Below are 55748 nucleotides of genomic sequence, written 5' to 3' on the forward strand. Positions count from 1 at the left end.
TGAACACGGCCACCAGAGGCCACACGGCACCAGGGCGCGAGGACATGGGCGTTCCTGAAGACATGCCTGAGCAGGCAGGGGGAGGGGAGGGGAGAGGTACTGCGGGAAGGCACGGCGAAGCAGGGGGTACTGGGGGAGGGCATGGGGGTGCTGCGGAGGTAAGGCGATATGCCAGGAGATCGCGGCTCTCGTCGGACAAGGTGCCCGATGGTGCTCGCGGGCCAATTTGTATCAAGCGCTTCCGGCACCCCGAAAGCCGCCCCGCTGTGATCTGGCTCACTTATGTGTTTATGCAGCCTCAGGACGGGTATTAGCGCATGTTTATGCAGGTCAGGCGTGCTGCGAACACCTGGGCTCGAACAGCGTGTTCCCGTCCCCGGATCGGGCAGACTGGCCGCACTCCACCCCTCCGGATCACCCCCGCGATCCGCACCCCAGACGGTCCGGATCGAGCCGCGATCCGCCGCACGACCCCGGGAGAGCACGGTGAGCACAGAGACTCCGGGCATCGACCCCCTGCTGGCGTTGCGGGCCCCCCGCGACCCCGCCTGCGACGTCTTCCTGACCGGCACGGTCTTCCTCGACATCATCTTCACCGGCCTGGACAGCGCCCCCGTGCGCGGTACGGAGTCCTGGGCCCGGGGGATGGGCTCCAGCCCCGGCGGCGTCGCCAACATGGCCACCGCGCTCGCCCGCCTCGGCCTGCACACCTCCCTGGCCGCCGCCTTCGGGGACGACCACTACGGGGAGTACTGCTGGGACGCCCTCGAACAGGGCGAGGGGATCGACCTGTCGATGTCCCGCACCGTCCCCGGCTGGCACTCCCCGGTCACCGTCTCCATGGCGTACGAGGGCGAACGCACGATGGTCTCGCACGGCCACGAGGCGCCCCCGCCCACCGGGACCGCCGGCCCGGCCCCCGTCACGGCCCCCGCTCCCGACCCGGTCTTCCCGCACTGCCCGCCGCGCGCCCGCGCCGCCGTTGCCTCGCTCGCCCCGGGCCGCCCCGAGCCCTGGGTGGCCGCCGCCGCCCGCGGCGGCGCGCTGATCTTCGCCGACGTCGGCTGGGACGAGACGGGCCGCTGGGACCTGGACGCCCTCCCCGACCTGGCGCACTGCGAGGCGTTCCTGCCCAACGCCGAGGAGGCGATGCGCTACACCCGCACCGACTGCCCGCGCGCCGCCGCCCACGCGCTCGCCGAACGCGTCCCGCTCGCCGTCGTCACCCTGGGCGCCGAGGGCGCGTACGCCGTGGACGGGCGTACGGGCGCCGCCGCCGAGGTGCCCGCCATCGAGGTGGAGGCGCTGGACCCGACCGGCGCGGGAGACGTCTTCGTCGCCGGTTTCGTGACCGGCACCCTCGCCGACTGGCCGCTCGCCGACCGGCTCGCCTTCGCGGGGCTGACCGCCGCCCTCTCCGTCCAGGAGTTCGGCGGCTCCCTCTCCGCCCCCGGCTGGGCCGAGATCGCCGCCTGGTGGCAGCTCGTCCGCACCTGCGACCGCCAGGCGCCCGCCGCCCTGGAGCGGTACGCGTTCCTGGACGACCTGCTGCCCGCCACGGCCCGCGCCTGGCCGCTGCGGCGCGCCGTGCCCACGATCGGCTTCCGCCAGTGAGCACTGCTCCCGGCCCCCGGCCGGACCCGCCCGGGGGCGTTCCCGCCGGCCGTTCGCACGGTGCCCTCGCGACTCGTACACACGCGCGGTAAAAGCGCTCTGCGTTGTCACCGTCAGGTCGTACGCTTGGTGGTCCAGAGGTTGTCGAACAGCGAGAACCCTGCAACGGGAGGTATGCGCAGGCCATAGGGCCGGCCCATGACTCAGTCACCCACACAGCCGCAGGCGCGTGCCCAGATCAGGATCCCGGCCGCACACCCCATGGTGATGCTCCTCGGATCGGGCGACTCGCTGTTGCGCGTGATCGAAGAGGCTTTCCCGGCAGCCGACATCCACGTCCGGGGCAACGAGATCAGTGCCACGGGTGAGGCCGCCGACGTCGCCCTCATCCAACGCCTGTTCGACGAGATGATGCTCGTGCTCCGCACCGGAGCGCCGATGACGGAGGACGCAGTGGAACGGTCGATCGCCATGCTCAGGGCGGCCGGCGAGGGGCAGGAGGGCCCGGAGGGCGAGACGCCCGCCGAGGTGCTCACGCAGAACATCCTCTCCAACCGCGGCCGCACCATCCGCCCCAAGACGCTCAACCAGAAGCGCTACGTGGACGCGATCGACCAGCACACGATCGTGTTCGGCATCGGTCCCGCCGGTACGGGCAAGACCTATCTCGCCATGGCCAAGGCGGTCCAGGCCCTGCAGTCCAAGCAGGTCAGCCGGATCATCCTGACCCGTCCGGCCGTCGAGGCGGGGGAGCGGCTGGGCTTCCTGCCGGGCACCCTGTTCGACAAGATCGACCCGTATCTGCGTCCGCTCTACGACGCCCTGCACGACATGCTCGACCCCGACTCGATCCCGCGGCTGATGGCGGCGGGCACGATCGAGGTGGCGCCCCTGGCCTACATGCGGGGACGTACCTTGAACGACGCGTTCATCATCCTGGACGAGGCGCAGAACACCAGCGCCGAGCAGATGAAGATGTTCCTCACCCGCCTCGGCTTCGACTCCAAGATCGTCATCACCGGTGACGTCACCCAGGTCGACCTGCCGAGCGGCACCAAGAGCGGGCTGCGCCAGGTCCAGGAGATCCTGGAGGACGTGGAGGACGTGCACTTCTCCCGGCTCAGCTCCCAGGATGTCGTCCGGCACAAGCTCGTCGGCCGTATCGTCGACGCGTACGAGAAGTACGACAGCCGCAACGGTCAACGAGACGGTCAGTCGGAAGGCCGTGAAGACGGCCGACGCGACCGCCGAAAAGGGAAGTAGTCGCAGCGCACCATGTCGATCGACGTCAACAACGAGTCCGGAACCGAGGTCGACGAGCAGGCGATCCTCGACATCGCCCGCTACGCACTCGCCCGGATGCGGATCCACCCGCTGTCCGAGCTCTCGGTGATCGTGGTGGACACCGACGCCATGGAGCAGCTGCACATCCAGTGGATGGACCTCCCCGGGCCGACCGATGTCATGTCCTTCCCGATGGACGAACTGCGCCCGCCGGCCAAGGACGACCAAGAGCCCCCGCAGGGGCTCCTGGGTGACATCGTGCTCTGCCCGGAGGTCGCGGCGAAGCAGGGCGAGGAGGCCCCGACGCGGCACTCCATGGACGAGGAGCTCCAACTCCTGACCGTCCACGGGGTGCTGCACCTGCTGGGGTACGACCACGAGGAGCCGGACGAGAAGGCCGAGATGTTCGGTCTCCAGGCCGCGATCGTGGACGGCTGGCGCGGCGAGCAGGGGCTCACCGGTCCCTCCCCGGCCCCCACCGTCTCGTGAGCGCGCCGCTGATCGTCGGCGCCGTCCTGCTGGTCGTCGTCGGCTGGCTCGCCGCCTGCGCGGAGGCCGGCATCGCCCGCACCTCCAGCTTTCGGGCCGACGAGGCCGTACGCTCCGGCCGCCGGGGCAGCGCGAAGCTGGCCAGGATCGCCGCCGACCCGACCCGCTATCTCAACGTCGCCCTGCTGGTGCGGGTCGCCTGCGAGATGTCGGCCGGGGTGCTCGTCACCTACGCCTGCCTCCAGGAACTCCCCGAGACCTGGGAGGCGCTGGCCGTCGCGATGGGCGTCATGGTCCTCGTGAGCTACGTCGCCATCGGCGTCTCCCCGCGCACCATCGGCCGCCAGCACCCGCTGAACACGGCCACGGCGGCGGCGTACGTCTTGGTGCCGCTGGCCCGGATCATGGGGCCGATCCCGCAACTGCTGATCCTCGTCGGCAACGCGCTGACCCCCGGCAAGGGGTTCCGCAAGGGCCCGTTCGCCAGCGAGGCCGAACTGCGGGCCATGGTGGACCTGGCCGAGGCGGAGTCGCTCATCGAGGACGACGAACGCCGCATGGTGCACTCCGTCTTCGAGCTGGGCGACACCCTGGTCCGCGAGGTCATGGTGCCCCGCACCGACCTGGTCTCCATCGAGCGGTTCAAGACGATCCGTCAGGCCCTCACCCTCGCCCTGCGCTCCGGCTTCTCCCGGATACCGGTCACCGGCGAGAACGAGGACGACGTCGTCGGGATCGTCTACCTCAAGGACCTGGTCCGCAAGACGCACATCAACCGCGAATCCGAGTCCGACCCGGTCTCCACCGCGATGCGCCCCGCCGCCTTCGTCCCCGACACCAAGAACGCCGGCGACCTGCTGCGCGAGATGCAGCGGGACCGCAGCCACGTCGCCGTCGTCATCGACGAGTACGGCGGCACGGCGGGCATCGTCACCATCGAGGACATCCTGGAGGAGATCGTCGGCGAGATCACCGACGAGTACGACCGGGAGCTGCCGCCCGTCCAGGAGCTGGAGAACGGCTGCTACCGGGTCACCGCCCGCCTCGACATCGGGGACCTCGGCGACCTCTTCGGGCTCGACGAGTACGACGACGAGGACGTGGAGACCGTCGGCGGACTGCTCGCCAAGGCGCTCGGCCGGGTCCCGATCGCCGGGGCGTCGGCCCCCGTCGAGCTGCCCGACGGCCGCCGCCTGCGGCTCACCGCCGAGTCCCCGGCGGGCCGCCGGAACAAGATCGTCACCGTGCTCGTGGAGCCCGAGTCCGCCGAGCCCGAGGAGAAGGAAGCGGAATGACGCCGGAGCGGCTGCGGGCCTTCTGTCTGGAGTTCAACGCGAGCGTGGAGGAGTTCCCGTTCAGCCCGGAGACCTCGGTCTTCAAGGTGCTCGGCAAGATGTTCGCCCTCACCGCGCTGGACGCCCGGCCGCTCACGATCAACCTCAAGTGCGACCCGGACAACGCGGTCCGCCTCCGCGAGGAGCATGCGAAGGCCATCGTCCCCGGCTGGCACATGAACAAGCGCCACTGGAACACGGTGACCGTCTCCGGGGTCCCCGACACACTGCTGCGCGAGCTGATCGAGGACTCCTACGACCTGGTGGTCGCCGGCCTCCCGAAAGCGGAACGGCTCAAGCTGGACCGGCCCTGAGGCGCGTCCGGCGTCGACGAACGACCCCGGGAGCGGCGGTATGACGGAACAGCTCGACCGCGCCACCGGCCTGCTCCGGGACGTGCTGGGGCCGGACCTCCTCGGTGCCTGTCTCCACGGCTCCGCCGTCCTCGGCGGGCTGCGTCCGGCCAGCGACCTCGACATCCTGGCGATCCCCCGTCGCAGCCTGGACACGGACCGGCGACGCGCGCTGCTGGCGGGCCTGCTGGAGATCTCCGGGCTCACCCCCGGGGTCCGGCCGCTGGAGCTGACCGTCGTCGTCCACTCCGGCATCCGCCCCTGGCGCTACCCGCCGACCGCGGACTTCCTCTACGGCGAGTGGCTGCGCGCGGAGTTGACCGCGGGCGGGCCACCGCTCCCCGCGCCTCTGCCGGACCTGGCGCTGCTCCTCACCGTCGCCCGGACCGGCGGCCGTCCCCTCACCGGGCAGCCGCCGGCCCGGCTCATCGACCCCGTGCCCCACGCCGACCTGGTCCGGGCGAGCGTCGCGGGCCTCCCGGAACTCCTCGACGACCTCGCCGACGACACCCGTAACGTCCTGCTCACCCTGGCCCGGGTCTGGGCGACCCTCGCCACCGGCGAGATCCTGCCGAAGGACGCCGCGGCGGACTGGGCCCTCGCCCGGCTCCCCGCCGAACACCGTCCCGTCCTGGAGCACGCCCGCGAGCTGTACCGCACCACCCGTTACGCGGACGAGCGCTGGAGCCCGGCCCTGACCGCCCGGGTCCGCCCGCACGCGTGCGAGGTGCTCGCCCGGATCGACCGTCTCCGCGCCGGTGGCGACGGCGGGCCCCCACCGGCTCCCGGAGAGCCGCGCGGCGGCGTCGGGGGCGCATGACCCGCCGCTCCCGCCCCCTTCGTATGCTCGTGCCATGACCGACACCACCAACGCCACCGACCTCGACGCCGAGGACCGCAAGATCGTCACGCTGGCGCGCAGCGCCCGGGCCCGCAACGGGGTGCCCGAAGGCGCGGCCGTGCGCGACGAGACGGGGCGTACGTACGTCGCGGGCACGGTGGCGCTGGAGTCGTTGAAGCTCAGCGCCCTGCGGACCGCCGTCGCCATGGCCGTCGCCAGCGGCGCCACCTCGCTGGAGGCCGCCGCCGTCGTCTCCGCCGCCGAGGCGCCCTCCGACGAGGACCGGGCAGCCGTGCGGGACCTGGGCGGACCGGAGACGCCGGTGTTCCTCGCGGGCCCGGACGGGGTGGTCCGGGCCCGCGTCACGGCGGGCTGAGCGGCCGGGCGGCGGCCCGCCGCCCGGCGGGGCTCCGGTACCCCTTCCGTACGCCCCGGGGCGGGCCTGTGCCCGCCCCGTCGGCGCGTCCCGGCGCACCGCTGTGCGAGCGCGTCACCGGGATCGGGGAGAATGGACGCCATGAGCGCTCGACCGAACCAAGAATCCGCTGCCCCGCAGCCGGAGACCACCTCCCCCCACCGGGCCGGTTTCGCCTGCTTCGTGGGCCGCCCCAACGCGGGCAAGTCCACCCTGACGAACGCTCTGGTCGGTCAGAAGGTGGCGATCACCTCCAACCGCCCCCAGACCACCCGGCACACCGTGCGCGGCATCGTGCACCGTGACGACGCGCAGCTGATCCTGGTCGACACCCCCGGCCTCCACAAGCCGCGCACGCTGCTCGGCGAGCGGCTCAACGACGTCGTACGGACCACCTGGGCCGAGGTCGACGTCATCGGCTTCTGCCTGCCCGCCGACCAGAAGCTCGGCCCCGGCGACAAGTACATCGTCAAGGAGCTCGCGGGGATCAGGAAGACCCCCAAGATCGCCATCATCACCAAGACCGACCTGGTCGACTCCAAGACGCTGGCCGAACAGCTCCTCGCCGTCTCCGCGCTCGCGCAGGAGCTCGGCTTCGAGTGGGCCGAGATCGTTCCCGTCTCGGCGGTCGGCGACCAGCAGGTCGGCCTGCTCGCCGATCTCATCGCCCCGCTGCTCCCCGAGAGCCCGCCGCTCTACCCGGAGGGCGACCTCACCGACGAGCCGGAGATGGTCATGGTCGCGGAGCTGATTCGCGAGGCGGCGCTGGAGGGCGTGCGCGACGAGCTGCCGCACTCCATCGCGGTCGTCGTCGAGGAGATGCTGCCCCGCGAGGACCGTCCGGCGGACAAACCGCTGCTGGACATCCACGCCAACGTCTACATCGAGCGCCCGAGCCAGAAGGGCATCATCATCGGCCCGAAGGGCAAGCGGCTGAAGGACGTCGGCACCAAGTCCCGCAAGCACATCGAGGCGCTGCTCGGCACCCCGGTCTACCTGGACCTGCACGTGAAGGTCGCCAAGGACTGGCAGCGCGACCCCAAGCAGCTGCGCAAGCTCGGGTTCTAGAGCCTTTCCGGAGACCGCTGGGTGCCTCCGGCGGCCGGTGCCGATCTCACGCGCCCTCCTTGAGGACGCGTGAGATCAGCGTGCGCTGTGCCCCGGTCAGATCGGGGTCAGCGCAGTACACGGTGGTGCCGTCGACCGTGATCGCGTACCGGAAGCCGTCCGGGGCCCCGGTGGGCGGGGCGTCGCGGGCGCGGGAGAGGGCCTCCTCGGCGAGCGACCGCCAGGTGGCGGCGTCCTCCCGGCCCTCGGTGTCGAGTTCGCCGCTCCGGGCGATGCCGGCGAAGCCGCCGGTCCGGCTGACCTGAATACGCATGGGGTCCTGTCTATCGGGGGCCGGGCGGAGGCTCAACCCCGCCCGGTCGGCGGGCCGGTGGTCCCGCCCGCCCACCGGGGCGGCTGCCCGGTCGGCGGGCGGCAGGCCGGGCGGGCTCGGACGGCCCGCCCAGTCGGGCCCGGGGCGGCCGGACGGCCCGCGTCGGATCGGGCCCGGATGACCCGCCCGCGTCGAACCGGGCTCGGACGGCCCGCCCGCCTCGCTTCGGGCCCGGACGGGTGGCCCGCGTCGGATGGGGCCCGGCCGCCCCCGCCCGCGTCGGTCCGGTCAGGCCCGGGTGGAGACGCCCACCTCGGACCACGCCTTGAGGACCGCCTCCCGCTCGTCCGCCTCGCCGAAGCGGTCGCCCGCCGCCGCGACCGTCAGCCGGGCGAACTGCGCGAAGTCCGCGTTGGCCGTCAGCTCGCCGCCGGTCAGCACGTCGAACCAGATCTGCCCGGCGCGCTCCCAGGAGTTGCCGCCCAGCGCGGTGGCCGTGAGGTAGAACGCCCGGTTCGGGATGCCGGAGTTGAGGTGGACCCCGCCGTTGTCCTCCTCCGTCTCGATGTAGTCCTCCATCGATCCGGGCTGCGGGTCCTTGCCGAGGACGTCGTCGTCGTACGCCGTGCCCGGGGCCTTCATCGAGCGCAGCGCCTTCCCGCTGACCCCCGGCGCCAGCAGCCCGGCGCCGATCAGCCAGTCCGCCTGCTCGGCGCTCTGGCCCAGCGAGTACTGCTTCACCAGCGCGCCGAAGACGTCGGACACGGACTCGTTGAGCGCGCCGGACTGGCCCTCGTAGCGGAGGTTGGCGGTGTACTGCGTGAGGCCGTGGGCCAGTTCGTGGGCGATCACGTCGACCGCGACGGTGAAGTCGAGGAAGATCTCGCCGTCGCCGTCCCCGAAGACCATCTGCTCGCCGTCGAAGAACGCGTTGTTGTACTCCTGGCCGTAGTGGACGGAGCCGGTCAGCGGGAGGCCCTTGCCGTCGATCGAGCTGCGCCCGTACGCCGAGAGCAGCAGGTCGAAGGTGGCGCCGAGTCCGGCGTAGGCGCGGTTGACGCTGGCGTCGGAGGTGGGCTTCTCGCCCTCGTCGCGGACCTTGGAGCCCGGCAGCGTGGTGCCGTTCTCGCAGTCGTACAGCGTGCGGTGCGGTTTGGAGGGGACGGCGCCGGCGGTGTGCCGCGTCGGCGTCGCGGCGAGCGCCGTGATCCGGCGGTGGTCGCGGCGCAGGGCGTCGGCCTCCAGCGTGCGGCGGGCCGGATCGGCGAGCCGTGGCTCGGCCGACCGGGACAGGTGGTCGAGGACGTGGGGCGGAACGATGGTGCAGAAGACGGGGTTGAGCTCACCGTCGGTTCGAAGGTCCATACAACGACTGTGGCACTCCGTCACCGTTCTGTCACTGGTTGCGACGGTGATTGACGAAATGGAGTGATGAGTCACTGTTTTCCCGTCATCGATGCCCGATCCCGCATACTGATACGGACCGGCACCACGGGCCACACTCGGTTACGCTCGTCGCATCATGCGTTTCGGGCTGCTTCTCCTTAGCTGCCGCGGCGAGGGCCTGTAGTCGTAGGCCGACCCCCTCCCCGCGGAGTCTGGTGCTGCAGCGACACCGTCGGCCGACCCCATGTCGGACCCCCGAGGAGCCCTACGCCATGACCACCCCCGTGAACCCCGCCGGCGACGCCATCGGCCGCCCCACCCCGATCACCAACGCGACGCGGCTGCAGAAGCCGTCCGGGATGCCGGTCCACAAGTACCGCGGGTACGAGGCCGTCGACATCGCCGACCGCACCTGGCCGGACAACCGGATCACCGAGGCGCCCCGCTGGCTGTCCACCGATCTGCGCGACGGCAACCAGGCGCTGATCGACCCGATGTCCCCGGCCCGCAAGCGCGAGATGTTCGACCTGCTGGTGAAGATGGGCTACAAGGAGATCGAGGTCGGCTTCCCGTCCTCCGGCGAGACCGACTTCGCCTTCGTACGCTCCATCATCGAAGAGGGCGCGATCCCCGAGGACGTGACGATCTCCGTCCTGACGCAGGCCCGCGAGGAGCTGATCGAGCGCACCGTGGAGTCGCTGGTCGGCGCCCGCCGCGCCACCGTCCACCTGTACAACGCCACCGCCCCGACCTTCCGCCGCGTCGTCTTCCGCGGCTCCCGCGAGGAGGTCAAGCAGATCGCGGTGGACGGCACCCGGCTGGTCATGGAGTACGCCGAGAAGATCCTGGGCCCCGAGACGGTCTTCGGCTACCAGTACAGCCCGGAGATCTTCACCGACACCGAGCTGGACTTCGCCCTGGAGGTCTGCGAGGCGGTCTGCGACGTGTGGCAGCCGGAGGAGGGCCGCGAGATCATCCTCAACCTGCCCGCCACCGTGGAGCGTTCGACGCCCTCCACGCACGCGGACCGGTTCGAGTGGATGTCCCGCAACCTGACCCGCCGCGAGCACGTCTGCCTGTCGGTCCACCCCCACAACGACCGGGGCACCGCCGTCGCCGCCGCCGAACTGGCCATCATGGCCGGTGCCGACCGCATCGAGGGCTGCCTGTTCGGCCAGGGCGAGCGCACCGGCAACGTCGACCTGGTCACCCTGGGCATGAACCTGTTCTCCCAGGGCGTCGACCCGCAGATCGACTTCTCCGAGATCGACGAGGTCCGCCGCACCAGCGAGTACTGCAACCAGATGGAGGTCCACCCGCGCCACCCCTACGCGGGCGATCTGGTCTACACCGCCTTCTCCGGCTCCCACCAGGACGCCATCAAGAAGGGCTTCGACGCCATGGAGGCCGACGCGGCCGCCCAGGGCAAGAGCGTGGACGACATCGAGTGGGCCGTGCCGTACCTGCCGATCGACCCGAAGGACGTCGGCCGCTCCTACGAAGCCGTCATCCGGGTCAACTCGCAGTCCGGCAAGGGCGGTATCGCCTACGTCCTGAAGAACGACCACAAGCTGGACCTGCCGCGCCGGATGCAGATCGAGTTCTCCCGGATCATTCAGGCCAAGACCGACGCCGAGGGCGGCGAGGTCACGCCGGCCCAGATCTGGACCACCTTCCAGGACGAGTACCTGCCGAACGCCGAGAACGCGGGCGCGCGTTGGGGCCGCATCCAGCTGCGTTCCGGCCAGACCACCTCCGACACCGACGGCACCGACACCCTGACCGTCGAGGCGGTCGTGGACGGCGTCGACACCGTCCTGACCGGCTCCGGCAACGGCCCGATCTCCGCGTTCTTCGAGGCGCTGCAGGCCGTCGGCATCGACGCCCGCCTGCTGGACTACACCGAGCACACGATGAGCGAGGGCGCCAGCGCCCAGGCCGCGTCCTACATCGAGTGCGCCATCGACGGCAAGGTCCTGTGGGGCATCGGCATCGACGCCAACACCACCCGCGCCTCCCTGAAGGCGGTCGTCTCCGCCGTCAACCGCGCGGCCCGCTGACCCCCGAACGGCACGCTCCGAACCCCGACCGCCCGCTCCGGGCGGTCGGGGTTCGGCCATATCCGGGGGTTGTGACGTCCGAGAGGCTGACGCCGCGTCGCCGATGTGGCTAACATCACGTCCAACACACGGCAGTGTTGCCGGAGCGTTACGGAGGTGTGCGACGTGGGGTCGACCAAAGGACAACGCGCTCTGAGGCCGGTCCTCTGCGGCGTACGCACCGTCTGGGACGCCGTCGGCGACGGCGTCTTCTTCTGCTCGGGCTGCGGGGGAGACCGCAACTACCGCCACCTGACCGGCCGTCGCCGCCTCACCGTCCTCGGCGTCCCGCTGGTCGGCCGCGGCGAGGCCGAGCCCGTCGTCGAGTGCGCCGCCTGCCTCGCCCGGTACGCCCCCGAGGCGCTGGAGCACCCCACCACGACCCGGTTCTCGGCGATGCTGCGCGAGGCCGTCCACACCGTCACCCTGGCCGTCCTCGCCGCCGGCGGCACCACCTCCCGCACCGTCCTGGAGGCCGCCGTCGCCACCGTGCGCGACGCCGGGCTCGACGACTGCACCCAGGAGCAGCTGTACACGGTCGTCGAGGTGCTGGCCGCCGACACCGGGTACGGCTCCGGCGCCGACCCGGCCGCCGAGGCGTGCGGCCCGACCCTCGCCATCGAGCTGCACGAGGTGCTGGCCCCGCTCGCCCCGCACCTGGCCACCGCCGGCCGCGAGTCCGTCCTCCTCCAGGGCGCCCGGATCGCGCTGGCCGACGGGCCCTACCGCGCCGCCGAGCGCCAGGTCCTCACCACGGTCGGCACCGCCCTCCACCTCCCCGACGAGGACATCGCCCGGCTGCTGGCGGCGGCCGCCCGCACACCCTCGTAGCGCCGCCTCCGGACGCCCCCGCACGCCCTCGTGGCGCCCCGTCCCGGACGGGGCCGCCCGCCGTCGGCCCCCGGTGGGCGACAATGGGCCCATGAGCTTGTTCCGGGACGACGGCATCGTGCTGCGTACGCAGAAACTGGGCGAGGCCGACCGGATCATCACGATCCTGACCCGCGGCCACGGCCGGGTCCGCGCCGTCGCCCGCGGGGTGCGCCGCACCAAGTCCAAGTTCGGCGCCCGGCTGGAGCCCTTCTCCCACGTCGACGTGCAGTTCTTCGCCCGCGGCAGCGAGCTGGTCGGCCGGGGGCTGCCGCTCTGCACCCAGAGCGAGACGATCGCCCCGTACGGCGGTGGGATCGTCGCCGACTACGCCCGCTACACCGCCGGCACCGCGATGCTGGAGACCGCCGAGCGGTTCACCGACCACGAGGGCGAACCTGCCGTCCAGCAGTACCTGCTGCTCGTCGGCGGCCTGCGCACCCTCGCCCGGGGCGAGCACGCCCCCCACCTGATCCTGGACGCGTTCCTGCTGCGCTCGCTCGCGGTGAACGGGTACGCCCCCAGCTTCGAGGACTGCGCCAAGTGCGGAATGCCCGGACCGAACCGTTTCTTCTCGGTCGCGGCGGGGGGCGTCATCTGCGGTGACTGCCGGGTCCCCGGGAGCGTCGTACCCTCGGCACAGGCCCTGGAACTGCTGAGCGCGCTGCTCAGCGGGGACTGGGCGACGGCGGACGCGTGCGAGGCGCGTCATGTCAGGGAGGGGAGCGGGCTGGTGTCCGCCTATCTGCACTGGCATCTGGAGCGCGGCCTGCGCTCGCTGCGGTACGTCGAGAAGTGACGCGGTGCGTCGGGCGGACGACGCGACGCGTGGACAGGCCCCACCCCCATGGCCGGTGGGGCCACGTGACACAGGGAGACTGAGAAGCTCATGGCAGTACGCGGGATCCTCGGCGGCCGAAACCGGCGCACGTACCAGACCCCCGAGCCGCACCCCTCGGGCGCGGTGCCCCCGAAGATCCCGGGCGAGCTGGTGCCCCAGCACGTCGCCGTCGTGATGGACGGCAACGGCCGCTGGGCCAAGGAGCGGGGTCTGCCCCGCACCGAGGGCCACAAGGTGGGCGAGGGCGTCGTCATGGACGTGCTCAAGGGCTGCATCGAGATGGGCGTGAAGAACCTCTCCCTGTACGCCTTCTCCACCGAGAACTGGAAGCGTTCCCCGGAGGAGGTGAAGTTCCTGATGAACTTCAACCGGGACGTGATCCGCCGCCGCCGCGACGAGATGGACGAGCTGGGCATCCGCATCCGCTGGGTGGGCCGCATGCCCAAGCTGTGGAAGTCCGTCGTCCAGGAGCTCCAGGTCGCCCAGGAGCAGACCAAGGACAACGACGCGATGACGCTGTACTTCTGCGTCAACTACGGCGGCCGCGCGGAGATCGCGGACGCCGCGCAGCGCATCGCCCAGGACGTCGCGGCCGGGAAGCTGGACCCGTCGAAGGTCAACGAGAAGACCTTCCAGAAGTACATCTACTACCCGGACATGCCGGACGTGGACCTCTTCGTGCGGCCCAGCGGCGAGCAGCGCACCTCGAACTACCTGATCTGGCAGAGCGCGTACGCGGAGATGGTCTTCCAGGACGTGCTCTGGCCGGACTTCGACCGCCGCGACCTGTGGCGGGCCTGCCTGGAGTACGCCCAGCGCGACCGCCGCTTCGGGGGCGCGGAGGCGGTCGAGGCCGCGGAGGCCCTCAAGAAGTGACGCGGGGGACGCGGAAAAGGGGCGGCTACGCCTTCTTCTCGGCGCACTCCGCGCAGGTGCCGAAGATCTCGACGGTGTGCGCGACGTTCACGTACCCGTGCTGGGCGGCGATCGACTCGGCCCACTGCTCGACGGCCGGGCCCTCGACCTCCACCGCCTTGCCGCAGAGCCGGCAGACCAGGTGGTGGTGGTGGTCGCCGGTCGAGCACCGCCGGTAGACGGCCTCGCCCTCGGTGGTGCGCAGGACGTCGACCTCACCGGCGTCGGCGAGGGACTGCAGGGTCCGGTAGACCGTGGTCAGGCCCACGGAGTCGCCGCGGTGTTTCAGGACGTCGTGCAGCTCCTGGGCGCTGCGGAACTCGTCGACCTCGTCGAGCGCCGCCGCCACCGCCGCCCGCTGCCGGGTGGACCGGCCGCGTACCGGCGCTGCGTTCGTGCCACTGATCGGCGCCGTGGCCACAGGTGCCTCCTCGTGTCGCCCGTACATGTGTCGGGCCATTGTGCCAGCCCGGCCGGTCCCTCCCGGCGAACACGTACGGTGCGACTCCGTCACACACACCGCTGTCGCGGCCGTCGCGTCCCTCACACGCGTACGTCGTCCCGGTCCCGGCGGGCCTTCGGTACTTCCAGGGTGCACTCCGCGCCCTTCGTCTCGCTCGCCCGCGCCCGCCGCCGCGCGAGCGGAGCGGCGAGGGCGGTCAGGGCGACGAACACCGCGATGGCCAGCAGCACGATCGTCGCGCCCGGCGGAACGTCCTGGTAGTACGAGGTGACGGTGCCGGTGAGGGTGACGGCCGTGCCGATCACCACCGACAGCACGAAGGTGACCTTGAAGGACTTGGTGATCTGCTGGGCGGCCGCCACCGGCACCACCATCAGCGCGCTGACCAGCAGCAGGCCGACGACCCGCATTGCGACGGTCACGGTCACGGCGGCGACCACGGCGACCAGCAGGTTCAGAAACCGCACCGGCAGTCCGGAGACCCGGGCGAACTCCTCGTCCTGGCTGACCGCGAACAGCTGGCGCCGCAGCCCCACGGTGACCAGCACCACGAAGGCGGCCAGGACGCAGATCGCGACGACGTCCGACTCGGAGACGGTGGCGAGCGAGCCGAAGAGGTACGAGGTCAGGTTGGCGTTGGAGCCGCTGTCGGACAGGTTGATCAGCATCACGCCGCCCGCCATGCCGCCGTAGAACAGCATCGCCAGGGCGAGATCGCCGCGCGTGTGCCCGTACCAGCGGATCAGCTCCATCACCACGGCGCCGGCCACCGCGACGGCGGTCGCCATCCAGACCGGGCTGGTGGAGAGCAGGAAGCCGAGGCCGACGCCGGTCATCGCGATGTGCCCGATGCCGTCGCCCATCAGGGCCTGGCGCCGCTGCACCAGGAAGATGCCGATGGCGGGGGCGGTGATGCCGACCAGCACGGCCGCGATGAGCGCCCGCTGCATGAAGGGAGGGTTGAGGAATTCGAGGAGCATCAGGTCAGCAGTCCCGTCCGGACGGGCTCGGCGGCCGCGTGGGGGTGTACGTGGTCGTGGCCGGGCAGAGCGTGCTGGCCGACCGCCTCGGGCGGCGGGCCGTCGTGGGTCACACAGCCGTCGCGCAGGACGACGGCCCGGTCGATCAGGGGCTCCAGCGGGCCCAGCTCGTGCAGCACGAGGAGTACGGACGCGCCCTCGGCCACCTGGTGGCGCAGGGTCGAGGCGAGGATCTCCTGGCTGGCCAGGTCCACCCCCGCCATCGGCTCGTCCATGATCAGCACCTCCGGCTCGGAGGCCAGGGCGCGGGCGATGAGGACCCGCTGGTGCTGGCCGCCCGACAGGGCGCTCACGGAGTCCTTCGCGCGGTCGGCGAGGCCCACCAGCTCGATGGCGCGGTCCACGGCCGCCCGGTCCGCCTTCCCCGGCCACCGCAGCCGCGTACGGGACAGCCGGCCCGAGGCGACGACCTCGCGGATCGTGGCGGGCACGCCGCCCGCCGCCGTGGTGCGCTGCGGGACGTAGCCGATCCGGTCCCAGCGGCGGAAGCGGCGCAGCTCGGTGCCGAACAGCTCCACGCTCCCGCCGGTCAGCGGGACCTGACCGATGACCGACCGTACGGCGGTGGACTTGCCGGATCCGTTGGCGCCCAGCAGGGCGACGACCTCGCCGCGGTGCACGGTCAGGTCCACGCCGCGCAGCACGGGGCGCGAGCCGAGGGTCGCGGTCGCGTCGCGCAGGGCTATGACGGGCTCCTGGAGGGCCTCGTGGGCCTTCTCGCCGAGGGTGCTCCCACGCTCGGGCATGAGCGCCTCCGATCCGGTGGTGGTGCGGGCGGTAGGGGTCACTTCGCGCCGAGGGCCTTCTGCAGCGCGGTGAGGTTGGACTCCATGACCTCGATGTAGTCAGCGCCGCGGGACTTGTCCGTGATTCCCTCCAGCGGGTCCAGGACGCCGGTCTTCAGGCCGGTGTCCTTCGCGAGGGTCTTGGCGGTCCTGTCGCTGGCGAGCGTCTCGAAGAAGACCGTGGTGGCCTTCTCCTTCTCCGCGATGGTGTGGATCTCCTGGATGCGCGCGGGGCTGGGCTCGGCCTCGGGGTCGATGCCCGCGATGCCCTGCTGGGTGAGCCCGTAGCGCTCGGCGAGGTAGCCGAAGGCGGAGTGGGTGGTGATGAAGGTCTTGGTGGCGGTGTTCTTCAGCCCGCTCTCGTACGCCGTGTTCAGCTTGTCCAACTCGGCGACCAGGGTCTCGGTGTTCTTCTCGTAGTCGGCGGCGTGGTCGGGGTCGGCCTTCTCCAGCGACTTCCCGACGCCCTTGGCGACCTCGGCGTACTTCACCGGGTCCAGCCAGATGTGCGGGTCGGCGCCGCCCTCCTCGCCGTGGTTGTGGCCGTCGCCCTCGGAGTGCTCCTCGTGGGCTTCCTCGCCCTCGTGGCCGTGCTCGTCCGCGTGCTCCTCGCCCTCGTGGCCGTGGTCGTGGCCGCTGACCTCGGAGCCGTGGTTCTCCAGCGTGGTGAGGGTCGCGGCGTCGACGGTGTTCTTCACACCGGACTGCTTGATGGCGTCGTCCACGGCGGGCTGGATGCCCTTGAGGTACAGGACGTAGTCGGACTCGCTGATGGAGCCGATCTGGCGCGGGGTGAGTTCCAGGTCGTGCGGCTCGACGCCCGGCTTGGTGAGGCTGGTCACGGCGACGTGCTCGCCGCCGATCCGCTCGGCCAGGAACTGCATGGGGTAGAACGACGCGGTCACCTTCAGCTTGCCGCCGTCGCCTCCGTCCGCCGCGTCGGAGGTGGAGCAGGCGGAGAGAGCGGTCAGGCCGAGGGCGACTGCTCCGGCGACGGCGGTGGCGGGTATGAGGCGGCGTACGTTCATGACAGTCATTTTCAACAAAACTGGAAACGATTGTCAACAAGGCTGATGAGATGCCCGGAAGATCACGAGACGGCCGCGCGGGATCCCGTACGCCCTTACCGATTTGATATGAGGGGTGCGCCCGCCGGTACCCTGAGCCCTTCGCCCGCCCGTATCCCGAGCACCACCCCCCACCGAGGCGCTTCGCGCCGCACCTGTCCAGATTCCAACGTCGTATGAAGAGAGCACCGTGGCCGCCGACAAGATCGACACCATCGTCAGCCTGAGCAAGCGCCGTGGCTTCGTCTACCCCTGCAGTGAGATCTACGGCGGCCAGAAGGCCGCCTGGGACTACGGGCCGCTGGGCGTCGAGATGAAGGAGAACCTGAAGCGCCAGTGGTGGCGCTACATGGTCACCGCGCGCGAGGACGTGGTCGGCATCGACTCGTCGGTCATCCTCGCCCCCGAGGTCTGGGTCGCCTCCGGCCACGTCGCCACCTTCTCGGACCCGCTGACCGAGTGCACCTCCTGCCACAAGCGCTACCGCGCCGACCACCTGGAGGAGGCGTACGAGGAGAAGCACGGCAAGCCGCCGGTCAACGGCCTCGCCGACCTCAACTGCCCCAACTGCGGCAACAAGGGCACCTTCACCGAGCCCAAGCAGTTCTCGGGCCTGCTCTCCACCCACCTCGGCCCGACCCAGGACTCCGGCTCGGTCGCCTACCTGCGCCCCGAGACCGCCCAGGGCATCTTCACCAACTTCGGCCAGGTGCAGCAGACCTCGCGCAAGAAGCCGCCGTTCGGCATCGCGCAGATGGGCAAGTCCTTCCGGAACGAGATCACTCCGGGCAACTTCATCTTCCGGACCCGTGAGTTCGAGCAGATGGAGATGGAGTTCTTCGTCAAGCCGGGCGAGGACGAGGAGTGGCAGCAGTACTGGATGGACCAGCGCTGGAACTGGTACACGGACCTCGGCATGCGCGAGGAGAACATGCGCTGGTTCGAGCACCCGAAGGAGAAGCTCTCCCACTACTCCAAGCGCACCGCCGACATCGAGTACCGCTTCCGCTTCGGCGGCAGCGAGTGGGGCGAGCTGGAGGGCGTGGCCAACCGCACCGACTACGACCTCAAGGCGCACTCCGAGGCGTCGGGCACCGACCTCGTCTACTACGACCAGGAGGCCAACGAGCGCTGGACGCCGTACGTCATCGAGCCCGCGGCCGGTGTCGGCCGCGCGATGCTGGCGTTCCTCCTCGACGCCTACGTCGAGGACGAGGCCCCCAACGCCAAGGGCGTCATGGAGAAGCGCACCGTGATGCGCCTCGACCACCGCCTGGCCCCGGTCAAGGTCGCGGTCCTGCCGCTCTCGCGCAACCAGCAGCTCTCGCCGAAGGCCAAGGGCCTCGCCGCCGACCTGCGCAAGAACTGGAACATCGAGTTCGACGACGCCGGCGCCATCGGCCGCCGCTACCGCCGCCAGGACGAGATCGGCACCCCGTTCTGCGTCACCGTCGACTTCGACACCCTCGACGACAACGCGGTGACCGTGCGCGAGCGCGACACCATGAAGCAGAAGCGCGTCTCGCTGGACCAGATCCAGGCGTACCTGGGTTCGCGTCTGCTCGGCTGCTGACGCCCGTACGACGCCGAGGCCCCCGGCCCTCCGGACCCGCTCGACGGTTCGCAGGGCCCGGGGGCCTCTCGGCGTCCCGGGGCCGCGACCGGAAAATCCGGTGCGGCGCGCTCGCGGCGCGCGGTACGGTTCCCGCATGTCTTCGTTCTTCCAGATCTACGAGTGAGAGCGCGGCGGGTGCGCACCCCCCGCCGCAGCCCGGGACCGGCCCGGCCGGGACCCGATCACCTGTCCTGACTCACTTCACCTTCCGTACGGGAGAACACCATGGCCAAGACCCGCAACAACCTCCTCGGCGTCGGCGGGCAGCGCAAGAAGCTGTCCCGCGCCGACCAGCAGGGCGCGGGCGCCGCACGCACCGCCGACCGCAAGGTCGCCGAGGACAAGAAGCAGGAGCTGGTGCGCAAGATGCGTGAGCGCGCCGAGGCGCAGGCGCCCGCCACCGCCGAGGCCGACGGGAACGCGACCGCCGCTCAGAGCTGACGCCCGAGCGGCGACGCGCCCGTACGACCGCGCACGCCACCCGCAGGACCGTGGGCCCGGATCATCAGTGATCCGGGCCCACGGCCGTCCGGGCCCGAGGCCCGTCACTCCGGCAGCGCCGGCCGCAGCCGTGGCGCGCGGGCCGCCAGGGCGGCGCCGATCGCCAGGACGGCCGTGCCCATCAGCAGGAAGTAGACGGGCAGCGGAAGTACCGAGGTCAGCCGGTAGAGCTGCCCGCCCAGCACCACGCCGACCGCCGCGAACATGCCGTTGAGCGCGAGGAAGCGGTTGGCGAAGCCGGGCGGGGCGACCGCCGCCGCGAGCGCCAGCCCGGCCGGGGCGAGGACGATCTCGCCGAGGGAGTAGAGCAGGTACACCCCGATCAGCCAGGCCACGGAGACCCGCTGCTCCCGGGCCAGGAACGCGGCGCCCGCCATGACGACGAAGCTCAGCCCGGCCACGCCGAGCGAGCCCGCGACCTTCGTGGTCACCCCGCCGCGCAGCCGGGTCACGAACGGGGCGAGGAGCAGCACGAACAGGGGGTGCGCCGACTGCAGCCAGCTCGCCGGCACGTCGAAGCCGAGCACGAGGCGGTCGGTGTGGCGCTCCGCGAAGAGGGTGAGCACCGAACCGCTCTGCGCGAAGATCATCCAGAACGCGGCCGACGCGCCCATCACGGCGGTGAACGCGGAGAGCCCCTCGCCTCCCACGGATGTACGGCGGCGCAGCGCCCGCAGGTACAGGAACGGCAGCGTCAGCGTGACCAGCCCCAGCACCGCCAGGAGCGCGGTGAGCGGCAGCGCGCCGAGCGAGACCGCGGTGACGGCCGCCGCCGCGACGGCCAGGACGGCGCCGGCCCGGCGGAGCGCGGCGGCGGCCTCCGTCCGCGCGAGGGGGCGGACCGGACCCCGGCCGGTCCCGGCGAAGGCGCGCATGCCGAGGCCGAACTGCGCCAGGCCCGCCGCCATGCCGAGGGCGGCCACGGCGAAGCCGAGGTGCCAGGCGACCCGCTGGGCCAGCACCCCGGTGACGACGGGGGCGACGAGCGCGGAGACCTGGATGCACATGTAGAAGCGGGAGAACGCCGCCTCCCGCCGCTCCGGACCGCTGACGGCGGCCACCATGGCGGCCAGCGACGGCTTGGACAGCCCGGTGCCGACGACGATGAGGAGCAGCCCGGCGTAGAGCGCGGTGGCGGACGTGAGCGAGAGGACCGCGTGCCCGGCGGCGATGAGCCCGCCGCCCGCGAGCACCGCCCGGCGCGCCCCCAGTACCCGGTCGGCGAGCCAGCCGCCGGGCAGCCCGGCGATGAAGCTCGACGACATGTACGTGGCGAACACGGCGGTGGCGGTCTGCGGGGCCATGCCCAGGCCGCCGTCGGCGGGCGCCGCAGTGAGGTAGAGCACCAGGATCGCGGCCATCCCGAAGAAGCTGAACCGCTCCCACAGGTCCACGCCGAGCAGCGTGAGGAACGCCCGCCGGGCGCCGGGGCCCGGGGGAGCCGGCACGGCCGGACGCGCGGCCCGCTCGGCCGGGGGCGGCGGCGCGCCCGTGGTGCTGTCGTGCGTACGGCTCGGGCTCTCCACGCTTGCTCCTTCTCTCCGGGGCACGGCATCGGGTCCGGGGCGTCCGGCTCCGGGCGGAGGAGGGCCCACGCCGCGGCGGGAGGACGGAGCCCCCGGCCGCGGCGCGGGCCGGCCTCAGTAGGCGGCGAGCACCCGGTAGATCTCGAACGGGCGGGCCCGCTCGGTGTCGCGGAACGCGCGCAGCGGCGCCGTCTGCTCCTTGTGCTCCGAGCCGCTCTCCCACGTCTCGAAGGACTCCCAGGCGTCCCAGTGGCTGACCACCACATAGCTGTCCGGGCGGCCCACCTCGCTCATCAGCTGGTTGCCCAGCAGCCCCGGGGTGCCCGCCATGCGGCGACTGGCCTCGTGGTAGGCCGCCAGCACGTCCTCGCCGCTGGGGGACAGGTGGTAGAGGACCACCTCCACGGCGGGCGCGGCCGTCACGCGGCCGCCCCGGAGAGGCTCGCGACGATGTCCATCGTCGCCATGGAGCCGCCGCTGCGGTACGGATGCAGCTTGGTGCGGTGCGACAGGTGGGTGTCGCTGGTCTCGAACCGGCGGAACTGCGGCTCGTCCACCCAGTCGCTGATGATGTAGTAGACGCCGTCCTCGTCGGCGGTCGTGCTCCGGGACAGCCACTGCCCCCGGTTGGCCGGGTCGCTGGTGACCGAGCCGCCGACCTCCTTCCACACCCGCTCGAAGTCGGCCTCCATGCCGGGCTTGATCTGCATGCGCAGCATCACCCGGAACGTCGCGTCGGACACGTCAGATGCCCCCGTCCACGTTGAGGGTCTCGCCCGTGACGTACGCCGCGAGGTCGCTGAGCAGGAACAGGACCGGCGCGGCCAGCTCGTCGACCCGGCCCAGCCGCGCCAGGGCGGTCTTCTGCGCGTACATCGCCCGCAGCCCCTCCGCGCGCTCGGCGGGCATCGTGTCGAACGCCTCGGTCTCGATGACGCCCGGGGCGACCACGTTGACCCGGATCCCCTTGCCGCCCAGCTCCTTGGCGAGCGAGCGGGTCAGGCCGATCATGGCCGCCTTGGCGGCGGTGTAGTGGGCGCGCAGCGGAATGCCGGCCGCGGCCCCGCGCGAACCGATGTTGACGACGGAGGCGCCGGACCCGAGCAGCGGCAGCGACTGCTGGATGACGCGGTAGGCGGCCGTCAGGTTGGTGTCCAGGACGCGCGACCACTCGTCGGGGGCGAGCTCGGCGAACGGTATGTGGCTGATGACGCCCGCGTTGTTGACGATGCCGTCGAGCTTCCCGTACCTCTCCCTGGCCCACCCGACCAGGGCGTCGACCTGGTCCAGGTCGCCCACGTCCGCCCGGACGACCTCGTGGTCGCCGCCGAGCGCCTTCAGCTCCCGGCGCAGGCTCTCGACGTGCTCGCTGTCGTTCACGTAGCAGGTCAGTACGTCGGCTCCGGCGCGGGCGGCGGCGAGCACGACGCCGCGTCCGATGCCCCGGGAGCCCCCGGTGACCAGAAGCTTCTTTCCCTGCAGTCCGAGTTCCACGGGCCTGTCCTTTCCGAGGGGGTGACGGAGGCTCACACGCAGCCGTCGACGTGGATGTTCTGTCCGGTGATGTAGGAGGACTGGTCGCTGATCAGGAAGAGCACGACGTCCGCGATCTCCTGCGGGGTGCCGAGCCGGCCGAGAGCGGCGAACTTCGAGAAGACCGCGCGCTGCCGGGCGGCCTCCTCGGGCGGCAGCGCGTCGAGCGCCTCGGTGGCGATCCGGCCCGGCGAGAGCGTGTTGACCCGGATGCCGCGCGGCCCCAGCTCGCGGGCCAGCGAGCGGGTCAGACCGACCAGGGCCTGCTTGACCGCCGTGTAGTGCACGCCCCCGGCCATGCCGATACGGGCCACCGTGGAGCCGAGGTTGACGATCGACCCGCCCGCGCCCAGCAGCGGCAGGGCGGCCTGGATCACCTGGTGGGTGCTGGTCAGGTTCGACTGCAGCGCCGTCGCCCACGCCGCGTCGGTCAGCTCCGCGTAGGGCTGCGGCGCGAAGTCGCCGGCGTTGTTGACGACCGCGTCCAGCCCGCCGAGCAGCTCCCGCGCCCGGTCCGCCAGCAGCCGGGCGCCGGCCGCCTCGCTCACGTCCGCCCGCAGCAGGTGCTGCGAGCCCGGGAGCGGCGCGAGCTCCTTGGCCAGCGACGCGGTGTGGTCGTTCTCCTCGCGGTAGCAGGTCACCACGTCCGCGCCGGCCCGGGCGGCGGCGAGCACGATGCCCCGCCCGATGCCCCGCGAGCCGCCCGTGACCACGATCCGCTTGCCCGCCAGATCGGCGAAGGGGGTGCGCGCCGCGCGGGCGGCGGCCTCGATCCTGGACTTGATGAGACCCATCTGGACCACGCTGTTGCGGTTGATGCGGTCGGTCATGCCCGCGTCGTCGATCGGGGCCTCGTCCTTCATGTGGAAGTCCTGCGTCCACTGCATCCGGACGCCCGCGTCGGTCTGGACGTACTCCCAGTGGATGTTCATGTACGCGAAGGGGCCGGTCTCGACGCGGTGGGCGCGGACGGTGCGGGACGCCACGTCGGTGGTGCGCCGGGAGACCCAGCTCCACACCTTCCCGTTCTCGTCCGGGTGCAGGGCCAGCCGGAAGGTGACGGTCGGGCCGTCCTCCTCCAGGATCTCGGCGAGGGAGTACTCGCTGAACAGTTCGGTCCAGGACGCCACGTCGTTCGTGCGCTCCCAGACGAGGTCCATCGGGGCGTCGATGACGATGGAGTTGGACGTGTGGCCTGCCATCAGAATCGGGCCTCCTCAATGCGTTCGCTCATGTCGTGCTCTCTCCTCGGGTCTCGGGCGGCTCAGGCGGTGTGGTCGGTTCGGTCGCCCCCCTCGACCACCAGGGCGGAGGTGAACCCGCCGTGACCCCGGGCGAGCACCACGGCGGTACGGGCCCCGGTCCGCCGCGGCCCGCCGACGACCAGGTCGATGCCGAGGCCGGGCGCGGGGCGTTCGACGCCCGGGGTGTGCGGGATCACGCCGGCGGACAGGGCGAGCAGGGCGGTCGCCACGTCGAGCGGGGCCCCGCCCGCGTACAGCCGCCCGGTGAGGGTCTTGGGCGCGGTCACCGGCACCCGGCCGGCGCCGAACACCTCGTTGATCGCGGCGGCCTCGGCACGGTCCAGCTCCGGTGTGCCCGCCGCGTCGGCGAAGACCACGTCCACGGCGTCCGCGCCGATCCCCGCGTCCGCGACCGCCCGGCGGACGACCGAGGCCAGTACGGGCGGGCGGCCGGAGGAGGACGGCGGGTCGAACCCCGCCGCGTAGCCGAGGATCCGGCCGTACGAGCGGACCCCCCGCTCCCGCGCGCCGCGCTCGGTCTCGACGAGGAGCATGGCCCCGCCCTCACCGGGCGCGTAGCCGGCGGCGGCCTCGTCGAACGGCAGATACGCCCGCGCCGGGTCGTCCGAGGCCGACAGCGTCCCCGTGGACAGCTGGGCGGTCAGCCCGTACGGGCACAGCGAGGCGTCCGTGCCGCCGCTGAGCACCAGCCGGGAGCCGGTGTCCAGCAGCCGCCGGGACTGGCCCAACGCGTCCAGGCCGCCCGCCTGTTCGGCGCACAGGACCCCGCAGGGGCCGCGCATGCCGTGGCGGATGGAGACCTGGCCGGTGGTGGCGGCGTAGAACCAGGCGATCGACTGGTACGCGCCGACCCACGCCGGGCCCCGCTGGTAGAGCCGCTCCATCTCGTGCTGGCCGAACTCGGTGCCGCCGGAGGAGGCGGCGGTGACCACGGCCATGTCGTACTCGGGCAGCTGCGCCGGGTCGGCGTCCGCGTCGGCGAGGGCCGCCTCGGCGGCGGCCAGGGCGAAGTGGGTGAACCGGTCGGTCCGGTCGACCAGCCCCCGGGGCACCTGCTCGCCCGCGGTGAAGCCGGGCACCTCCCCGGCCACCTCGACCGGGTAGCCGGCCGGGTCGAAGCGGGTGATGCGGCCGAGGCCGCTCTTGCCGGCCAGCACCGACTCCCAGTGCCGCCGGACGCCGATGCCGGTGGGGGCGACGATGCCGAGGCCGGTGACGGCCGCCGGGCTGCGGCGCCCCGCGGGCAGGCCGAGCGCGCTCACGCGACCGCCTCCTTACGGGCTCCGGGCCGGCTGAGGATCATGGCGCTCTGGAAGCCGCCGAATCCGCTGCCGACGCTGAGGACGTGGTCCATGCGGTGCTCCCGGGCGGTGACCGGGACGTAGTCCAGGTCGCACTGGGGGTCGGGGACCGTGAGGTTCGCCGTGGGCGGCACCACCTGGTGGCGCAGCGCCAGGGCGCAGGCGGCCACCTCCAGGGAGCCGATCGCCCCCAGGGAGTGCCCGATCATCGACTTGATGGAGCTGACCGGGATCTCGTGGGCGCGCTGCCCCAGGGACCGCTTGAAGGCGGCCGTCTCGTGCCGGTCGTTCTGCTTGGTGCCGGAGCCGTGCGCGTTGACGTGGTCGATCGCGCCGGGGTCGAGCCGCGCGCGGTCCAGGGCGACTCGGATGGCCTCGGCCATCTCCCGCCCGTCGGGCTTGAGCCCGGTCATGTGGAAGGCGTTGGAGCGGTTGGCGAAACCGGCCACCTCGGCGTAGACGGTGGCCCCCCGGCGGCGGGCCGCCCCGGCCTCCTCGATCACCATGACCGCCGAGCCCTCACCCAGCACGAAGCCGTCGCGGCGGCCGTCGAAGGGGCGGGAGGCGCTGCCCGGGTCCTGGTCCGCGTTGGGCGTCGTCGCCTTGATCGCGTCGAAGCAGGCGGAGGTGATGGGGGACAGCGGGGCGTCGGTGGCGCCCGCCAGGACGATGTCGGCGGCGCCCTCCTCGATGAGCTGCACGCCGTGGGCGATCGCGTCGAGACCGGAGGTGCAGCCGGTCGAGATCAGCGCCACCGGGCCCTCCGCCCGCGCCCGCCAGGCCACTTCGGCCGCCAGCGTGCTGGGGACCATGTAGCCGTACAGATGCGGGACCCCGTAGGTGTGGTCGACCAGCCAGTTCCGGCCGCCGTCCGAGAGGACCGCGTACTCGTCCTCCAGGCCGGTGGTGCAGCCGACCGCGCTGCCGATGCTGACCGCGGTCCGCCCCGGGTCGCCCGCGCCGACGTCGATGCCGCTGTCCTCGATCGCCTCCTGGGCCGCGACCACCGCGAACTGGGCGGCCCGGTCCATCCGGCGCACTTCCTGCGGGCTCAGCCCCGCGGCGACCGGGTCGAAGTCGCATTCGGCGGCGACCTGCGAGCGGAACGCCGACGCGTCGAACCGGCTGATCCGCCGGGTGGCCGTACGGCCGTGCGCGAGCAGGTCCCAGTACGCGTCCCGTCCGATGCCGCCGGGAGCGACGGCTCCGACCCCCGTGATGACGGCGCGTCGGCTCACGGCGCTCCCCCCACGTCGGGGTTGGCGCCGTTCCCGTCGAGCGGGGCCTCGGTGTCGACGTGGCCCAGCTCCGGGCGGGGCGCGAGCGGCGACAGGTGGAAGACGACCTGCGCCGGCTCCGGCCCGGTGTTCACCAGGCGGTGGCGCATGTTGATCGGGACCAGCAGCGAGTCGCCGGGGCCCAGGGCGACGGGCGCGCCGTCCAGGGTGATCTCCAGCGTGCCGGTGACGACGTGCAGGAACTCCTCCGAGTACGGGTGGAGGTGCTCGGTGACGTACTCGCCCGCCTCCAGCCGCAGGGTGCCGCCGAACCCGGAGGTGCAGCCGGTCGTGCGCGGGCTGAGGGTGATGCGGATGTCGCCGCCGCGCTTGCGGTTGGGGGCGACCTCCGCCAGGTTGACCTTGGCCGGGGTGGCCGCCGCGGTCGTCATCGGCCACCGCCCAGGTTCGGCGCGGCCGGCCGGGTGATGACGGGACCGCTCTCCGGAGTCCACGAGTAGAACGGGACGGCCATCGCGTCGCGCGGCTCGCGCCAGTCCGGGTCGTAGGGGGAGATGAACTCCTGCAGCCGGGTGTTGACGTCGTTGTACAGCGGGTGGCTGCGGGCCTTGTAGAGGTTCGGGCTGATGTCCTGCTCCGCCTCGACGAGGTGGAAGTACAGGTCGTGGAAGGCGAACAGCGTCCGCCGGGAGACGCCCACCATGTGCGGCAGGTCGGTGCTGTCCGAGTCGGCGAAGACCTTGCCGACGCCTTCGGCGTCCGCCAGGTTCATCCTGGCCACGATCAGGGTGCGGTGCACGGTGCCCTCCTTGCGCTTTCGGTCCTGGAACCACCCTCGTGGGCGGTTCTCAAAGCTGTCTCGAACCGGCCTGGACCGGTCTCCGGCGGCCTCAGAGCCGCAGGTCGACCCGGTAGTCGGTGAGCCAGGTGTCGAGCTGGAGCGCCATCTCCATGCCGGCCCGCTCGACCCACGCGAAGGCGCCCTGCGGGGAGCCGTCGGCGGCCACCGCCTCGGCGGTGGCGGTGGTGTCGAGCAACCCGGCCACGGCCGCGTCCCGGTCGGCGGCCAGCTCGGCGAACCGTTGGCGCACGAAGTCGCCGTAGGCCGCCTCCTGGGTGGTGGGGTAGGCGCTCTTCCGGCGGTGCAGGACCTCGTCGGGCAGCAGGTCGGCGACGGCGGAGCGCAGCAGGCTCTTCTCGACGCCGTCCACCCGCTTCATGGCGGCCGGCACGTTGTAGACGTACTCGACGAGCGCCCGGTCGCAGAAGGGCGGCCGGAGCTGGACGCCGTGCGCCATGCTCATGCGGTCGGCGCGGTCCAGGTGGGTGGGGGCCCAGCGGGTCAGCGCGAGATAGGTGACCTCGCGAGCCCGGCGTTCGGCCGCGGTGTCCCCGTCGATGTGCGGGACCTCGGTGAGGGCGTCCCGGTAGTGCTGGTCCGCGTAGCCCAGGAAGTCCAGCCGCTTGCGCAGTTCGCGGTCGATCATCGAGGTGCCGAGCCCGCCGGCCGCGGCGTCGTGGCCGCGCTCGAAGGAGACCCAGGGGAAGGTCTGCGAGTTGCTGTGCTTCGGGTCGTACGCCCAGAAGTAGCCGTTGAAGACCTCGTCTGCGGTCTCGCCGGAGAGCACGGCCGCGAACCCCTCCTCGCGCAGCCGGGCGAAGAACCGCAGGAGGGAGACGTCCATGTCGCCGAGCGGCGAGGGGGCGTCCTGGCTGCGCAGGGCGGCGGTGTGCACCCCGGGGTCCGTGAGGGCGGCCGTGTCCAGCAGGAACTCGGTGTGCCGGGAGCCGATGTGCCGCGAGGCGAGGGCCGCGAACGGGGCGTCGGGCGTCGAGCGCATCGTGGGGTGGGGCTCGAAGTTCTCGGTGTACCCCGTGAAGTTGACCGAGAAGGTGCGCAGCGGGCCGGAGCCGGCGGCGGTGAGGTCGCGGTGGGCGAGGGCGCTCAGGGCGCTGGAGTCGATGCCGCCGGAGAGCATGGCGCCCACCGGGGCGTCGGCGCGCGTGTGGGAGGCGACGGCGTCCGCGAGCAGGCCGCGCACGGTGGCGACGGTCGTGTCGAGGCTGTCGGTGTGCTCCCGCGCGGGCAGCGACCAGTACCGCTGCTCCCGGCTGCCGGGGCGGCGGACGATCAGGGCGTGACCGGGGACGACCTCGCGCATCCCCCGGAAGACGCCGGTGCCGGGCTTGCGGCTGTGCGCGAACAGCTCGCGCAGCCCGTCGGCGTCGACGACCGCGTCGACGTCCGGGTGGGCCAGGATCGCCTTGGGCTCGGACCCGAACAGGACCCCGGTGGGCGTCGGGTAATAGCTCAGCGGCTTGACGCCGAGGCGGTCGCGGGCCAGCAGCAGCTCCTGGCGGCGTACGTCCCACACCGCGATCGCGAACAGGCCCTCCAGGCGGGTGAGGAAGTCCGCCCCCCACTCCAGATAGGCGTGCAGGGCGGTCTCGCCGTCGCCCCGGCCGGTGAACCGGTGGCCCTTCGCGGCCAGTCGGGCCCGCAGCTCGGTGTGGTTGGTCAGCGCTCCGTCGAGCGTGAGGACGGCGACGGCGGCGCCCCCCTCGGTGGTGTGGACGGCCGGCTGCGCGCCGGTCTCCGTCAGGTCGAGCAGGGCCAGGCGCCGGTGCGCGAGGGCGGCGTGCCCCTCCGCCCAGACGCCCCGGCCGTCCGGGCCGCGGTGGGCCAGGGCGGCCGCCATGGTCTCGACGGTCGCGGCCTGCGGGGACAGGTCCCGCTCGAAGTCGACCCAGCCGGCGATTGCGCTCATCGGGAGGTCCTCTCGTTCGTGACGGATGCGGTCAGGAGGTCCACGGCCACCAGGGCGAGCGGGATGCCGGTGACGGCGGCCCGGAAGTCGGCCGGGGTGGGCGTGGCGGCGGCGTCCACGGTGATGCCCAGGCGGCGCTGGGCGGCCTCGGGGCCGTAGCGCTCGTAGAGCTCGTGGTAGCCGCGGGCGGTCCGCTCCCCGTCGGTGACCAGCGTGAAGCGGACGGGGGAGCGGTTGCCGCGCCAGGTGATCTCGCCGGGCGCCCCGCCGGCGAAGTTGTGCCGCCAGGGGCTGCCGGTGGCGACGAACAGCCCGCCCCCGACGCGGTGCAGACCCGCCGGGACGGTGTGCGCCGCGCCGCTGCGCCGGCCGGTGAAGTGCAGCAGGGCCAGGTGCTCGGAGACCGGGCCGGGCTCCGGGCCGGTCAGCAGGGCGACCATGCGGGCGTTCGCGGCGGCCCGTTCCGCGACGGGCGGGAGGACCCGGGAGATGACCGGGAGACCCGTTCCGGCGTCGGCGCTCCTTCCGGTGCCGCCGCCCGTTCCGGTGCTCATGACAGCACCACCGCGGCGGCGGTCAGGGAGCAGCCGGCGACGGCGAAGCAGGTGCGCAGCAGATGCCAGTCCCGCCACTGGCCGCGCGGGTCCTCCCAGCCGGGCCCGAGCTCGTCGGGCCGCGTCTTCTTGACCCGGTTGTTTATGGGCACGTTGCGGGTCTGCGAGACGACGGCGACCCCGGTCATGGCCAGGGCGGCGGCGATGAACAGCACTCGCGGCCCGGTCGCGTCCGCCCGCACGGCGAAGGCCGCGTCGATGACGACGGAGCCGCTCACGATGAACGGCATGATGCGGTCGTACCGCTTGCCGAGCAGCTTGTGCGTGTCGACGTAGCGCTCCGGCTCCATCGCGATCAGGGCGGGCATGACGCTGACCGCCACGGCGAACAGCACCCCCGCCACCAGGCCGGTGCCCAACAGCACCAGCACACTCAGGGTTTCCACCATGTCCCCGGTTCCTCCCGTCCAGCGGCGTTCAGCGGCGCTCCGAAGGTGGCAGCCGCGCCTCGCGCGCCGCTCGAAGCGGTCTGGACGGGGCGGCCAGCACGCCGGGGCCCGCCGCCGGAGGCCGTACGGGACCGGCGGCGGGCGCGTCCGCAGCCCGAGCGGTCCTCTAGCCGCCGCGTGTTCGCTGGCGGGGAGTGCCCGAGCCGCGCCGGAACGACAAGGGCGCACCCGGACGCGACGGCGTCGCGTCACCGCCGCACCCGGCACGGACCGGCACCGCGTCACAACCGCATCGAGACAAGGGAGCGCATCCGGTGGCGGAGCGAACCGACGTACTGATCGTGGGCGGCAGCATGGTGGGCCTCGCCCAGGCCCTGTTCCTCGCCCAGCAGGGCATCCGGTCGATCCTGGTGGAGCGCCATACGCACATCTCGGCGCACCCCCGGGCCCAGGCGGCCAGCCCCCGCACGATGGAGCTGATGCGCGCGCTGGGGCTGGAGCAGAAGGTGCGCGCGCGGGAGAACCCGCACGCGCAGTACGGCGACATCCTCCAGGTGGAGTCGCTGACGGGCCGTGAACTGGGCCGGTTCGACGGGCCGTTCCGGCACGACCCGAACGAGGTGAGCACGACCGGCTGGACCCTGATCGGCCAGGACCGGTTCGAGCCCGTGCTGCGCGCCAAGGCCGAGGAGCTGGGCGCGGACATCCGGTTCGCCACCGAGATGGTGTCCTACGAGCAGGACGCCGACGGGGTCACCGCGGTGCTGCGGGACGTGCGCGGGGGAGAGGAGACCGAGGTCGAGGCCGCGTACCTGGTCGCGGCGGACGGCTTCCGCAGCACCGTCCGCGACGGACTGGGGATCGGCACCCACGGACAGGGCGTCTTCGGCCGCCAGATGAACGTCATCTTCCACGCCGCGCTCGACCCGTACGTGGCGGAGCGCCGGTTCTTCCTCTGCTTCGTCAGCAACGACCGGGTCAAGGGCGTCCTCGGCCGGCTCGACGACGGGGACCGCTGGGTGCTGGCTCCGAGCCTGCCGCCCGAGGAGACGCACGCCGCGTACTCCGAGGAGGACTGCGTCGCCATGGTGCGCGCCGCGGTGGGCGTACCGGATCTGGACGTGGCCGTGGAGTCCAGCACGAGTTGGGAGGTGGCGGCCCGGATCGCCGACGGGTTCCGCTCGGGACGGGTCTTCCTGGCCGGTGACGCGGCCCATGTGATGCCGCCCACCGGGGGGTTCGGCGGCAACATGGGGGTGCAGGACGCGCACAACCTGGCGTGGAAGCTGGCGGCGGTCCTGCGGGGGCAGGCGGACCCCGCCCTGCTGGACACCTACGAGGAGGAGCGCGTCCCGGTCGCGGAGTTCACCGTGGAGCAGGGCGTCATCCGCTACCTGCAGCGCAGCGGTCTGGACGAGGAGGTCGCGGCCCGCCACCGGCCGGAGACCACGGTGCTGTTCGGCCACGTCTACCGCTCGGCCGGGGTGCTGGCGGAGTCCGGCGGCGAGGACGGCCCCCCGGTGGAGGACCCGACCCAGCCGTCCGGCCGCCCCGGCGCCCGCGCGCCCCACGTCGAGCTGCGCGTCGGCGGTGTGGACACCCCGCTGCACGACCTGCTCAGGGGCGGCTGGTGGCTGCTGGCCGGCCCGGACGCCGGGCTGTGGGAGCGGGCGGCCGCCCAGGTGTCCCGGCTCACCGGCCTCGTGGTCGACTTCCACCGGGTGGGCGGTGAGGAGCCGGTCGAGACGGTCGAGGGCTTCCTGAAGAAGTACGGCATCACGACCGGCGGCGCGGTCCTGGTCCGCCCGGACGGGTTCGTCGCCTGGCGCGCGGCCGGGCAGCCGGCGGACCCGGCGGTCGAACTCTCGGCGGTCGTCCACCGGTTGCTGGGGCGCCCGGCCTGAGACGGCGGCACCGGGGGAGCGGCGGGGCCGTCGGGGGCGGCCCCGCCGACGTGTTCGCGTCGGCTCCGGCGGTCGGAGGGACCGCCGCCGCCCCGTCGCCCGCGCCGCCGCCCTCCGTCCGAGGGCCGGCCCGCCGCCCTGTTCGCCCGCACGCAGAACCGGCGCGCCTCCCCGATCCGGGGGAGGCGCGCCGGTCGCGTGTGCGGCGTGCTCCGGGTCAGTCCAGCGCGAGGATCCGCCGCAGGACGCCCGTCACCGTCGCCGCGACATCGCCCTCGGGGGCGCTCCCGGCGCGCCACGCGACCACCCCGTCCGGGCGGACCAGGACCGCGCCGCCGTCCGCGACGCCGTAGCGCTCCGTGAACGTGCCCTCGGTGTCGGCGTAGTCGCCGCCCGCGCCGACGCCGCGCACCTGGAGGACCAGGCCCAGCTCCCGGCCCGCGTCGGCCGCAGCCGCCCAGGGAGCGGACGCGCCCGCGGTGAGCAGGGTGAAGCCGACGGGGAAGAGGTCCACTGCGGAGAACGGCCCGTGCGCGCCCTCGATCACGACGTGCGGGGCCCGTGCGCCGGGGCGGCCGCTCGGCTTGTCGGGCTCCTCGGTGATGTTCCCGGCCCCGGCGCCCTCTCCGGTGAACGCGCCGGCCGGATAGACGTAGCCGAAGGTCATCGTCATCTCGTCGACCAGGTCCTTGGCGACGTCCTGGAACTGCTTGCCCTCGCGGACCGCGAACCGCAGCATCGCCTGCCGGACGGTCTCCTCCGCGACCGGGCGGCGTTCCGCGTCGTAGCTCGCGAGCAGCTCGGGCCCGGCCTTGTCCGCCAGCACGAGGGCGAGCTTCCAGGCCAGGTTGTAGGCGTCCTGGATGCCGGTGCTGGCGCCGAAGGCCCCGGTGGGCGGCATCACGTGCGCGGCGTCCCCGGCCACCAGGAAGCGGCCGCGGGCGAAGGTGTCCGCCACCCGCGCCGAGATGTCCCAGGCGGGCATGTCGACCGAGTCGAGGGTCAGCTCCAGATCCGGTACGCCGACGGCGGCGCGGACCAGTTCGACGCAGCGCTCCGGGGTGAAGTCCTCGGCGCTCTGGCCCTTGTCGGGGAAGAAGGAGACGTTGATGACCCACTTGCGGTCGTTGTCGAGCGGGATGATCGTGCCGCGCACCTCGGGGTTGTTGACGTAGGCGGCGATGATCTTCCGGCCGCGCAGCGGCTCCTCCAGGTCGGCGTCGAAGAAGAAGCTGACCAGGTTGGTGAGGGTGCCGCGGCCGTGGGAGCCGATGGAGAGGAGGTCGCGGACCGGGCTGCGGCTGCCGTCCGCGGCGATCACGTACGCGGCGCGCAGTTCGGTGCTCTCGCCGGTCCCGACGTCGGTGAGGGTCGCGGTGACGCCGTCGGCGGTCTCGGTGACGGCGTCCAGCCGGGTGTGGAAGCGCAGGTCGACGCCGACCTCCTCGGCCCGCGCGCGCAGGATGGGTTCGAGCTGGTTCTGGTCGATCAGGGTCCACCGGGCCGGGCTGATGCGGCTGATGTCCTCGACGGAGGCGTTGGGCATGCGGACCCGCTCGGCGCCGGCGAGGGTCTCGACGTGCACCAGGTCGGTGTTGCCGGAGATCGGCGAACGGCCGGCCGTGACGCGCTCCTCCATGCCCACCGCGCGGTAGAGCTCCATGGTGCGCGGGTTGATGGCCCGCGCCTTGGGGTGGGTGGAGGTGCCGGGGTGGCGCTCGACGAGCGTGGCCCGCACCCCGTGGTGGGCGAGGAACACGGCGGCGGACAGCCCGGTCAGGCCACCGCCGACGATGAGGACGGGCACGTTCTCCTGGCTCATGCTGCTTCCTTGGGTGGTCGGGGCGGGCGGCTGCGTCCGGGCGGTCATCGGACGGCGGTGACCAGCGTGTGCGTGCCCAGCAGCGGCTGCGCGGTGCTGTCGGCGAATCCGGCCCCGGCGAGCCAGGTGCGCAGGTCGCCGACGCGGTACTCGGAACCGTCCTGGCTGACCAGGCGCATGTGCAGGCTGGAGAGCAGCCGTTCGGGATCGCGGCGCTCGTCGTCGATCATCCGGTCGTAGACGAGCACCCGGCCGCCGGGGTTGACCGCGGCGAAGACGCGGTTCAGCAGTTCGCGGCGGCGGTCGGTGTCGAAGCCGTGCAGGATGTGGCCGAGCACGATGACGTCGGCCTTCGGGATGTCGTCGGTGAAGAAGTCGCCGCCGGTGAACGCGACGCGGCCGTCGAGCCCGAGGCGGGTGGTGTGCTCGGTGAAGAGCGGGCGGGTGCGCTCCAGGTCGAAGACCCCGGCCGCGAGGTGCGGGTGCTCCTTGACCAGGACGGCGGCGAGGTTGCCGCGCGCGCCGCCGAGGTCGGTGAAGGAGGCGTGGCGGCTCCAGTCGACGGCGCGCGCGATCTCGACGCCCATGCGGTCGCTGTAGGCGTCGAGGCCCGCGAAGAACCGCTTCATCTTCTCCGGGTCCTTGTGCCGGTCGCCGACGAAGCCGCCCTTGTCGGGGTCGAGGTGCTGCGGGGCCCCGGTGGTGAGCGCCTCGGTCAGCCGCCCCCAGGTGCCGTACAGGGTCTCGTTGGTCAGCTCGACGAAGCCGCCCAGATACGTGGCGGTGCCCGGCACGAGGTACGCCTCGGCCAGCGGGCTGTTGCCGTACCGGTCCCCCGTGCGCTCCAGCAGGCCCAGGCCGGCCAGCGCGTCGAGGAAGTCGGGGGCCATGCGTTCGTGCAGGCCGGTCGCGGCGGCGACGTGGTCCGCGTCGGCCGGGCCGTCGGCGAGGGCGCCGAACACCCCGAGCGCCACCGCGCTGTGCAGCACCTTTGCCGCGCAGTCCGCGATGGTCAGCTTGATCAGCGGACCGGGGTCGACCGCCGCGGCCGTCGTACGGTCATCGGTCGTTGTCACGCGAGCCTCCTAGCGAGCCGTCAGGGGACCGCTTCGGGTCCTCCCCTGACGATGGACGGTGCGCGTGGAGTCCCGCTCGAAGTGCTCTGCAGCCCCCGCGACGCCCGCCCCGGGCCCCGGACATGGAGAAGTGCCGCCCCGGCCGCGCGGAGCGGTGGGGCGGCACTTCGGCCGTGAGTCACATGCGGGGGATGTATGTGATCAGGCCGTCTCGGGGGTGCCGTCGGCGGCGGCCGGCGCCGGGCTCTCGGCCGGCTCGTCGGCGCCGTGGTGGCGGGAGCGGAGCGTGAGGTTCTTCATGAGCAGGGTGAGGACCAGGCCCACCGCGAGGATCGGCACGGCGGTGGTGAACACCGGGGTGAGCGAGGCCGCGTACGCGTCCTCGACGGCGCCGCGCACCGGGTCCGCGAGGGTGGCGAGGACGGTGTCCGAGGAGAGCGAGTTGCGGTCGATGCCGTCGAGGGCGCCGTCCGGCACCCGGGCTGCGAGTTCGTCGGTGAGCCGTCCGTAGAAGACGGCCGCGAAGAGCGAGATGCCGATCGAGGTGCCGAAGGAGCGGCCGAAGGTCACGGTGCCGGAGACGGCGCCCATGTCCTGCGGGGGCGCGGTGTTCTGGGCCGCCTGCGTGAACACCTGGGCCGAGAGGCCCGAGGCGAAGCCGAAGACCACCATGTAGAGGATGGTGAGCACGCGCGGGGTGTCCGAGTCCATGGTGGACAGCAGGAGGGCTCCGACGATGCCGAGCGCCATGCTCAGGATCGGGAAGATCTTGTACGTGCCGGTCTTCATGATGATCCGGCTCGACCCCACGGAGGAGAGCACGAGGCCCATCATCATCGGCAGCAGGATGAAGCCGGAGGCGGTGGGGCTGGCGCCGGTGGCGACCTGGACGTACAGGGCGAGGAACTGGACCGCGCCGACGAAGACGATGCCGCAGATGGTGGTGCCGAGCAGCGAGATGGTGAAGGTGGAGTCCCGGAAGAGGCGCAGCGGGACGATCGGCTCCGAGGCGGTCGACTCGGCCTTCACGAACAGTCCGAGGAAGACCAGGGTGCCGAGGCCGAGCCCGATGATCTGCGGGGAGGTCCAGGCGTACTCGACGCCGCCCCAGGACGTGAGCAGGGTGAGGGCGATGATGGCCGCGGAGAGCGTCACGATGCCCGCGTAGTCGAGCTTGGCGCCCGCGGCGGCCTTCCGGGGCAGGTGCAGGTACTTGACCAGCAGGGCGACGATCACGGCGCCGACGGGGAGGTTGACCAGGAAGACCCAGTGCCAGCTGAGCGCGTCGGTGAGCAGACCGCCCACGGCCGGGCCGGCCAGGGAGGCGCCGGCGAAGACCATGCCGAACATGCCGTAGTACTTGGCGCCCTCGCGCGGGGTGAACAGCTCGCCGATGATCGCGAGGACGGAGACGAACAGCCCTCCGGCGCCCAGCCCCTGCACGATGCGGAAGACGATGAGCTGCTCCATGCTGCCGGCGGCGCCCGCGAGCGCGGAGCCGAGCAGGAACAGACCCATGGCCGAGAGGTAGGTGACCTTGCGGCCGAAGAGGTCGCCGAGCTTGCCGTAGATCGGCGTGGTGACGCTGGAGGCGATGACGTAGGCGATGGTCACCCAGGCGAAGAGGTCGATGCCGCCGAGGTCGCCCGCGATGCGGGGCAGGGCGGTGGAGACGATCTGCAGGTCGAGGATGGCCACGAACGCGGAGAGCATGCAGGCGACCATGACCGGGGTGGTCCTGGTGCCGGAGGGGTGCGGGCCCCCGGGGGCCGGGGGAGTGGGAGCGGACATGGTGGTGCCGCCTTTCTGGTCGGTGGGTGCTCCCCGTCGCACCGGACGCCGCGTCCGGTGTCACCTGGCTCTCGGCCCCGCACGGGGCTCAGGGGAAGTCGTGGTGCCGCGCCGCGTCGTGCGGCGGGTGGTGTGCCGCGCCGCTCGGGGCGCGGGGCGGTCGGCCGGGCCGGCCGACCGCCTGCCCGGCGGTGGTTCCGACGGGCGGTGGCGCTGTCCTGCGGTGGGTCAGGGAACGAGGACGATCTTGCCGAGCTGGGCCCGTGCCTCCAGCAACTCGTGGGCCTTGACCGCCTCGTCGAGCGGCAGCCGGTCGTGCACGACGGGCTTGACCTCGCCGGAGGCGATGAGGTCGAGCAGGTGGCGCTGCCCCTCGGCCACGGCGTCCTGCTTGTTGTAGAGCATGGCGTAGAGGCTGAAGCCCGCGACGTTCTTCATGCGGGACAGCGCGAGGGTGGGCAGGTCCGGGATGTCGCCGGAGGCCGAACCGTAGAAGACGAGCGTCCCGAACTGGGCGGTGATGCCGAGCGACTTGAGCAGGACGTCGCCGCCGACGGTCTCCAGGACGATGTCGGCCCCGCGCCCGTCGGTGGCGGCGAGGATCTGGTCGGTCCAGTCCTCGTCGGTGTAGTTGACGGTGACGTCGGCGCCGAGTTCGCGGGCGAAGTCGAGCTTGGCCTGCGTGCTCGCGGTCGCGATGACCTTGCCGGCGCCGAGGGCCTTGGCGATCTGGACGGCCAGGTGGCCGACGCCGCCGGAGGCCGCGTCGATCACGATGCTCTGGCCGGGCCGGAGGCGGCCGGCCTCCTTGATCGCGTGGTACGCGGTCTGGGCCGGGCTCGGGAGCAGGGTCGCCGCGGCGGCGTCGAGGTCCTGCGGGATCTTGATGAGCCAGTCCGTGCCGGTGACGACGTAGTCGGCGTAGGCGTCCCGGTCGACGTCGCCGACGACGCGGTCGCCGACGGCGAAGCCGGTGACGCCCTCGCCGAGCGCCTCGACGGTGCCCGCGACATCGCCGCCGGGGGCGCCGGGGAGCCCGGCGTGGCCGCCGATCGGAATGCCCTGGCGGCGCTGGACCTCTGCGAAGGTGACGCCGATGGCCTCGGCACGGATCAGGACCTGACCCGGGCCGGGCTGCGGCTTCTCCACCTCTTCGAGGCGCAGCACGGACGGCGCGCCGTGCTCGTAGTGGCGGACGATGCGCATGTTTTCTCCCAACGGGGTTCGGTCGAGCCGTCGCGGATCGCTGGGGCTCGGAAGCAACGTATGCATGCTTGCATGCATTTGATTGTCGGTCCACATCTTATGGGGGATGCGGGGATTCTTTGCCAGTCCCTTACGTGCGGCGTCCCGCACGGGCGCCCCCGGTGCGGGGTGTTCCCGTGCGGGACGCCGTGGGGGTCAGCTGAAGACCGCGCGGGTCGGGTCGGTGATCCCGGCCCAGGTCTCGATCGCCGTCCGCAGTCCCTCCGCGATCTCGGCGGGGGAGGCGTCGCGGTCGGCGGCCCAGGCCACGTAGCCGTCCGGGCGGATGAGGGCGCCGGCCAGCTCCGGCTCGTCCTTGCACGTGGCGACGACGTGCCGGACGCGCCCGGCCCAGTCGAGCGGCGCGGCCCACTTCGCGTACTCTTCCGCGATCTCCGGCCGTCCGGCCAGGTCGAGCAGGACGAAGTTGCCGCGCCGCAGGAACTTCGGGAGGGTCCTGGGCCCCTCCTCCGTCTCCAGTCGCAGGTCGCGGGCGAAGTCGCCGAGCAGGCGGTGGGCCGGGCCCGGCAGGTCGTAGCGGACCCGTACGCCGCTGAGCATCTCGGCGATGTGGTGGTTCACCTGGTCCTTGCGCATGAGGTCCTGGAAGAGCTCGCGCAGCTGGGTGACGTAGGGGTCGGGGTTCATCAGCGCGATCTGGGCGCGGGTGTTGGCCAGGACCTGGCGCGCGGGCTCCTGGCGCTCGGCGTCGTAGGTGTCGAGCAGCCCTTCGCCGGCCCAGCCGTTGATGTCGGCGCAGAGCTTCCAGCCCAGGTTGAGCGCGTCCTGGAGGCCCAGGTTCACCCCCTGGCCGCCGACCGGGAAGTGCGTGTGGGCCGCGTCGCCGGCGAGCAGGATCCGGCCGTCGCGGTAGGTCTCGGCCTGGCAGGCGGAGTCGGTGAACCAGGAGAGCCAGCGCGGCTCGGAGGCGCCCATGTCGTCGCCCCAGATCGTGCGGACGCTGTCCTTGAACTCCTCGAAGCCGAGCTCGGAGCCCGTCTCCTTGCCCTGCTCGTAGTCGAACGTGGCGACGCGGTGGTACGTGTCGTCGAGCGGTACGCAGAAGAGCAGGCCGCGCTCGGTGCGCTCCATGCCCATGGGGGCGTTCTCGCGGTCGGCGAGGACGACGTCGGCGAGCCGCGCGGTGACGCGGCCGCCGGTGCCGGGGAAGGCGATCCCGGCCGACCTGCGGACCAGGCTGCGGCCGCCGTCGGTCCCGACGACGTACCGGGCGCGCAGGGTGTACGGGCCGTCGGGGCCGGTCACGTCGACCTCGGCGCCGTCCTCGTCCTGGCGGACGGCCGTGACCTCGTGGCCGCGGCGGATCGTGCAGCCGAACTCCTCCGCGCGCTCCTCCAGCAGCCGTTCGGTGCGGGTCTGCTCGGACAGCAGGGCGTAGTTGTGGGCGCTGTCCAGGAGGGAGAAGTCGACCCAGACGTCGAGGCCCGCGAAGTGGCCGTTGTTCCAGGAGCGGGCGCCCTCGCGGAAGCGGTCGGCGAGTCCGCGGCGGTCGAGCGACTCCAGCGACCGCGCGTGCAGCCCGAACGCCTTGGAGTGCGGGGTGCGCTCGGTGAGCTTCTCCAGGACGACGGCCTTGGCGCGGCCGATGCGCAGCTCCGAGGCGAGCAGCATGCCCACGGGGCCGCCGCCGACGATGATCACGTCGAAGTCGAAGCCCGGGGTGTCGATGGTGTCGGTGGTGCCCTTGGTGTCCGGCATGGCGGTTCCTCCGGGGGATGGGGGTGGGGACGGGGTGGTGCGGGGACGGGGTGGGCCCGTCCGAAGGGAAAAAATTATGTGCTTGATAACATGCAAGAGATTGTGAGCATACACATGCTCGCTGTCCTGCTTCTTCGCGCCTAGGATGTCTGCCATGGAGACCTCACCCGCCGGGCGGAAGCCCGCGCAGCCGCTGTCCGACAACGGCGCACTGGCCGCCATGGACCCGCTCGACGCGGTGGGCCCCGCCTTCTCGCGACTGCGCCGCGCCTCCGCGCTCAACGCGGAGAGCCCGGTGTCCCGGAAGGACATGACGCGGACGCTGGTGCTCAACATCGTGGACGAGGGGCCCGAGCACGACGGGCAGGAGATCACCGTCGGCGTCGTCGCCGAGCGGCTCGCCGTGGACCCCTCCGTGGCCAGCCGCATGGTCACCGACTGCATCGCCGCGGGCTACCTGATCCGCGCCGCCTCCCAGCAGGACGGCCGGCGCACGATCCTCCAGATGACGGACGACGGGCAGGGCATGCTGGCGGCCTTCCGCCGGCACCAGCGGGCGGCCTTCGAGTTCATCACCCGGGAGTGGCCCGAGGGGGAACGCGAGCAGCTCGCCCGCCTGCTGATCAAGTACGTCGACTCCGTCGCGCAGGCCCGGGGCGCCCTCGACGCCTGACCCCGGGCCCCGGGCCGGCCGCCCGCGCCCGGCGCGCCGGGGCGGTGGTCCGTGCTCAGCGCGCCAGGACGGTCCGCAGCGCCGCCGTGAGCGCGCGGCCCCCTGCCCCGCCCGGCATGCCGTCCCGGCTGCGCCACGCCACGATCCCGTCGGGCCGCACCAGCACCGCGCCCGCCGCGCCCACCCCGTACGCCTCGGCCCAGCGGCCGTGCACGTCGACCGGCCGTCCCTCACCGGCGTCCGGCGCGACGCGGTGGAAGGCGATGCCCACGCCCAGCCCGGCGGCGGCCTCCCCGGCCGCCTCGGCCCAGGAGTCGCCCTCGGCCCCGGCCAGCAGCACGAAGCCGTCCCCGAACAGGTCCAGCGTGGACAGCGGGGCGCCGTCGCGCTCCAGTGCCACGTACGGGGCGCGCGTGCCCGGCTCGCCGCGCAGCGTTCGCGGATCCGAGGTCAGCGGCAGCGGATCGGCCCCCGCGTCGGCGACGAAGGCGCCGGAGGGGTACGCCTGCCCCATGGTGACCCGCATCGCGTCGTGCGCCGCCTCCCGCTGCTCCTCCGTCGCGGTCCGGGACCGCACGGCGAGCTGGAGCGATCCCTGCCGCGCCGTGTACAGCCCGACCGGCCGCCGCTCCTCGTCGTACGTGTCCAGCAGCGCGCGGCCGGCGGTGCCCGCGAGGACGTGTGCCAGCTTCCAGCTCAGGTTGAAGGCGTCGGCGATCCCGGTGTTCGCGCCGTACCCCCCGGTCGGCGGGATCTGGTGGGCGGCGTCGCCCGCGACCAGGACGCGGTCGCTGACGAACGCGTCGGCGACCAGCTCGGCCATGTCCCACGGGAAGCGGGAGCGGATGGTGACGGCGACGTCGTCCGAACCGATGGCCGCGGAGACCAGTTCCGCGCACCGGGCGTCGGTGAAGTCGTCCAGCCCCTCGCCCTTCTCCGGGTCGTAGCCGACGATCAGGGTGCCCTCGGTGAGGGTGTCGTCGTGCACGAGGATGCCGGTGACCCGGTCGTTCTGGACGTGGACCACGCTGTAGCGGCGCTCTCCCAGCACCGCGGCGAAGTCCGCGCCGAACGCGATGCTCACGTGCCGCGAGAGCACGCCGCGTCCTTCCCGGCCGATGCCGAGCGCCTCGCGCACGGTGCTGCGCGGCCCGTCGGCGGCCACCAGGTAGTCGGCCCGCACCACGCTCTCGCCGCCGTCCGCGTCCCGGACGACCGCGCTGACCTCGTCCGCGTCCTGGGTGAAGGAGCGCAGCTCGGCGCCGAACCGCAGCTCGGCGCCCAACTCCTCCGCGCGGGCGCGCAGGATCGGCTCCAGGCGGTCCTGCGGAAGCAGCAGCAGGGAGGACGGGGTCAGGTCGGCCAGCTCGTCCCCGCCCTCCAACTCCTCCTTGGAGAACAGCACTTCGCCCGCCAGTGACTCCACGCCCGCGCGGGTCCGGTGCTTCTCGAACCCGGAGGCGGCGGCCTTGGCCGGGACCTCGACGCCGACCGTGGCCAGCAGCTCGGCGGTACGCGGGTAGTAGCCGACCGCGCGCGGGTGGATCGAGGTGCCGGGGTGCCGCTCCACCAGGGTGACCGGCACGTCGTGGTGGGCCAGGAAGACAGCGGTGGACAGGCCGACGAGGCTGCCACCGACGATCAGTACGCGTGTGCCGCTGCTGCTCACAAAGAACCCCTCTCGCGGTTGGTCGCTCTCCGCGGATCGTGGCAGCGGCCGGTGGACCGGAACTCGAACCTCCCTCGGGCGCCCGGCCCCCGGTCCGTACGTACGCGCCGCGCCCCGGTCCGTACGCTCACGCCTTGACGGCGTACGTGGTCCAGGAGCTGTCCCCCACGAAGCCGAGGCGGCGGTTGAGGGCGAGGGACGCCTCGTCGCGTACGTCGTTCCACGCCTGCACCAGCGCGAGGTGGGGGTTCTCGGCGGCGGCCCGGGAGAGCAGGGCGGCCTTGGTCCAGGAGCCCAGCCCCCGGCGCCGCCGGCCGGCGACGACCAGGGTCTCCCCGGCGTCGGCCATCGGGCTGTCCCGGACGAACAGCGTGGCGTAGCCCACGACTTCGCCGGCCGTGTCCACGGCCGCCGTCACGTACGGGCGGTGCCCGGCGCGCTCCGCCTCGGCCTCACGGGCGCGTACGTCGGCGGCGGCGGGACGGCGCACCGCCGCCTGGCCGTTGGCCGCCGTCTCCAGGGCGCCCCAGGCACGGGCGTAGGAGTCGACCAGCTCGTCGGGGCAGCGGCCGCTCCAGTGGACGAGCCGGTGCCCCGGCACCGCGCGGCCGGCCGCCGCGTCGAGCCCGGCGCGGCCGGGCCCCTTGAGGAGGAGCCGGTTGCGCAGGTTGGTGCCCAGCGCCTCGGCCCCGCAGGCGGCGGCGAAGCGCTCGGCGGCCGGGGTGTGCGGGGCGTCGACCATCAGCAGGTCCCGCCCGCGGGCGCGCAGTTCGGTCCGGGCGGCGGAGACGAGGGCGGTGCCCGCGCCCCGGCGGCGGAACCCGGGGAAGACCCAGAGCGAGCCGTGGCCGGGCCCGTCCGGGACGCCGAGGTCGAGGCCGAGCTTGGTGCAGCCGGCCGGCCGGTCGCCGTCGAACGCCGCGAGGACGATCCGGTCGGCGCCGTGCCGGCGTTGCAGCAACCGGGCCAGCAGCGCGGGTGACACCGGCGGATCGCCGGGCAGTTCGAGGCTCATCGTCTCCCGGAAGCCGGGCAGGAGCAGATCGATCGTGGCGGGGTCGTCGCCGTCAAGGCTGCGTATGTCCATGAACGCATCGTCGGGGCGGCAACTTGAGGAACCGTCAAGAGCCGCTAGTGGCACCGCACTTCGTCCGGTGCCTGACGGGATGCGGCCCCGGGCGCGGACGCCGCACCGTCCGTGCCCGGGGCCTCGCGCGGCGCCGGGCGGGTCCGCGGACCCGCCCGGCGCGTGGTCATACGCCCTCGGTCTCCTTCAGCACGATGGCCTGCACCGGGCAGGCCCGGACGGCCTCGCGCACCATCGGCTCGCCACCGCCGTCCTCACGGCCGGGGATGACGGTGGAGAGCCCGTCCTCGTCCTGCTCGAAGACGGAGGGCACGGTGACGGCGCACTGGGCGGAGCCGATGCAGCGGTCGGAGTCGACGGAGAGGTGCACGGCGGCCTACCAGGTGACGGGGAGTTCGGAGACTCCCTGGAGGACGAACGGCGCGTTGACGGGCACCTGCTCGGCGGGGACCGCGAGCTTCAGCGTCGGCACCCGGCGGAACAGGGTGGCCAGCGCGATCTCCATCTCGGCGCGGGCCAGGTTCTGCCCGATGCACTGGTGGATGCCGTAGCCGAACGCGACGTGGCGGCCCGCGGGCCGGCGGATGTCCAGCTCGTCGGGGCGCTCGAAGGCTCCGGGGTCGCGGTTCATCAGCATGGTCGAGAGGATCACCCCGTCGCCGGCCCGGATGAGGTGGCCCTCGATCTCGATGTCCTCCTTGGCCACGCGCATCAGCATGTCGCCGATGGAGGAGAACCGCATCAGCTCGTCGACGGCGCGGGGCATCAGGGACTCGTCGGCGCGCAGGGCCGCCAACTGGTCCGGGTCGGCCAGCAGCGCCATCGTGGAGAGGGCGATCATGTTCGAGGTCGTCTCGTGCCCGGAGACCAGCAGCACGGTGGCGATCATCGCCAGCTCCTGGCGGTCGACCTTGCCCTCCTCCAACTGGCGGGCGATCAGCTCGTCGAGGAGGGTGTCGCCGGGCTCGGCCTGCTTGCGGACGATCAGGTCGTCCAGGTAGGCCAGGATCTCGGTGAACGCCTGCTGCGCCTGCGCCGCCTGCTCCTCGCCGGACGAGGACAGGACGTGGCGCGAGCGCTCGTCGAAGTAGTGGTGGTCCTCGTACGGGACGCCGAGCAGCATGCAGATCACGGCGGACGGCATCGGCAGCGCGTACTCGGTGAGCAGGTCGACGGTGACGCCCGGCCCCTTGGCCAGCATCGTGTCCAGCAGGCCGTCGGCGTACTTCTGGATCTCCGGGCGCAGCGCGTTGATCTGGCGGATGCCGAAGCTCGGCAGCACCATGCGGCGCTGACGGGCGTGGACCGGGTCGTCGACGCCGACCAGCGGCGGCGCGGCGGCCTGCTGCCGCTGCGCCTCGATCCGGGGCGCGAGCAGCGGGAAGCGCGGGTCCAGGACGTCCGAGGAGAGCCGGGCGTCCGGGAACAGCCTGCGGCCGAGGTCGTTGCCGGTGACCAGCCAGGCCGTCCGCCCGTTCCAGAGGGTCACCCGGGAGATGGGGCCCTTCTCCCGGAGTTCCTCGTAGCCGGGCGGCATCCGGTAGGGGCAGGTGCGTTTGACGGGGTAGGCGGGCGCGTCCTCGGCGCCGTCCGCCAGCGTCTGCGGCTCGTCGAGTGTGTCGGTCATCGAAAACTCCTGGGGGTGCGGAGGCTGGGCGGAAGGGGCGGGGGAGCGGGGCCGGGTCACAGGCCGCCGGTGACGCGCAGGGCCTCGCCGTGGATGTTCCCGTTGGCGGCGGAGCCGAGGAAGACGATCGCCCGCGCGACGTCCTCGGGCGTGTTCATACGGCCCGAGGGCAGGGAGGCGGCCTTGTTCTCCAGGAAGGCGGGCGAGGCGTGTGCGAGGACGTTCTCGGTGAGCGTCTGGCCGGGCACGACCTCGTTGACCAGGATCCCGGCGGGGCCGACCTCCCAGGCCAGGCTGCGCACCAGCCCGTGCAGGGCGGCCTTGGCGGCCCCGTACGCGGCCGCCCCCGGCAGACCGGTCTCCGCGAGCCCGGCGCCGAGCACCACGATGCGGCCCCACTCCCGGTCGCGCATGAGGGGCAGCACCGCCTGCACGGTGTGGAAGACGCCGTCCACCGAGGTGCGCAGGACCCGTTGCCACTGCGCGGGCGGCACCTCCTCGAAGGCGGGCATCTTCCGTCCGGGGCGCGGAATCGCCTCCCCCCACTCGACCGCGCCGGCCACGAGGACGTCGACGCCGCCCCACTCCGCGCCGACCGAGGCGACGGCGGAGCGCACGGAGTCCTCGTCCCCGAGGTCGTAGCGGACGACGTGGGGGGTGCCCCCGGCGGCGGCGACCCGCTCGGCCGTCTCCTTCGCCCCGGCCTCGTCGGAGTGGTAGGTGATCGCGACCCGGGCGCCCTCCGCCGCGTAGGCGAGGGCCGTGGCCCGCCCGATGCCGCGCGAGGCGCCGGTGACGAGCACCGCCTTGTCCGTCAGTCCTGTCTTCATCGTCGTGCCCGTCCTGTCCTCGTCGTCCTGGTTGCGTCGTCCGCCGGCCCCGCTCCGGTCAGGAGCCGATGCTCCGGCCGTGCCGGAAGAAGCCGTCGGGGTCGTAGGCGCGCTTCACCGCGCGCAGCCGGGCGGCGTTCTCGCCGTAGTGGTCGGCCTCCCAGTCGGGCGGCGTACGCGAATCGGGGAAGTTGATGTACGAGCCCGTGGCCAGCGGTGCGAGCGCCTCGGCGCACCGGTCGGCCCACGCGTCGAGCTCCACCGGGCCGCGCGCGACGGCCTCCGGGTCGCGGGTGGCGATCTGGTAGCCGGTCAGGAACCGCGCGTCGCGGTGCACGTACGCGGTCTCGGTGCGGCCGACGCGGTTGGCGGCGCCGCCGAGCGCGATGCACAGCAGGTAGTGCTCGGCGTCCAGGTCGGGCTCCCACGCCCGCAGCAGGGACTCGGCCTCGGTGCGGGTGACGGGCCTGCCGGTGAGCCGGTACGCCTGCCGGGTGTAGGGGTGCCGGTGGCCGACCGCCTCGGGGCCGGTACCGGTGCGGTGGCACTGCTGGACGGTCTTGGAGCCGCACAGCGCCTCGTGCATGACGTCGGCGTACGGCCCCGTCGCCGTGGTCTCGCGGTGCGCGGGCTTGACGCCGGCGAGGTCGGTGAGCGCGTCCAGGGCGCGTTCGAGCTCCTCGGCCGCGCCGTGGTGCACCCCCCAGACCTTGACGACCGGCCGGCCGCCGGGGCCGAACATGCCCGGCAGCACCACCAGGGAGGTGCCGAGGTCGTCCGACTCCCCGGCGGCCCAGGACTGCCAGGCGGTGAGCACGTCCGCGGCGTCGTCGAAGGACCACAGGGTCTCGAAGGCGGTCAGGTGCGGGGCGTCGACGGGACGGAGTTCGAACGCGGTGACGATGCCGAAGTTGCCCCCGCCGCCGCCCCGCAGGGCCCAGAACAGGTCCGGGTGCTCGTCGGCGGACGCGACCACCGCGCGGCCGTCGGCGAGGACGACCCGGGCCGAGACGATCCGGTCGCTCGCCACCCCGAACTTCCGGGTCTGCCAGCCCAGTCCGCCGCCGCTGAGGAACCCGCCCTGGCCGACCGTGGGAAACGTGCCGGTGATGATCTGGCGGTCGTGCCGCTTGAGCGCGTCGAGCGCGTCGAGCGACTGGATGCCGGCTCCGATGCTGACCGTGGGGCCGTCGGCGGCGGCGTGGTTCATCCGCGACAGGTCGATGACCAGACCGGTCCCGGTGGACCAGCCGTTGAAGCTGTGGCCGGCCCCCCGGACGTGCGCCGGTATGCCCGCCTCCCGGGCGTGGCGCACGCAGGCCAGGACGTCGTCGGGGGACGTGCAGTAGGCGATGGCGCGGGGCGAGATCGCGTCGTACTCGGTGTTCTGCACCTGCTTGGCCAGCCGGTACCCCGGATCGGAGGGGAGAACGAGCTCGCCTGTGAGGTCGTCGCGCAGCATGGTGGTGCCTCCTCGGTGGGTCACCGGTCCGGGGGACGGACGTGTCCGGGGCGGGCGTCTACTTGTCGATGCCGAACTTGCGGGCGGTGACCCGGGAGCCCTCGTGGCCGCGCAGGAGGTCGCCGGCGGGGGAGTAGAAGTTGGCGCCGCCGGTGCCCTCCCACCGGTCGTCGGAGACGAACTCGCCGGTGACGAAGACGTGCGCCTCGCCGACGTGCTCGCCCTGCGGGTTCACGGCGAGGATGTGGAAGTTGTAGTGGAAGGAGTCCTTCCCGGTGGACTCCCAGTTGCCCAGGCCGATGTTCTTGGCGTTGACCTGGTAGCAGGTGACGCCGCCGTCACCCGTGAAGGACGCGAGTCCGAGCACGGACTTGCCGTCGTCCTCCAGCTCGGTGGTCCAGGTTCCGACAAGCCGGGCGTCGCTCATGGTGGGTCTCTCCTGACGTGGGTCCGAGGTGGGTCCGGTACGCGGGGTGGTGCGGTGAGTACGGTTCCGTCCCGTGCTGGAGGCGCGCTCGAACGGGCCTGCAGCCGGGGCCGGGCGGTGGTGCCGGGGTGGCGCGGCGGGGGTGGCGGTGCCCGTCAGCGGCGTCGGGCGGCGCGGCGGTGGCCGGTGGCGCGGCGGCCCGGCCGGGCGGTCATCTGCCGCGCCACGTACCGGGGGAGGGCGCGCGGACGCGGGGCGGCCGGTGCCAGCCGGTGCCGGTGCTCCCCGGCGCGTCCGCCGCGTCCCGCCCGTCGCCCGCGGCGCGGCCGAGGACGACCGCCAGGACCGCGGCGAGGGCGGCCGTCTCCTCGGCGGTGGGCGACCCCCCGGAGATCCGCCAGGCGGGGCGGGCGCTGATCGCGGTGCCCGGGACGGCCGCGGGGCCGGGGCCGGCCGGCGGATCCGTCGTCCCGTTCCGGCCGAACTCCGTGTGCGGCCCGCTCGTCCCGTTCGGCGCGGACTCCGTGTGCGCGCCGGTCGTCGTCGGTGTCATCGTCTCCGCCGCCCCCTCACACCGGGGGGTTGCCGTGCTTGCGGGACGGCAGGTCCGTGTATTTGGGCCGGAGCATGGCGAGCGCGCCGATGAGCGCGGAGCGGGTCGCCGCCGGGTCGATGACGTCGTCCACCAGGCCGCGCTCGGCCGCGTAGTACGGGTGCATCAACTCCGTCCGGTACTGCTTGATCCGCTGGGCCCGTACGGCGTCCGGGTCGTCCGCCGCGGCGATCTCCCGCCGGAAGATGACGTTGGCGGCCCCCTCCGCGCCCATGACCGCGATCTCGTTCGTCGGCCAGGCCAGCGAGACGTCCGCGCCGATGGAGCGGGAGTCCATGACGATGTACGCGCCGCCGTACGCCTTGCGCGTGATCAACTGCACGCGCGGAACGGTCGCGTTGCAGTAGGCGTAGAGCAGCTTCGCGCCGTGGCGGATGACGCCGCCGTGCTCCTGGTCCACCCCCGGCAGGAAGCCGGGCACGTCGACCAGGGTCACCAGCGGGATCGAGAACGCGTCGCAGAACTGCACGAAGCGGGCCGCCTTCTCGCTGGCGTGGATGTCGAGCACCCCGGCGAACGCGGCGGGCTGGTTGGCGACGACGCCCGTCACATGCCCGTCGAGCCGGGTCAGCGCGCAGACGATGTTGGACGCCCAGTCCGGCTGGATCTCGAAGAACTCGCCGTCGTCGACGATCTCCTCGATCACCGCCCGTACGTCGTACGCCTGGTTGGGGTTGGCGGGGACCAGGTCCCGCAGGGCGTCGGTGGGCCGGTCGGCCGGATCGTCCGGGGCCCGGTACGGAGCGGTCTCGCGGTTGTTGGACGGCAGCAGCGAGAGCAGGAACCGTACGTCCTCCAGGCAGGCGGCCTCGTCGTCGTGGGCGAACGCCGCCACACCGGACACCGCCGCGTGGACGTCGGCCCCGCCCAGTCCGTTCTGGGTGATCTCCTCGCCGGTGACCGCCTTGACGACGTCCGGTCCGGTGATGAACATCTGCGAGGTCCCGCGCACCATGAAGATGAAGTCGGTGAGCGCGGGCGAGTACGCGGCGCCCCCGGCGCACGGGCCGAGCATCACGGAGATCTGCGGGATCACCCCGGAGGCGAGGGTGTTGCGGCGGAAGATGCCGCCGTAGCCGGCCAGCGCGGTGACGCCCTCCTGGATGCGCGCGCCCGCCCCGTCGTTCAGGGACACCAGCGGGGCCCCCGCCGCGAGCGCCATGTCCATGATCTTGTGGATCTTGGCGGCGTGCGCCTCGCCGAGGGCGCCGCCGAAGATCCGGAAGTCGTGGGCGTACACGAACACGGTCCGCCCGTGCACCGTTCCCCAGCCGGTCACGACACCGTCGGTGTACGGGCGTTTGTTCTCCAGGCCGAAGCCGCTCGCGCGGTGTCTGCGCAGGGCCTCGATCTCCTGGAACGAGCCTTCGTCGAGGAGCAGGTCGATGCGCTCCCGCGCGGTCAGCTTCCCCTTCGCGTGCTGCCGGGCCGTGGCCTGCTCGTCGGGGCCGTCGGCGGCCTCCTGTTTGAGCTGGGCGAGTTCGGCGGTCGGGTCGGATGCGGCGGCGGTCTCGGTGGTCACGCGATCTCCTTCGGGTCCAGAAGCCGGCGTGCCAGGTCCTGTTCGGCCGCGCTGAGCGGAACGTCGGGGCGCAGTCGTTCGGGATGGCCCGGCGGAGGCCGGAGCAGCACCGGGGGCTCTGCCCGGTCGTCGAGCGGCGGGATGTGGACCCACAGGGCGCCGGCGGCGGCCAGCGCCCGGCCGGTCCACCGCAGGGACGCGGCGGTGACGGACCAGAAGCCCACGTGCGTCTCCGTAACCGAGGGCCTGGTCGTCTGCACGGTCACGAGCGGCCCTCCTCGATGTGACGTTCGGACGGTTCACGCTCACACGGAGGGCTCAAGACCCCTTGGAGACGGCCTCAAGGGCGGTCGGAAGAAGGCCGGAGCGGGGCCGCGGGAGCGCCGTCGTGGCGGGCCACGCCGACGAGGTACCGGCCCAGCGCCCGGTGGGCGCCGAAGGTCCACGCACGCGGGCCCGCCGGCCCGCCGCCGGGGGAGAGCAGGCCCTCGTCGCCGTACGCGGTGGCCTCCCCCTCGACGGCCCAGGGCACGCCGAACCGGGCGAAGGGCAGCCGGAGCCCGCACCCCAGCGCCTTGGTGTACGCCTCCTTGAGCGTCCAGAGGCGGAGCAGCGCGGCCGTCACACCGGCCGCCCCGCCGATGCCTTCGAGGGTTTTGACGGCGGCCCGCTCGTCCGGTGTGCAGGCGCGGGCGAGCAGGACGTCCACCGACAGGGAGCGGGTGAGGGGTTCGGCGTCCACCCCGATCCGCCCGGTGCGGCTGAGACCCGCCACGACGAGTTCACCGGTGTGGGCGAGGCTCACGTCCACACCGCGTACGCCGCGCAGATACGGGCGTCCGCCGGGCCGGTAGGCGAGGTCCAGCTCCGCCGGGTCGGTCTCCAGGGCCGCCGCCGCGGCGTGCTTCAGGACGAACCGCGCGGCGGCGAACCGGTGCCGCACGGTGGCGTCCGCGGTACGCCGGTAGCGCGGCCAGTCGTCGCCGAGCAGGCCGCGCAGCCGGGGGTCGGTGACGACGGCGGGCAGCCACTCCCCCCAGGTGGCCAGGACGACGACGCCGCCGGACTCCTCCCACTGCCGGTGGAGCTGGTTCCAGGGCCCGTCGGGGCCGCCCACGTGCACGGGCGGCGCGAGGCGCGGCATGCCGGTGGCCTCCGGCCGGGGCGGCGGAAGGTCGGCGAAGGGGCGCACGGGCGTCCGCCGTTCAGGGCTTCGGCGTGATCACGCGCACGGCGCTCTGCGCGTACCGCCGGGCAAGACCCAGCACGACGGCGCTGTCCCGGCCGAGCGCCCGCCCCACCTCCGGGCCCGCGCCCCCGCCCGACGCCGTACGCGGGTCCGTGTCCGGCGCCGTGCCCGACGCCGTACGCGGTTCCGTGTCCGACGACCCGTCCGGGCAGCGCAGTACGGCCTGGTGGCGGCCGCGGAGGGTCACACCGCTCGCGTCGGGCTCGACCGACCACTCCCCGGCCTGGGCGACGGTCGACGCGGGCGGTTCGACGAGCTTGTAGACGATCCGGCCGCCGTGGGGGAAGCACACGCGCACGCCCCTGGCGGTGTGCGTACGGCCGTCGTCCGCCAGCAGGTCCATCCGGACCTGCTGGATTCCGGGGGTCTCCTCCACGAGGTCGAGGCGGGTCAGCCGGGGGAGCTGCGCGGGCCAGTTCTCGATCCGGTACAGGAAGTCGTAGGCGAGTTCGGCCGGCCCGTCGACGCGCAGGGTCTCCTCGACGGCCACGATGTGCTCGTCCAGGGTGGCCCAGCGTTCCGCCAGGTGCTTCAGATCCGCCAACAGGGCCAGTAGATCGTCGTGTTCGGCCCGTTCGAGCCAGCTCGCGGGGGTGGTGCGCGTCGCGGACGCCGGCAGCGCGGAGCGCAGGGTGAGGCGCGAGGAGCCTTCGGGAAGCTCCTCGACCACCCAGGAGCCGGTCACCCCCGGCTCGGACGGTCCGGGGACCTCCTGGCGGAAGTCGATCCGCCGCGCGGCCGGGTCGAGTGTGCGCCGGGTCACCCACGAGGTGACGTCGTCGCAGGCCAGCGCCCAGATCCGCAGGCGCTGGTCGGCGCCCTCCAGGTCCAGCGCCTCCACATGCACGGTCGGGGTGAGGAACAGCGGCCAGCGCACCGCGTCCGCGACCAGTCCGTAGACGACCCCGGCGGGCGCGGCGATGTCCACACGGTGGGACGTGTGGTGGAAGGCCGTCTCGGGCATCGGTGTTCGTTCCTTTCTTCGGCACACGCGACCGACCGTCGGCCCGACCGCTCGTGAAACGGTGGACCGACGGTGGAGAACGGATCACCTCGGTGTGCGGCGGGGCGGCGCCCCGGACGGGGACCGGGCCCGCCGGGCCCGGTCCCGACCGCCCCCGATCAGGCGGTGGCCTGCGGAGACAGCACCCGGTTGACGGCCGCGATGTACTGCCTCGGGGTCTCCGCCTCCTCCAGCACCTGCTCGTCGAGCGCGACCCCCGCATCGCGCTCGATGACGCCGGTGACCTGGAGGAGGCACAGGGAGTCGTAGCCGAGGTCGGCGAACGCGACGTCCAGCACGTCCCCGTTCAGGTCGTGGGTGTCGCTGCCCCCGCTGGTCCGCAGGAGGCCGATCAGGGTGGGAAGGTCGAGCTGCTGCATGATGGTGCCTCTCTTCTTCTCGTGTACTCGTGTCGTGTCGTGACAGGTGTGACGGGGACGCCGGCCCCGGAGGCGCGCGGCGGTCTCGAAGGCGTGCCGGCGGTCGGGCGGCGCGCTCAGGGATGTCCGGAGGTCTCAGGGATGTACGGCGGGCTCACGGGTGTACGGCGGGACCGTCTCCGCCGGCCGCCGCCCGTTCCCGGTCCCGGCTTCGAGCCGCCGCACGACGCGGCAGGCCCGGCCGATCAGCCGGGGAAGCGCCTCACCGCGTACGAAGAAGTGGTCGCCGGGCACGGTACGGGCCGCCACCGGCCCGGAGGTCCACCGGCGCCAGCCGCCGACCGTCGCGGGCGACACCAGCGGGTCACGGCTTCCGGACACCGCGAGCAGCGGGACGGACAGCGGTCCGCGCTCCGGCGCCGACGCGCGGGCGGCGGCGCGGAGCGCGCCGGCCAGCCGCAGATCGTCGCGGAGCACGGGCAGTGAGGCCCGCCGCCAGTACCCCCGTGCCTCAACGCTCTCGGGCAGGGCCCCCAGCCGGTCCAGCGCCTCCACCAGCTCCTCGTCGGAGCTCTCGCAGGCGTCGGAGAGCCTGCTGGCCGCGTCCGGGGGCGGGCAGGCCCCCACGGCGACGAACGACGGAAGCGGCAGCCCCTCCTCGCGCAGCGCCCCGGCGAGGGCGTGGGCCACCATCGCCCCGAGGCTGTGCCCGTACAGCGCGTAGGACTGTCCGGCCGGGACGCGGACGCGGTCCAGCAGATGCGCGACCAGGGAGTCGCGGTCGGTCAGGCGCGGCTCGCGCCGCCGCCCGCCACGGCCCGGCAGCAGCACGGGCACGGGCTCGACGCCCTCACCCGTGCTCCGGGCCCACCGGTGGAACACCGAGTCCCCCGCCCCCGCGTGGGCGAAGCAGTACAGCCGAACCGCTGGTTCCGTGCCCGCCATCTCTGCTCTCCTCGGCCCGTCGGAATCGCGTGTGCCCGTTCAGGCTCGCGGACGGCCCTGGAGACGGACTTGAGACCCGGCCGCCCCCCGCTCCAGACGGCGTGGAGCGCGGCGGTGCGTGCCGCCCGGGAGCCGCACGTTCACAGGACGTACGGATACGGGACGTACGGATACGGGACGCACGGATACGGGACGCACGTTCATGGCACGCACGGGCACCGAACGCGCGGTCACGCCGCGTACAGGTCGAACGTCGAGCCGCGCCGGGGCCCCGTGGCCAGGTCGAGCGCGGGGTCCACGGAGAGCATCGCCTGGTGCATGCGCTGCATCTGCGGCGAGGGCTCCACGCCCAGCTCCTCGATGAGCCGTACCCGCAGCTTGCGGTAGAGGTCCAGCGCCGCGGCCTGCCGGCCGGACCGGTACAGGGCCACCATGGCCTGCGAGTGCAGCCCCTCGTGGTGCGGGTGGCGCGCCGTCAGGTCCCGCAGTTCGGCGCTGATCTCGCAGTGACGGCCCAGCCGCAGATCGGCGTCGATGCGCCGCTCCACCGTCACCAGCCTGCTCTCCTCCAGCCGGAGCACCTCGATGCTCAGCGCCGGGCCGCAGCGCACGTCGACCAGCGCGGGTCCCTGCCAGAGCGCCAGCGCCTCCCGCAGCGTGTCGGCGGCGCTCTCGTCGTCACCGGCCTCGAAGGCCGCCTGCCCCTCCCGCACCTTGCGCTCGTAGGCGTGCACGTCCGTGCTGTCCGCCGGGATCTGGAGCACGTACCCGCCGTGCCGCGTGGCGAGGACGTCCTTCGCGGTGTGCGGGGCCTCGGGCCCCATGGCGGTGCCGAGCCGGCGCCGCAGCTGGAGTATGTAGGTCTGGAGCGTGGTCAGCGCGCTGACGGGCGGGTTGGCGCCCCAGATCTCCTCCATCAGCGTCGGCACGGGCATGATCTGCCCCGGGTACAGCGCGAGCAGGGAAAGGACTTGGCGTGGCTTGCCCGCCGAGGGGACGACGGAGACACCATTGACGTCGGCATTCAGCGGTCCCAGAACCCGGATCCTCATGAACGTTCTCTCCCCAGACTCGTCGAGAGCTTCTCGAATCGTTCTCCGAAGCAGGACTTACGGACCTCTTTGTCCGCATCTGCGTGTACGACCTCCAGCATCGTACTGACTGAAACAGGTCGCCCCGGATTCCTTGAGTCTGCGTCAAGCGGCTCTCCGTCCAGCCGCGTTCGGACGTCATGCGCACCCCCTCCCACCTGCGGTGATCGCTGCCGAGGGGGGTGGCGGGTCAGACCGCCCGGACCGCGCGGGAAACGGAGTCGGAGGCCGTCATCTGGCTGTGGTCCAGCAGGATCGAACGCTGGAGCTGGCGGAGAGCGAGGGAGGGCTCCAGGCCCAGTTCGCGGGAGAGCGTGCCGCGCAGCTTCCGGTAGACCTCCAGGGCGTCGCTCCAGCGCCCGGAGCGCTGCAACGCGATCATGAACTGGCGGCACAGGTTCTCGTGGGTGCGGTAGCGACTGACGAGCACGGTCAGTTCGGCGAGCAGCTCGCGGTGCCGCCCCAGCCGCAGATCGGCCTCGATGCGCTGGTCCAGCGCGCACAGCCGGCTCTCCTCCAGGCGTGCGGCCTCCATCTCCAACTGCTTGCCCAGCTGCACGTCGGCGAACGGCGCCCCGCGCCAGAGCGCGAGGGAGGCCCCCAGCAGCCGTGCCCCCTCCGCGTGGTCCCCGTCGCCGACGGCGCGGTAGCCGAGCCCCGCGAGCCTCTCGAACTCCCGCACGTCGCTGGTGCCGCCCCTGGTGTTGAGGAGATAGCCCCCCGGGCACGTCATCAGGATGTCCTTGGCGGTCAGCGCCTTCTTGCCGCGACCGGGAGCCGGCAGCGCGACGGTGATCAGCTCGCGCAGTTGGAGGACGTACGTCTGGAGGGTCGTACGGGCGCTGCGCGGCGGCCTGCCGGCCCACAACTCGTCCGTCAGCACGGCGATCGGCACGACCTGTCCGGCGAAGAACGCCAGGATCGCGAGCACTTGCCGCACCTTCGGCGCGGTGGGCATGACGGGTATCCCGCCTTCCGACACGATCAGGGATCCCAGTATTTCGATGTCCACGTCGATTCCCCCTGTGATGTGCGTCAACTGCGCTCCACCCGCGGTCGATACGGGTGGTCGATGGTGAACTGGGCCAGGATGCGGCGGGGTGGGACGCGCCCCTCCCCGCACGGTGGTGCCGGGTCCGCGCCGCGCCGGTCGACCGGGCCGGCGCGGGCGGCCCGGCCGCCGCACGGGCCGCGGGCGGCGCGCGACCGGTCGGCGCCGGATGCCGCGACCATCCCAGCACCCTCCGAAAGAGTTCCGGTCAAGCGCTCCCGGTACGCGGCCGTGCACGGCGTGCCGGGCCTTCGCGCGGCGGTGTGCGGTGCCGTCCGGCCCTCGTACGGCGGTGTACGAGTGGCCGGGACCCCTTCCGGGCGGTCGGGACGGCTGACGGGTGGCCGGGACCCCGCCCGGGCGGATCGGGACCCCTTCCGGGCGGTCGGGACGGCTGACGGGCGGCCGGGGACGGCTTCGGGCGGTTCAGGGAAGGCCGAAGCCCGGTACGGTGCGCGGGCGGTCGAGTCCGGGGCCGGGAAGGTGACGGAAGCACGGCTCCGCCGACCCGGCGAAGGGTGCGGGGGACGGGGTCGCGCGGGGTGGTCTCCCGGCCCTCGGCGCACCCACCGCGCCCGGCTCTCCGGGGTTCCCTCCAGCACGTACGGTCAGCGCCCACAGCACAACAACAGCCC

At 72.9% G+C, this 55748-nt stretch carries 56 protein-coding genes and 1 pseudogene (1 of these 57 running past the window's edge); 16 read left to right on the forward strand and 41 right to left on the reverse strand.

The genetic code is table 11. From position 1 onward, the window contains the following. Positions 1-46: the 5' portion of an MFS transporter gene (locus tag IF19_RS0109050; RefSeq protein WP_030277162.1), read on the reverse strand. Its footprint begins 1298 nt before the window's first position; only the first 46 of its 1344 coding nucleotides appear in the window; the start codon lies at positions 44-46; its stop codon lies beyond the left edge, outside the window. Between the two features lie 440 nt (positions 47-486). Between IF19_RS0109050 and IF19_RS0109055 the strand changes: the two genes are divergently transcribed. The 8 genes from IF19_RS0109055 (at position 487) to era (ending at position 7398) form a co-directional block, all read left to right on the forward strand. After that, positions 487-1614 carry a carbohydrate kinase family protein gene (locus IF19_RS0109055; RefSeq protein WP_030119143.1) on the forward strand — a complete coding sequence of 376 codons (1128 nt, stop codon included), beginning with the start codon at positions 487-489 and terminating at the stop codon, positions 1612-1614. Positions 1615-1812: 198 nt separating this feature from the next. Next, positions 1813-2877, forward strand: a complete 1065-nt coding sequence (locus tag IF19_RS0109060) for a PhoH family protein (RefSeq protein ID WP_030731107.1) — start codon at positions 1813-1815, stop codon at positions 2875-2877. Positions 2878-2889: 12 nt separating this feature from the next. Beyond that, positions 2890-3387 carry an rRNA maturation RNase YbeY gene (gene ybeY, locus IF19_RS0109065; protein WP_030119141.1) on the forward strand — a complete coding sequence of 166 codons (498 nt, stop codon included), beginning with the start codon at positions 2890-2892 and terminating at the stop codon, positions 3385-3387. Continuing rightward, positions 3384-4682, forward strand: coding sequence for a hemolysin family protein (locus IF19_RS0109070; protein ID WP_030119140.1), 1299 nt, complete (start codon positions 3384-3386; stop codon positions 4680-4682). The genes ybeY and IF19_RS0109070 overlap by 4 nt, the downstream gene beginning before the upstream one ends. Continuing rightward, positions 4679-5035, forward strand: a complete 357-nt coding sequence (locus tag IF19_RS0109075) for an MmcQ/YjbR family DNA-binding protein (RefSeq protein ID WP_030119139.1) — start codon at positions 4679-4681, stop codon at positions 5033-5035. The genes IF19_RS0109070 and IF19_RS0109075 overlap by 4 nt, the downstream gene beginning before the upstream one ends. Positions 5036-5075: 40 nt before the next feature. Beyond that, positions 5076-5894, forward strand: a complete 819-nt coding sequence (locus tag IF19_RS0109080) for an aminoglycoside adenylyltransferase family protein (protein ID WP_030277164.1) — start codon at positions 5076-5078, stop codon at positions 5892-5894. A gap of 34 nt (positions 5895-5928) precedes the next feature. Beyond that, positions 5929-6291, forward strand: coding sequence for a cytidine deaminase (locus IF19_RS0109085; RefSeq protein WP_030119136.1), 363 nt, complete (start codon positions 5929-5931; stop codon positions 6289-6291). 132 nt (positions 6292-6423) lie between these two features. Then, positions 6424-7398 carry a GTPase Era gene (gene era, locus IF19_RS0109090; RefSeq protein WP_030731113.1) on the forward strand — a complete coding sequence of 325 codons (975 nt, stop codon included), beginning with the start codon at positions 6424-6426 and terminating at the stop codon, positions 7396-7398. A gap of 46 nt (positions 7399-7444) precedes the next feature. Here the strand turns inward: era and IF19_RS0109095 are convergent, their stop codons facing one another. Continuing rightward, complete coding sequence (locus IF19_RS0109095) at positions 7445-7711, reverse strand: protealysin inhibitor emfourin (protein ID WP_030119134.1); 267 nt, start codon at positions 7709-7711, stop codon at positions 7445-7447. Positions 7712-7999: 288 nt separating this feature from the next. Then, a complete protein-coding gene (locus IF19_RS0109100; protein WP_030193689.1) occupies positions 8000-9076 on the reverse strand; it encodes a M4 family metallopeptidase in 1077 nt (358 codons plus the stop codon). Between the two features lie 293 nt (positions 9077-9369). Here IF19_RS0109100 and leuA point away from each other — a divergent pair, with 293 nt between their 5' ends. The 4 genes from leuA to IF19_RS0109120 all read left to right on the forward strand — a co-directional run bounded on the left by leuA (position 9370) and on the right by IF19_RS0109120 (position 13783). Continuing rightward, a complete protein-coding gene (gene leuA, locus IF19_RS0109105) occupies positions 9370-11157 on the forward strand; it encodes a 2-isopropylmalate synthase (protein ID WP_030119132.1) in 1788 nt (595 codons plus the stop codon). 165 nt (positions 11158-11322) lie between these two features. Next, the gene (locus IF19_RS0109110) at positions 11323-12027 is read left to right on the forward strand and encodes a TerB family tellurite resistance protein (protein WP_030193692.1); all 705 of its coding nucleotides are present in this window, start codon (positions 11323-11325) and stop codon (positions 12025-12027) included. A gap of 91 nt (positions 12028-12118) precedes the next feature. Further along, complete coding sequence (gene recO / locus IF19_RS0109115; protein WP_006124319.1) at positions 12119-12865, forward strand: DNA repair protein RecO; 747 nt, start codon at positions 12119-12121, stop codon at positions 12863-12865. Between the two features lie 90 nt (positions 12866-12955). Then, a complete protein-coding gene (locus IF19_RS0109120) occupies positions 12956-13783 on the forward strand; it encodes an isoprenyl transferase (RefSeq protein WP_030119129.1) in 828 nt (275 codons plus the stop codon). A gap of 25 nt (positions 13784-13808) precedes the next feature. On the opposite strand, the gene IF19_RS0109125 is transcribed toward IF19_RS0109120, so the two are convergent. The 4 genes from IF19_RS0109125 to IF19_RS0109140 all read right to left on the reverse strand — a co-directional run bounded on the left by IF19_RS0109125 (position 13809) and on the right by IF19_RS0109140 (position 17138). Beyond that, positions 13809-14243, reverse strand: a complete 435-nt coding sequence (locus IF19_RS0109125) for a Fur family transcriptional regulator (RefSeq protein ID WP_030119128.1) — start codon at positions 14241-14243, stop codon at positions 13809-13811. 122 nt (positions 14244-14365) lie between these two features. After that, a complete protein-coding gene (locus IF19_RS0109130) occupies positions 14366-15265 on the reverse strand; it encodes a metal ABC transporter permease (RefSeq protein WP_030119127.1) in 900 nt (299 codons plus the stop codon). Beyond that, on the reverse strand, positions 15265-16071 hold the full coding sequence (locus IF19_RS0109135) for a metal ABC transporter ATP-binding protein (RefSeq protein WP_030119126.1): 807 nt from the start codon (positions 16069-16071) through the stop codon (positions 15265-15267). The genes IF19_RS0109130 and IF19_RS0109135 overlap by 1 nt, the downstream gene beginning before the upstream one ends. 38 nt (positions 16072-16109) lie before the next feature. Continuing rightward, positions 16110-17138, reverse strand: a complete 1029-nt coding sequence (locus IF19_RS0109140; protein ID WP_030119125.1) for a metal ABC transporter substrate-binding protein — start codon at positions 17136-17138, stop codon at positions 16110-16112. 229 nt (positions 17139-17367) lie between these two features. On the opposite strand from IF19_RS0109140, the gene IF19_RS0109145 reads away from it, so the two are divergent. Together IF19_RS0109145 and IF19_RS0109150 are read left to right on the forward strand one after the other, a co-directional pair. After that, positions 17368-18750: a glycine--tRNA ligase gene (locus tag IF19_RS0109145; RefSeq protein ID WP_030119124.1), complete on the forward strand. Its 1383-nt coding sequence runs from the start codon at positions 17368-17370 to the stop codon at positions 18748-18750. A gap of 267 nt (positions 18751-19017) precedes the next feature. Then, entirely contained in the window at positions 19018-19233 is a 216-nt protein-coding gene (locus IF19_RS0109150) for a DUF6243 family protein (protein ID WP_030119123.1), read from the forward strand. Positions 19234-19337: 104 nt separating this feature from the next. Here IF19_RS0109150 and IF19_RS0109155 read toward each other — a convergent pair whose 3' ends face one another. The 13 genes and pseudogenes from IF19_RS0109155 to IF19_RS0109210 all read right to left on the reverse strand — a co-directional run bounded on the left by IF19_RS0109155 (position 19338) and on the right by IF19_RS0109210 (position 29927). Next, positions 19338-20819: a peptide MFS transporter gene (locus IF19_RS0109155; RefSeq protein WP_050493797.1), complete on the reverse strand. Its 1482-nt coding sequence runs from the start codon at positions 20817-20819 to the stop codon at positions 19338-19340. A gap of 114 nt (positions 20820-20933) precedes the next feature. Continuing rightward, positions 20934-21242: an antibiotic biosynthesis monooxygenase family protein gene (locus IF19_RS0109160; RefSeq protein WP_030119119.1), complete on the reverse strand. Its 309-nt coding sequence runs from the start codon at positions 21240-21242 to the stop codon at positions 20934-20936. After that, positions 21239-21562 (reverse strand): antibiotic biosynthesis monooxygenase family protein, encoded by a 324-nt coding sequence (locus IF19_RS0109165; RefSeq protein ID WP_359245230.1) that lies wholly within the window; start codon positions 21560-21562, stop codon positions 21239-21241. The genes IF19_RS0109160 and IF19_RS0109165 overlap by 4 nt, the downstream gene beginning before the upstream one ends. Before the next feature lies 1 nt (position 21563). Then, positions 21564-22313 (reverse strand): SDR family NAD(P)-dependent oxidoreductase, encoded by a 750-nt coding sequence (locus tag IF19_RS0109170; protein ID WP_030119117.1) that lies wholly within the window; start codon positions 22311-22313, stop codon positions 21564-21566. A gap of 32 nt (positions 22314-22345) precedes the next feature. After that, the gene (locus IF19_RS1000000135990) at positions 22346-23065 is read right to left on the reverse strand and encodes an SDR family NAD(P)-dependent oxidoreductase (RefSeq protein WP_234307102.1); all 720 of its coding nucleotides are present in this window, start codon (positions 23063-23065) and stop codon (positions 22346-22348) included. Between the two features lie 27 nt (positions 23066-23092). Further along, positions 23093-23554, reverse strand: a pseudogene (locus IF19_RS1000000138165) (SRPBCC family protein); the annotation flags it as partial. Between the two features lie 62 nt (positions 23555-23616). Further along, positions 23617-24879, reverse strand: a complete 1263-nt coding sequence (locus IF19_RS0109180) for a ketosynthase chain-length factor (protein WP_030119115.1) — start codon at positions 24877-24879, stop codon at positions 23617-23619. Next, positions 24876-26156 carry a beta-ketoacyl-[acyl-carrier-protein] synthase family protein gene (locus IF19_RS0109185; protein ID WP_030119114.1) on the reverse strand — a complete coding sequence of 427 codons (1281 nt, stop codon included), beginning with the start codon at positions 26154-26156 and terminating at the stop codon, positions 24876-24878. The genes IF19_RS0109180 and IF19_RS0109185 overlap by 4 nt, the downstream gene beginning before the upstream one ends. Beyond that, positions 26153-26587: a cupin domain-containing protein gene (locus IF19_RS0109190; RefSeq protein ID WP_030119113.1), complete on the reverse strand. Its 435-nt coding sequence runs from the start codon at positions 26585-26587 to the stop codon at positions 26153-26155. Before IF19_RS0109190 ends, IF19_RS0109185 begins: the two co-directional genes overlap by 4 nt. Further along, entirely contained in the window at positions 26584-26955 is a 372-nt protein-coding gene (locus IF19_RS0109195) for a TcmI family type II polyketide cyclase (protein WP_030119112.1), read from the reverse strand. The genes IF19_RS0109190 and IF19_RS0109195 overlap by 4 nt, the downstream gene beginning before the upstream one ends. Positions 26956-27046: 91 nt before the next feature. Beyond that, complete coding sequence (gene asnB, locus IF19_RS0109200; RefSeq protein WP_030119111.1) at positions 27047-28924, reverse strand: asparagine synthase (glutamine-hydrolyzing); 1878 nt, start codon at positions 28922-28924, stop codon at positions 27047-27049. Continuing rightward, on the reverse strand, positions 28921-29478 hold the full coding sequence (locus IF19_RS0109205) for a hypothetical protein (RefSeq protein ID WP_030119110.1): 558 nt from the start codon (positions 29476-29478) through the stop codon (positions 28921-28923). The genes asnB and IF19_RS0109205 overlap by 4 nt, the downstream gene beginning before the upstream one ends. Next, entirely contained in the window at positions 29475-29927 is a 453-nt protein-coding gene (locus tag IF19_RS0109210) for an anthrone oxygenase family protein (RefSeq protein WP_030119109.1), read from the reverse strand. Before IF19_RS0109210 ends, IF19_RS0109205 begins: the two co-directional genes overlap by 4 nt. A gap of 314 nt (positions 29928-30241) precedes the next feature. On the opposite strand from IF19_RS0109210, the gene IF19_RS0109215 reads away from it, so the two are divergent. After that, a complete protein-coding gene (locus tag IF19_RS0109215) occupies positions 30242-31831 on the forward strand; it encodes an FAD-dependent monooxygenase (protein WP_030277168.1) in 1590 nt (529 codons plus the stop codon). A 217-nt stretch (positions 31832-32048) separates the two neighbouring features. On the opposite strand, the gene IF19_RS0109220 is transcribed toward IF19_RS0109215, so the two are convergent. The 5 genes from IF19_RS0109220 to IF19_RS0109240 form a co-directional block, all read right to left on the reverse strand. After that, positions 32049-33653 carry an FAD-dependent oxidoreductase gene (locus tag IF19_RS0109220; RefSeq protein WP_030329582.1) on the reverse strand — a complete coding sequence of 535 codons (1605 nt, stop codon included), beginning with the start codon at positions 33651-33653 and terminating at the stop codon, positions 32049-32051. A 44-nt stretch (positions 33654-33697) separates the two neighbouring features. Continuing rightward, positions 33698-34729 carry a methyltransferase gene (locus IF19_RS0109225; RefSeq protein WP_050493798.1) on the reverse strand — a complete coding sequence of 344 codons (1032 nt, stop codon included), beginning with the start codon at positions 34727-34729 and terminating at the stop codon, positions 33698-33700. Positions 34730-34930: 201 nt separating this feature from the next. Then, positions 34931-36520 carry an MDR family MFS transporter gene (locus IF19_RS0109230; RefSeq protein WP_078580562.1) on the reverse strand — a complete coding sequence of 530 codons (1590 nt, stop codon included), beginning with the start codon at positions 36518-36520 and terminating at the stop codon, positions 34931-34933. A gap of 228 nt (positions 36521-36748) precedes the next feature. Then, positions 36749-37726, reverse strand: coding sequence for a quinone oxidoreductase family protein (locus tag IF19_RS0109235; RefSeq protein WP_030193725.1), 978 nt, complete (start codon positions 37724-37726; stop codon positions 36749-36751). 195 nt (positions 37727-37921) lie between these two features. Beyond that, on the reverse strand, positions 37922-39484 hold the full coding sequence (locus tag IF19_RS0109240) for an FAD-dependent monooxygenase (RefSeq protein WP_032748095.1): 1563 nt from the start codon (positions 39482-39484) through the stop codon (positions 37922-37924). A 220-nt stretch (positions 39485-39704) separates the two neighbouring features. Here IF19_RS0109240 and IF19_RS0109245 point away from each other — a divergent pair, with 220 nt between their 5' ends. Next, the gene (locus IF19_RS0109245; protein WP_030119102.1) at positions 39705-40157 is read left to right on the forward strand and encodes a MarR family winged helix-turn-helix transcriptional regulator; all 453 of its coding nucleotides are present in this window, start codon (positions 39705-39707) and stop codon (positions 40155-40157) included. Positions 40158-40212: 55 nt separating this feature from the next. Here IF19_RS0109245 and IF19_RS0109250 read toward each other — a convergent pair whose 3' ends face one another. The 16 genes from IF19_RS0109250 to IF19_RS0109325 all read right to left on the reverse strand — a co-directional run bounded on the left by IF19_RS0109250 (position 40213) and on the right by IF19_RS0109325 (position 55074). After that, positions 40213-41826, reverse strand: coding sequence for an FAD-dependent monooxygenase (locus tag IF19_RS0109250; RefSeq protein ID WP_030119101.1), 1614 nt, complete (start codon positions 41824-41826; stop codon positions 40213-40215). 127 nt (positions 41827-41953) lie between these two features. Then, complete coding sequence (locus IF19_RS0109255; RefSeq protein WP_030119100.1) at positions 41954-42913, reverse strand: GNAT family N-acetyltransferase; 960 nt, start codon at positions 42911-42913, stop codon at positions 41954-41956. A 166-nt stretch (positions 42914-43079) separates the two neighbouring features. Then, positions 43080-43283: a ferredoxin gene (locus IF19_RS0109260; protein WP_030119099.1), complete on the reverse strand. Its 204-nt coding sequence runs from the start codon at positions 43281-43283 to the stop codon at positions 43080-43082. Between the two features lie 6 nt (positions 43284-43289). Then, positions 43290-44540 carry a cytochrome P450 gene (locus tag IF19_RS0109265; protein ID WP_030277173.1) on the reverse strand — a complete coding sequence of 417 codons (1251 nt, stop codon included), beginning with the start codon at positions 44538-44540 and terminating at the stop codon, positions 43290-43292. 56 nt (positions 44541-44596) lie between these two features. Beyond that, positions 44597-45370, reverse strand: coding sequence for an SDR family NAD(P)-dependent oxidoreductase (locus IF19_RS0109270; RefSeq protein ID WP_030119096.1), 774 nt, complete (start codon positions 45368-45370; stop codon positions 44597-44599). 58 nt (positions 45371-45428) lie between these two features. Further along, entirely contained in the window at positions 45429-46832 is a 1404-nt protein-coding gene (locus IF19_RS0109275; protein WP_030119095.1) for an FAD-binding oxidoreductase, read from the reverse strand. A gap of 58 nt (positions 46833-46890) precedes the next feature. Next, complete coding sequence (locus IF19_RS0109280) at positions 46891-47259, reverse strand: hypothetical protein (protein ID WP_030119094.1); 369 nt, start codon at positions 47257-47259, stop codon at positions 46891-46893. A 211-nt stretch (positions 47260-47470) separates the two neighbouring features. Next, entirely contained in the window at positions 47471-47812 is a 342-nt protein-coding gene (locus tag IF19_RS1000000136890) for an acyl-CoA carboxylase epsilon subunit (RefSeq protein ID WP_030119093.1), read from the reverse strand. A 16-nt stretch (positions 47813-47828) separates the two neighbouring features. Then, complete coding sequence (locus IF19_RS0109290) at positions 47829-49394, reverse strand: acyl-CoA carboxylase subunit beta (RefSeq protein ID WP_030277177.1); 1566 nt, start codon at positions 49392-49394, stop codon at positions 47829-47831. Then, on the reverse strand, positions 49391-49660 hold the full coding sequence (locus IF19_RS0109295) for a DUF6059 family protein (protein ID WP_229320957.1): 270 nt from the start codon (positions 49658-49660) through the stop codon (positions 49391-49393). Before IF19_RS0109295 ends, IF19_RS0109290 begins: the two co-directional genes overlap by 4 nt. A 74-nt stretch (positions 49661-49734) precedes the next feature. After that, on the reverse strand, positions 49735-50586 hold the full coding sequence (locus IF19_RS0109300; protein ID WP_050493799.1) for a 4'-phosphopantetheinyl transferase family protein: 852 nt from the start codon (positions 50584-50586) through the stop codon (positions 49735-49737). Between the two features lie 13 nt (positions 50587-50599). Further along, a complete protein-coding gene (locus IF19_RS0109305; protein ID WP_030277181.1) occupies positions 50600-51607 on the reverse strand; it encodes an aromatase/cyclase in 1008 nt (335 codons plus the stop codon). Between the two features lie 158 nt (positions 51608-51765). Continuing rightward, positions 51766-52026 (reverse strand): acyl carrier protein, encoded by a 261-nt coding sequence (locus IF19_RS0109310; protein WP_030119088.1) that lies wholly within the window; start codon positions 52024-52026, stop codon positions 51766-51768. Between the two features lie 135 nt (positions 52027-52161). Further along, on the reverse strand, positions 52162-52971 hold the full coding sequence (locus tag IF19_RS0109315) for a thioesterase II family protein (protein WP_063759914.1): 810 nt from the start codon (positions 52969-52971) through the stop codon (positions 52162-52164). A gap of 230 nt (positions 52972-53201) precedes the next feature. After that, positions 53202-54023 carry an AfsR/SARP family transcriptional regulator gene (locus IF19_RS0109320; protein ID WP_030119086.1) on the reverse strand — a complete coding sequence of 274 codons (822 nt, stop codon included), beginning with the start codon at positions 54021-54023 and terminating at the stop codon, positions 53202-53204. Between the two features lie 229 nt (positions 54024-54252). Then, a complete protein-coding gene (locus IF19_RS0109325) occupies positions 54253-55074 on the reverse strand; it encodes an AfsR/SARP family transcriptional regulator (protein WP_030119085.1) in 822 nt (273 codons plus the stop codon). Between the last annotated feature and the right edge of the window lie 674 nt (positions 55075-55748).

It is taken from the genome of Streptomyces californicus (assembly GCF_000717645.1).
GTDB classification, from domain to species: Bacteria; Actinomycetota; Actinomycetes; order Streptomycetales; family Streptomycetaceae; genus Streptomyces; species Streptomyces californicus.

Bases quoted from the DNA above. Each gene is read 5' to 3' on its own strand.
- IF19_RS0109060 (WP_030731107.1), top strand. From the start codon at position 1,813: ATGACTCAGTCACCCACACAGCCGCAGGCGCGTGCCCAGATCAGGATC.
- ybeY (WP_030119141.1), top strand. From the start codon at position 2,890: ATGTCGATCGACGTCAACAACGAGTCCGGAACCGAGGTCGACGAGCAG.
- IF19_RS0109075 (WP_030119139.1), top strand. From the start codon at position 4,679: ATGACGCCGGAGCGGCTGCGGGCCTTCTGTCTGGAGTTCAACGCGAGC.
- IF19_RS0109080 (WP_030277164.1), top strand. From the start codon at position 5,076: ATGACGGAACAGCTCGACCGCGCCACCGGCCTGCTCCGGGACGTGCTG.
- IF19_RS0109085 (WP_030119136.1), top strand. From the start codon at position 5,929: ATGACCGACACCACCAACGCCACCGACCTCGACGCCGAGGACCGCAAG.
- era (WP_030731113.1), top strand. From the start codon at position 6,424: ATGGACGCCATGAGCGCTCGACCGAACCAAGAATCCGCTGCCCCGCAG.
- IF19_RS0109095 (WP_030119134.1), bottom strand. From the start codon at position 7,711: ATGCGTATTCAGGTCAGCCGGACCGGCGGCTTCGCCGGCATCGCCCGG.
- IF19_RS0109100 (WP_030193689.1), bottom strand. From the start codon at position 9,076: ATGGACCTTCGAACCGACGGTGAGCTCAACCCCGTCTTCTGCACCATC.
- leuA (WP_030119132.1), top strand. From the start codon at position 9,370: ATGACCACCCCCGTGAACCCCGCCGGCGACGCCATCGGCCGCCCCACC.
- recO (WP_006124319.1), top strand. From the start codon at position 12,119: ATGAGCTTGTTCCGGGACGACGGCATCGTGCTGCGTACGCAGAAACTG.
- IF19_RS0109120 (WP_030119129.1), top strand. From the start codon at position 12,956: ATGGCAGTACGCGGGATCCTCGGCGGCCGAAACCGGCGCACGTACCAG.
- IF19_RS0109130 (WP_030119127.1), bottom strand. From the start codon at position 15,265: ATGCTCCTCGAATTCCTCAACCCTCCCTTCATGCAGCGGGCGCTCATC.
- IF19_RS0109135 (WP_030119126.1), bottom strand. From the start codon at position 16,071: ATGCCCGAGCGTGGGAGCACCCTCGGCGAGAAGGCCCACGAGGCCCTC.
- IF19_RS0109140 (WP_030119125.1), bottom strand. From the start codon at position 17,138: ATGAACGTACGCCGCCTCATACCCGCCACCGCCGTCGCCGGAGCAGTC.
- IF19_RS0109150 (WP_030119123.1), top strand. From the start codon at position 19,018: ATGGCCAAGACCCGCAACAACCTCCTCGGCGTCGGCGGGCAGCGCAAG.
- IF19_RS0109190 (WP_030119113.1), bottom strand. From the start codon at position 26,587: ATGACGACCGCGGCGGCCACCCCGGCCAAGGTCAACCTGGCGGAGGTC.
- asnB (WP_030119111.1), bottom strand. From the start codon at position 28,924: ATGAGCGCAATCGCCGGCTGGGTCGACTTCGAGCGGGACCTGTCCCCG.
- IF19_RS0109205 (WP_030119110.1), bottom strand. From the start codon at position 29,478: ATGAGCACCGGAACGGGCGGCGGCACCGGAAGGAGCGCCGACGCCGGA.
- IF19_RS0109210 (WP_030119109.1), bottom strand. From the start codon at position 29,927: ATGGTGGAAACCCTGAGTGTGCTGGTGCTGTTGGGCACCGGCCTGGTG.
- IF19_RS0109220 (WP_030329582.1), bottom strand. From the start codon at position 33,653: ATGAGCCAGGAGAACGTGCCCGTCCTCATCGTCGGCGGTGGCCTGACC.
- IF19_RS0109230 (WP_078580562.1), bottom strand. From the start codon at position 36,520: ATGTCCGCTCCCACTCCCCCGGCCCCCGGGGGCCCGCACCCCTCCGGC.
- IF19_RS0109235 (WP_030193725.1), bottom strand. From the start codon at position 37,726: ATGCGCATCGTCCGCCACTACGAGCACGGCGCGCCGTCCGTGCTGCGC.
- IF19_RS0109240 (WP_032748095.1), bottom strand. From the start codon at position 39,484: ATGCCGGACACCAAGGGCACCACCGACACCATCGACACCCCGGGCTTC.
- IF19_RS0109245 (WP_030119102.1), top strand. From the start codon at position 39,705: ATGGACCCGCTCGACGCGGTGGGCCCCGCCTTCTCGCGACTGCGCCGC.
- IF19_RS0109255 (WP_030119100.1), bottom strand. From the start codon at position 42,913: ATGGACATACGCAGCCTTGACGGCGACGACCCCGCCACGATCGATCTG.
- IF19_RS0109265 (WP_030277173.1), bottom strand. From the start codon at position 44,540: ATGACCGACACACTCGACGAGCCGCAGACGCTGGCGGACGGCGCCGAG.
- IF19_RS0109270 (WP_030119096.1), bottom strand. From the start codon at position 45,370: ATGAAGACAGGACTGACGGACAAGGCGGTGCTCGTCACCGGCGCCTCG.
- IF19_RS0109275 (WP_030119095.1), bottom strand. From the start codon at position 46,832: ATGCTGCGCGACGACCTCACAGGCGAGCTCGTTCTCCCCTCCGATCCG.
- IF19_RS0109280 (WP_030119094.1), bottom strand. From the start codon at position 47,259: ATGAGCGACGCCCGGCTTGTCGGAACCTGGACCACCGAGCTGGAGGAC.
- IF19_RS1000000136890 (WP_030119093.1), bottom strand. From the start codon at position 47,812: ATGACACCGACGACGACCGGCGCGCACACGGAGTCCGCGCCGAACGGG.
- IF19_RS0109305 (WP_030277181.1), bottom strand. From the start codon at position 51,607: ATGCCCGAGACGGCCTTCCACCACACGTCCCACCGTGTGGACATCGCC.
- IF19_RS0109310 (WP_030119088.1), bottom strand. From the start codon at position 52,026: ATGCAGCAGCTCGACCTTCCCACCCTGATCGGCCTCCTGCGGACCAGC.
- IF19_RS0109315 (WP_063759914.1), bottom strand. From the start codon at position 52,971: ATGGCGGGCACGGAACCAGCGGTTCGGCTGTACTGCTTCGCCCACGCG.
- IF19_RS0109320 (WP_030119086.1), bottom strand. From the start codon at position 54,023: ATGAGGATCCGGGTTCTGGGACCGCTGAATGCCGACGTCAATGGTGTC.